General features: G+C 44.5%; 54 protein-coding genes, 5 tRNA genes and 1 pseudogene. 49 read left to right on the forward strand and 11 right to left on the reverse strand.

Features of this window, described 5'->3' with window-relative positions; all coding sequences use genetic code 11:
- The 21 genes and pseudogenes from Q7J41_RS13615 to Q7J41_RS13715 form a co-directional block, all read left to right on the forward strand.
- A pseudogene (locus Q7J41_RS13615) lies at nt 1-293 on the forward strand (porphobilinogen synthase); the annotation flags it as partial.
- Nucleotides 294-443: 150 nt separating this feature from the next.
- Complete coding sequence (gene hemL, locus Q7J41_RS13620) at nt 444-1730, forward strand: glutamate-1-semialdehyde 2,1-aminomutase (protein WP_304888985.1); 1287 nt, start codon at nt 444-446, stop codon at nt 1728-1730.
- Between the two features lie 214 nt (nt 1731-1944).
- A complete protein-coding gene (locus Q7J41_RS13625; RefSeq protein ID WP_304888986.1) occupies nt 1945-2736 on the forward strand; it encodes a sirohydrochlorin cobaltochelatase in 792 nt (263 codons plus the stop codon).
- A gap of 48 nt (nt 2737-2784) precedes the next feature.
- Nucleotides 2785-3546 carry a precorrin-4 C(11)-methyltransferase gene (cobM, locus tag Q7J41_RS13630; RefSeq protein ID WP_304888987.1) on the forward strand — a complete coding sequence of 254 codons (762 nt, stop codon included), beginning with the start codon at nt 2785-2787 and terminating at the stop codon, nt 3544-3546.
- A 4-nt stretch (nt 3547-3550) separates the two neighbouring features.
- Complete coding sequence (locus tag Q7J41_RS13635) at nt 3551-4615, forward strand: cobalt-precorrin 5A hydrolase (RefSeq protein WP_304888988.1); 1065 nt, start codon at nt 3551-3553, stop codon at nt 4613-4615.
- 117 nt (nt 4616-4732) lie between these two features.
- The gene (gene cobJ, locus Q7J41_RS13640; protein WP_304888989.1) at nt 4733-5470 is read left to right on the forward strand and encodes a precorrin-3B C(17)-methyltransferase; all 738 of its coding nucleotides are present in this window, start codon (nt 4733-4735) and stop codon (nt 5468-5470) included.
- Complete coding sequence (gene cobK / locus Q7J41_RS13645) at nt 5467-6231, forward strand: precorrin-6A reductase (RefSeq protein ID WP_304888990.1); 765 nt, start codon at nt 5467-5469, stop codon at nt 6229-6231. Before cobJ ends, cobK begins: the two co-directional genes overlap by 4 nt.
- A 324-nt stretch (nt 6232-6555) precedes the next feature.
- A complete protein-coding gene (locus Q7J41_RS13650) occupies nt 6556-8058 on the forward strand; it encodes a cobyric acid synthase (protein ID WP_304888991.1) in 1503 nt (500 codons plus the stop codon).
- On the forward strand, nt 8055-9068 hold the full coding sequence (gene cbiB, locus Q7J41_RS13655; RefSeq protein ID WP_304888992.1) for an adenosylcobinamide-phosphate synthase CbiB: 1014 nt from the start codon (nt 8055-8057) through the stop codon (nt 9066-9068). The genes Q7J41_RS13650 and cbiB overlap by 4 nt, the downstream gene beginning before the upstream one ends.
- Before the next feature lie 61 nt (nt 9069-9129).
- Nucleotides 9130-10176, forward strand: coding sequence for a histidinol-phosphate transaminase (locus tag Q7J41_RS13660; RefSeq protein ID WP_304888993.1), 1047 nt, complete (start codon nt 9130-9132; stop codon nt 10174-10176).
- Nucleotides 10176-10730 (forward strand): bifunctional adenosylcobinamide kinase/adenosylcobinamide-phosphate guanylyltransferase, encoded by a 555-nt coding sequence (gene cobU, locus Q7J41_RS13665; RefSeq protein WP_304888994.1) that lies wholly within the window; start codon nt 10176-10178, stop codon nt 10728-10730. Before Q7J41_RS13660 ends, cobU begins: the two co-directional genes overlap by 1 nt.
- 88 nt (nt 10731-10818) lie before the next feature.
- Complete coding sequence (locus Q7J41_RS13670) at nt 10819-11511, forward strand: DNA alkylation repair protein (protein WP_304888995.1); 693 nt, start codon at nt 10819-10821, stop codon at nt 11509-11511.
- Nucleotides 11512-11898: 387 nt separating this feature from the next.
- Nucleotides 11899-12072, forward strand: a complete 174-nt coding sequence (locus Q7J41_RS13675) for a helix-turn-helix domain-containing protein (RefSeq protein WP_304888996.1) — start codon at nt 11899-11901, stop codon at nt 12070-12072.
- 222 nt (nt 12073-12294) lie between these two features.
- On the forward strand, nt 12295-12474 hold the full coding sequence (locus Q7J41_RS13680; RefSeq protein ID WP_304888997.1) for a hypothetical protein: 180 nt from the start codon (nt 12295-12297) through the stop codon (nt 12472-12474).
- 559 nt (nt 12475-13033) lie between these two features.
- Nucleotides 13034-14452: a 3'-5' exonuclease gene (locus Q7J41_RS13685; RefSeq protein WP_304888998.1), complete on the forward strand. Its 1419-nt coding sequence runs from the start codon at nt 13034-13036 to the stop codon at nt 14450-14452.
- Nucleotides 14449-15117, forward strand: a complete 669-nt coding sequence (locus Q7J41_RS13690) for a DUF4433 domain-containing protein (RefSeq protein WP_304888999.1) — start codon at nt 14449-14451, stop codon at nt 15115-15117. Before Q7J41_RS13685 ends, Q7J41_RS13690 begins: the two co-directional genes overlap by 4 nt.
- Before the next feature lie 15 nt (nt 15118-15132).
- A complete protein-coding gene (locus Q7J41_RS13695; RefSeq protein ID WP_304889000.1) occupies nt 15133-16788 on the forward strand; it encodes an ADP-ribosylglycohydrolase family protein in 1656 nt (551 codons plus the stop codon).
- Nucleotides 16789-17268: 480 nt separating this feature from the next.
- Entirely contained in the window at nt 17269-17805 is a 537-nt protein-coding gene (locus Q7J41_RS13700) for a DUF1697 domain-containing protein (protein WP_304889001.1), read from the forward strand.
- A 111-nt stretch (nt 17806-17916) separates the two neighbouring features.
- Nucleotides 17917-18660: a class I SAM-dependent methyltransferase gene (locus Q7J41_RS13705; protein ID WP_304889002.1), complete on the forward strand. Its 744-nt coding sequence runs from the start codon at nt 17917-17919 to the stop codon at nt 18658-18660.
- 58 nt (nt 18661-18718) lie between these two features.
- Nucleotides 18719-19258 carry a DUF1697 domain-containing protein gene (locus tag Q7J41_RS13710; RefSeq protein WP_304889003.1) on the forward strand — a complete coding sequence of 180 codons (540 nt, stop codon included), beginning with the start codon at nt 18719-18721 and terminating at the stop codon, nt 19256-19258.
- A 120-nt stretch (nt 19259-19378) separates the two neighbouring features.
- The gene (locus Q7J41_RS13715) at nt 19379-21355 is read left to right on the forward strand and encodes a tetratricopeptide repeat protein (protein WP_304889004.1); all 1977 of its coding nucleotides are present in this window, start codon (nt 19379-19381) and stop codon (nt 21353-21355) included.
- Between the two features lie 145 nt (nt 21356-21500).
- On the opposite strand, the gene Q7J41_RS13720 is transcribed toward Q7J41_RS13715, so the two are convergent.
- From Q7J41_RS13720 to Q7J41_RS13735, 4 genes are all read right to left on the reverse strand, one after another.
- Nucleotides 21501-22751 (reverse strand): ABC transporter permease, encoded by a 1251-nt coding sequence (locus Q7J41_RS13720; protein ID WP_304889005.1) that lies wholly within the window; start codon nt 22749-22751, stop codon nt 21501-21503.
- A complete protein-coding gene (locus tag Q7J41_RS13725) occupies nt 22738-23466 on the reverse strand; it encodes an ABC transporter ATP-binding protein (protein ID WP_304889102.1) in 729 nt (242 codons plus the stop codon). Before Q7J41_RS13725 ends, Q7J41_RS13720 begins: the two co-directional genes overlap by 14 nt.
- 3 nt (nt 23467-23469) lie before the next feature.
- Nucleotides 23470-24393: an efflux RND transporter periplasmic adaptor subunit gene (locus tag Q7J41_RS13730; RefSeq protein WP_304889006.1), complete on the reverse strand. Its 924-nt coding sequence runs from the start codon at nt 24391-24393 to the stop codon at nt 23470-23472.
- A gap of 296 nt (nt 24394-24689) precedes the next feature.
- On the reverse strand, nt 24690-25742 hold the full coding sequence (locus Q7J41_RS13735; protein WP_304889007.1) for a sensor histidine kinase KdpD: 1053 nt from the start codon (nt 25740-25742) through the stop codon (nt 24690-24692).
- A gap of 170 nt (nt 25743-25912) precedes the next feature.
- On the opposite strand from Q7J41_RS13735, the gene Q7J41_RS13740 reads away from it, so the two are divergent.
- Nucleotides 25913-26239 (forward strand): hypothetical protein, encoded by a 327-nt coding sequence (locus tag Q7J41_RS13740; protein ID WP_304889008.1) that lies wholly within the window; start codon nt 25913-25915, stop codon nt 26237-26239.
- Between the two features lie 82 nt (nt 26240-26321).
- Nucleotides 26322-26822 carry an SEC-C metal-binding domain-containing protein gene (locus Q7J41_RS13745; RefSeq protein WP_304889009.1) on the forward strand — a complete coding sequence of 167 codons (501 nt, stop codon included), beginning with the start codon at nt 26322-26324 and terminating at the stop codon, nt 26820-26822.
- 31 nt (nt 26823-26853) lie between these two features.
- Here the strand turns inward: Q7J41_RS13745 and Q7J41_RS13750 are convergent, their stop codons facing one another.
- From Q7J41_RS13750 to murC, 5 genes are all read right to left on the reverse strand, one after another.
- Entirely contained in the window at nt 26854-28179 is a 1326-nt protein-coding gene (locus Q7J41_RS13750; protein WP_304889010.1) for a patatin-like phospholipase family protein, read from the reverse strand.
- 56 nt (nt 28180-28235) lie between these two features.
- A complete protein-coding gene (locus Q7J41_RS13755) occupies nt 28236-29093 on the reverse strand; it encodes a DUF4190 domain-containing protein (RefSeq protein ID WP_304889011.1) in 858 nt (285 codons plus the stop codon).
- Between the two features lie 57 nt (nt 29094-29150).
- A complete protein-coding gene (locus Q7J41_RS13760) occupies nt 29151-29921 on the reverse strand; it encodes a prolipoprotein diacylglyceryl transferase (RefSeq protein ID WP_304889012.1) in 771 nt (256 codons plus the stop codon).
- A 66-nt stretch (nt 29922-29987) separates the two neighbouring features.
- Nucleotides 29988-30275 (reverse strand): hypothetical protein, encoded by a 288-nt coding sequence (locus tag Q7J41_RS13765; protein ID WP_304889013.1) that lies wholly within the window; start codon nt 30273-30275, stop codon nt 29988-29990.
- 59 nt (nt 30276-30334) lie between these two features.
- Nucleotides 30335-31753: a UDP-N-acetylmuramate--L-alanine ligase gene (murC, locus tag Q7J41_RS13770; RefSeq protein WP_304889014.1), complete on the reverse strand. Its 1419-nt coding sequence runs from the start codon at nt 31751-31753 to the stop codon at nt 30335-30337.
- Nucleotides 31754-32015: 262 nt separating this feature from the next.
- Between murC and purR the strand changes: the two genes are divergently transcribed.
- The 25 genes from purR to dusB all read left to right on the forward strand — a co-directional run bounded on the left by purR (nt 32016) and on the right by dusB (nt 54754).
- The gene (purR, locus tag Q7J41_RS13775; RefSeq protein ID WP_304889015.1) at nt 32016-32819 is read left to right on the forward strand and encodes a pur operon repressor; all 804 of its coding nucleotides are present in this window, start codon (nt 32016-32018) and stop codon (nt 32817-32819) included.
- Between the two features lie 209 nt (nt 32820-33028).
- Complete coding sequence (gene spoVG / locus Q7J41_RS13780; RefSeq protein ID WP_026394661.1) at nt 33029-33352, forward strand: septation regulator SpoVG; 324 nt, start codon at nt 33029-33031, stop codon at nt 33350-33352.
- Nucleotides 33353-33432: 80 nt separating this feature from the next.
- Nucleotides 33433-34791, forward strand: a complete 1359-nt coding sequence (gene glmU / locus Q7J41_RS13785; protein ID WP_304889016.1) for a bifunctional UDP-N-acetylglucosamine diphosphorylase/glucosamine-1-phosphate N-acetyltransferase GlmU — start codon at nt 33433-33435, stop codon at nt 34789-34791.
- A 61-nt stretch (nt 34792-34852) separates the two neighbouring features.
- The gene (locus Q7J41_RS13790) at nt 34853-35812 is read left to right on the forward strand and encodes a ribose-phosphate pyrophosphokinase (protein WP_304889017.1); all 960 of its coding nucleotides are present in this window, start codon (nt 34853-34855) and stop codon (nt 35810-35812) included.
- Between the two features lie 8 nt (nt 35813-35820).
- The gene (gene pth, locus Q7J41_RS13795; protein ID WP_304889018.1) at nt 35821-36468 is read left to right on the forward strand and encodes an aminoacyl-tRNA hydrolase; all 648 of its coding nucleotides are present in this window, start codon (nt 35821-35823) and stop codon (nt 36466-36468) included.
- Nucleotides 36469-36572: 104 nt separating this feature from the next.
- Complete coding sequence (gene mfd, locus Q7J41_RS13800; protein WP_304889019.1) at nt 36573-40004, forward strand: transcription-repair coupling factor; 3432 nt, start codon at nt 36573-36575, stop codon at nt 40002-40004.
- Between the two features lie 81 nt (nt 40005-40085).
- On the forward strand, nt 40086-41573 hold the full coding sequence (locus Q7J41_RS13805; protein WP_304889020.1) for a SurA N-terminal domain-containing protein: 1488 nt from the start codon (nt 40086-40088) through the stop codon (nt 41571-41573).
- A 150-nt stretch (nt 41574-41723) separates the two neighbouring features.
- Complete coding sequence (locus Q7J41_RS13810) at nt 41724-43358, forward strand: polysaccharide biosynthesis protein (RefSeq protein ID WP_304889021.1); 1635 nt, start codon at nt 41724-41726, stop codon at nt 43356-43358.
- Between the two features lie 24 nt (nt 43359-43382).
- Nucleotides 43383-44855, forward strand: a complete 1473-nt coding sequence (mazG, locus tag Q7J41_RS13815) for a nucleoside triphosphate pyrophosphohydrolase (protein WP_304889022.1) — start codon at nt 43383-43385, stop codon at nt 44853-44855.
- Between the two features lie 90 nt (nt 44856-44945).
- Nucleotides 44946-45233, forward strand: a complete 288-nt coding sequence (locus Q7J41_RS13820; protein ID WP_014357319.1) for an HU family DNA-binding protein — start codon at nt 44946-44948, stop codon at nt 45231-45233.
- 91 nt (nt 45234-45324) lie between these two features.
- A complete protein-coding gene (locus Q7J41_RS13825) occupies nt 45325-45564 on the forward strand; it encodes an RNA-binding S4 domain-containing protein (protein WP_304889023.1) in 240 nt (79 codons plus the stop codon).
- 30 nt (nt 45565-45594) lie between these two features.
- Entirely contained in the window at nt 45595-45927 is a 333-nt protein-coding gene (locus Q7J41_RS13830; protein ID WP_304889024.1) for a septum formation initiator family protein, read from the forward strand.
- Nucleotides 45890-46906, forward strand: coding sequence for a Ppx/GppA phosphatase family protein (locus Q7J41_RS13835; protein WP_304889025.1), 1017 nt, complete (start codon nt 45890-45892; stop codon nt 46904-46906). Before Q7J41_RS13830 ends, Q7J41_RS13835 begins: the two co-directional genes overlap by 38 nt.
- A gap of 92 nt (nt 46907-46998) precedes the next feature.
- Nucleotides 46999-47086: transfer RNA gene (locus Q7J41_RS13840), tRNA-Leu, on the forward strand.
- A gap of 28 nt (nt 47087-47114) precedes the next feature.
- Nucleotides 47115-47191, forward strand: a tRNA-Met gene (locus tag Q7J41_RS13845).
- A 21-nt stretch (nt 47192-47212) separates the two neighbouring features.
- Nucleotides 47213-47289, forward strand: a tRNA-Met gene (locus tag Q7J41_RS13850).
- Nucleotides 47290-47310: 21 nt separating this feature from the next.
- Nucleotides 47311-47385 (forward strand) — tRNA-Glu (locus Q7J41_RS13855).
- A 44-nt stretch (nt 47386-47429) separates the two neighbouring features.
- Nucleotides 47430-47505, forward strand: a tRNA-Val gene (locus tag Q7J41_RS13860).
- A gap of 64 nt (nt 47506-47569) precedes the next feature.
- Complete coding sequence (gene tilS, locus Q7J41_RS13865) at nt 47570-49015, forward strand: tRNA lysidine(34) synthetase TilS (protein WP_304889026.1); 1446 nt, start codon at nt 47570-47572, stop codon at nt 49013-49015.
- A complete protein-coding gene (gene hpt, locus Q7J41_RS13870) occupies nt 48984-49520 on the forward strand; it encodes a hypoxanthine phosphoribosyltransferase (RefSeq protein ID WP_304889027.1) in 537 nt (178 codons plus the stop codon). The genes tilS and hpt overlap by 32 nt, the downstream gene beginning before the upstream one ends.
- A 65-nt stretch (nt 49521-49585) precedes the next feature.
- Nucleotides 49586-51412, forward strand: coding sequence for an ATP-dependent zinc metalloprotease FtsH (gene ftsH, locus Q7J41_RS13875; RefSeq protein WP_370651018.1), 1827 nt, complete (start codon nt 49586-49588; stop codon nt 51410-51412).
- Nucleotides 51413-51507: 95 nt separating this feature from the next.
- Nucleotides 51508-51909 (forward strand): thioesterase family protein, encoded by a 402-nt coding sequence (locus Q7J41_RS13880; RefSeq protein ID WP_304889029.1) that lies wholly within the window; start codon nt 51508-51510, stop codon nt 51907-51909.
- Nucleotides 51910-51946: 37 nt separating this feature from the next.
- Nucleotides 51947-52885, forward strand: a complete 939-nt coding sequence (gene fmt / locus Q7J41_RS13885; RefSeq protein WP_304889030.1) for a methionyl-tRNA formyltransferase — start codon at nt 51947-51949, stop codon at nt 52883-52885.
- Between the two features lie 84 nt (nt 52886-52969).
- Nucleotides 52970-53740, forward strand: a complete 771-nt coding sequence (locus Q7J41_RS13890) for a type III pantothenate kinase (RefSeq protein ID WP_304889031.1) — start codon at nt 52970-52972, stop codon at nt 53738-53740.
- Between the two features lie 9 nt (nt 53741-53749).
- Nucleotides 53750-54754 carry a tRNA dihydrouridine synthase DusB gene (dusB, locus tag Q7J41_RS13895; RefSeq protein ID WP_304889032.1) on the forward strand — a complete coding sequence of 335 codons (1005 nt, stop codon included), beginning with the start codon at nt 53750-53752 and terminating at the stop codon, nt 54752-54754.
- An 82-nt stretch (nt 54755-54836) separates the two neighbouring features.
- On the opposite strand, the gene Q7J41_RS13900 is transcribed toward dusB, so the two are convergent.
- Both Q7J41_RS13900 and Q7J41_RS13905 read right to left on the reverse strand, forming a co-directional pair.
- Complete coding sequence (locus Q7J41_RS13900) at nt 54837-56141, reverse strand: folylpolyglutamate synthase/dihydrofolate synthase family protein (protein WP_304889033.1); 1305 nt, start codon at nt 56139-56141, stop codon at nt 54837-54839.
- Between the two features lie 6 nt (nt 56142-56147).
- Nucleotides 56148-56723 carry a 5-formyltetrahydrofolate cyclo-ligase gene (locus tag Q7J41_RS13905; protein ID WP_304889034.1) on the reverse strand — a complete coding sequence of 192 codons (576 nt, stop codon included), beginning with the start codon at nt 56721-56723 and terminating at the stop codon, nt 56148-56150.
- Between the two features lie 201 nt (nt 56724-56924).
- Here Q7J41_RS13905 and Q7J41_RS13910 point away from each other — a divergent pair, with 201 nt between their 5' ends.
- Nucleotides 56925-57596, forward strand: coding sequence for a DUF1638 domain-containing protein (locus Q7J41_RS13910; RefSeq protein ID WP_304889035.1), 672 nt, complete (start codon nt 56925-56927; stop codon nt 57594-57596).
- Nucleotides 57597-57671 lie beyond the last annotated feature (75 nt).

Consider the following 57671-nt stretch of genomic DNA (forward strand, 5'->3'; position numbering starts at 1 on the left):
AAGCCTTAAAGGAAATGGTCCTGGATATTGAAGAAGGCGCCGATATTGTGATGGTCAAACCCGCCATGCCTTATCTGGACATTATTGCCAAGGGCAAGGAACTTTCCTACTTGCCAATGGCCGCCTATCAGGTCAGCGGCGAATACGCCATGATTAAAAATGCCGTCGATGCCGATTTGATGGATCGTCGGGCTATTTTTGAAAGCCTGATCAGCATCAAACGAGCCGGAGCAGACATCATCATCACTTATTTTGCCAAAGAACTGCAAGCAATGCTGAAGGATTATCAGTGACGTTTTTAGCCAAATTTTTTAAAATTTGGTAAAGTCACTAAGTGCGAGCGTGTGGCTGGTGTAAAAACCAACGTAATTTTGGGCTGAATTATTCCTGATAAAAATCAGGAATTCAGATGAAAAATATGATCATTATAAATTGGAGAGATTATGAATCGAGAAAAATCAGAAAAATTATTTATTGAAGCTGAAAAGTACATACCTGGCGGTGTCAACAGTCCGGTGCGGGCGTTCAAATCAGTGGACATGCCACCGGTCTTTATTGACCATGGCAAAGGCGCTAAGATTTATGATGTTGATGGCAACGAATATACCGACTATATCTGTTCCTGGGGGCCACTGATTTTAGGTCATGCCTCACCGGTTTATTTTGAAGGGATTCAGGAAGCCCTGCAAAAAGGAACCAGCTTTGGAGCCCCAACCGCTATTGAGGTCGACGTTGCCAAGCTGATTACCGAAGCCTATCCCTCCATGGAAATGGTGCGGATGGTGAGTTCCGGAACCGAAGCCACGATGAGTGCGTTGCGGGTCGCCAGAGGCTATACCGGACGGGATAAGATCATCAAATTTGAAGGCTGTTACCACGGCCATGCCGATGGCCTGCTGGTTAAATCCGGATCCGGCACCCTGACCTTTGGGGTACCCACCAGCTCCGGGGTGACCCCGGGAACGGCTAAGGATACCTTAGTAGCAACTTATAATGATATTGCCAGCGTCAAAGCCCTCTTTGCCGAAAACCCCGGCGAAATTGCCGCCGTCATCGTCGAACCGGTAGCCGGTAACATGGGCGTTGTGGCACCCGATCTGGATTTTATGAAAGAACTGCGGGCGATCACTGAAGCTGAAGGAACGGTACTGATTTTTGATGAAGTCATCACCGGATTCCGCTTAGCTTACGGCGGCGCCCAGGAAGTCCTGGATATTAAGCCAGACATGACTACCTTAGGGAAGATCATCGGTGGTGGCATGCCCGTCGGCGCCTATGGCGGACGTCGGGATATTATGGCAACCGTGGCACCCTTAGGCGGCGTTTATCAGGCCGGTACCCTGTCAGGGAATCCCATCGCCATGAAAATGGGATTAAACACTCTGACCTATCTGCGGGATCATCCCGAAGTTTATACCGAGATGGAAGAAAATGCCAAGTTGTTAGAAGCTGGCTTTAAGGCTAACATCGAAAAAACCGGGGTCAAAGCCCAGATGGTCCGTTTCAAAGGCATGACCTGTTGCTTCTTTACCGATGTGCCCATCGATGGTTACGCCGCCGTCATGACTGCCGACACCAAAGCCTATACCAAATATTTCAAATCCATGCTGGATGCCGGCAACCTGATGCCGCCAGCCCAATTCGAAGGTATTTTCCTCTCCTCCGCCCACACCAAAGCGGACATCGAAAAAACCATCGCCGATCACTACCAGGCATTATTAAGTTTATAATAAATAAACAGTGAAGTTCAAAGACTAGAGACCAACAGATATGCTAGTACCGACAATTGTTACATCATGTTGTACGCATCGGGGCGGACACGGCGTAGCCTGTCCGATCCCGCAGCGAACAACAGATTAACAATTGGTCGGTACGGTAGTTCGAGGTCAACCTACAATGAGAAGTTTATCACTGTTATCATAATAAAAATAGGAGAACCATTTAATGGAAAAGAAAGCGTTACTGGTCATCAGTTTTGGTACATCTTACCCTGAGACCCGAAAAAAAACCATCGCGGCTACCGAAAAGCATTTGCAGAAAGCATTTCCGGACCATGATTTTTATCGAGCCTTTACATCCCGGATGATCATTAATAAGTTGAAAAAACGAGATAATGAAGAAATCGATGTTCCCCAGGAAGTCTTGAAAAAACTTAAAGAAGCTGGTTATACCCATGTACAGTGTCAGACCACCCATATCATCAACGGCTATGAGTACGACATTACGTTAAAAGAACTCAAGGCCTTTGAAAAAGACTTTGCATCCTTGACCCTGGGTCGGCCACTGTTAACCACGGTTGAAGATTACGAAGAAACCGTGGACATCGTGATGAAACAAATGCCTAAGCTAAAAAAAGGTGAAGCCCTGGTTTATATGGGCCATGGCAGTGATCATCACGCCAATTCCACCTATCCCTGCCTGGATTATATGTTTAAAATGAAGGGTTATGAGGACGTTTATGTGGGAACCGTTGAAGGTTTTCCGGAGCTGGAAAACATTGTGCCGTTGTTACAGGAAAAAAAATACAAAAAGATTTATCTGGCGCCCTTTATGCTGGTGGCTGGAGATCATGCTATTAATGATATGGCTAGTGATGAAGAAGACTCCTGGAAAACGGTTCTTGAAGATGAACGTTTTAAAGTCGAATGTATCCTCGAAGGCCTGGGTGAATATACCGGCATTCAGAACATGTTTTTAGATCATTTGAAGAAAGCACAACCCGTTACAGAAATGTAGGAATGGAATACAAGTGCTAAAATTAGAAATAAAGTTTAGGAGAAATTATTGATGAATACAGTGTATATGGTGGGTGCAGGCCCTGGAGATCCAGAGCTGATTACCGTTAAGGGTCAACGAATTGTCAACGAAGCAGATATTATTATTTATGCCGGTTCTTTAGTCAACAAAGCTATTATTGCCGGTCACAAAGCGGATGCCGAAATTTTTAATTCCGCATCGATGACCTTGGATGATGTCATCGCCGTGATTAAACGGGGAACTGCAGAAGGCAAAAAAATTGCCCGGGTTCATACCGGTGACCCATCCATTTATGGCGCGATCCGCGAACAGATGGACCGACTGGATGAATTGGGAATCCCCTTTGATGTGATCCCTGGAGTCAGCTCCTTTGTCGCATCAGCGGCAGCCCTTAAAAAAGAATTTACCCTGCCAGATGTATCCCAAACGGTTATTTTAACCCGTTTGGAAGGTCGAACTCCCGTTCCTGAAAAAGAAAAGCTGGAAGATCTGGCATCCCATCAGGCATCCATGTGTATCTTCTTGTCGGTGCAAATGATTGATGATGTCGTTAAGCGATTAATGAAACATTATGCCCCAACGACGCCGATTGCGATTATCCAACGGGCAACCTGGGAAGATCAGAAAATTGTCATGGGAACGCTGGAAACCATTGCTCAAAAAGTAAAAGACGAAAATATCACCAAAACTGCCCAAATATTAGTTGGTGATTTCCTCGGTGATGAATACAGCTTATCTAAGCTTTATGACCCCAGCTTTACCCATGAATACCGTCAAGGGGTGGAATAAAACCGTGAAAACAGAAAAATGGGCCATTGTCACCCTGTCCCAGGATGGCATGGTTTTGGCAAACCGGTTGGCAGAACATCTGGATGACCGGGAATGCCACATCTACACCAAAGACAAATACGCCAACGAAACCACAAAAATCATCGCCACCGATATTACGACCTTTATGGGCAGCATCATCGGGGCGTACCAGATCATCTGCTGCATTATGGCAACTGGCATTGTCGTCCGGGCGATTGCCCCCCATCTGGAACATAAATCTTCAGATCCGGGAATTTTGGTGATGGATACCAATGGCGAGTTTGTGATCAGTCTGTTGTCCGGCCATCTGGGCGGCGCCAACGATGCCGCCCGGCTGGTCGCCAAACGACTGGATGCCCAGGCCGTGATCACCACTGGCACCGATGTTAAAGGAACCATGGCCGTCGATGTGCTGGCCCAGAAAATTAATTGCACCATTGATAATTTTACTAATGCTAAAGACGTGACGGCGCTGATTTTAAACGGCGATCCGATTGCCTTAGTTAATCAGGAGAACTGCGACTTGGATGCGGTTATTCTGCCCAAGAACATCGAAACGGTGGACGATTTAACGGATCTAAATAATCTAAATAAATATCTGGGCGTCATCATGACAACGCTGGATACCAAAAAAACAGCACTGCCAATTCCTAGCGTAAAGCTGGTTCCCCGAAAACTGGTGCTGGGAGTGGGCTGTCGCCGGGATACCCCGGGAGATCGGATTATTCAGGCTATTCAGGAGGCTTTAGCGTCCCTGAATCTCAATGTCAAAGGTATTAAAGCCCTGGCTACCATCGGCTTAAAAGCCGATGAACCGGGAATCATTGAAGCCTGTACCTTCTTTGCCGCAAAAAAAGTCATCATTCCCAATGAAATGGTGCAAATGGTTCAAAGTCGTTTTGAAGCATCGGATTTCGTTTTTAAAACAACTGGCCTCTATGCCGTTTCTGAACCCTGCGGCTTTGTCGCCTCCGGCTTCGGAAAATGTCTGCTGGAAAAACAGAAACTGGGCGGGATTACCCTGTCGGTTTGGCTGGACGAAAATTAACAGAAATATAACGATAAACACGAAAGATAATTGCTTTGTTGTCTGTTTCGCACAAGCGGATAACAAAACTGATGTAGTATTGAAATAACAAAAACCTTGTAAAAAAAAGGAGAAAAAATGAGCAAAATTTATGTCACCGGGATTGGTCCCGGACTGTATGAACATATGACCGAGGCGGCCAAAGCCAGCCTGGAAGATGCTGATATTATTGTCGGCTACAAAACCTACATCGATATTATTGCCGATTTAATTGGCGACAAGGAAGTTCTATCTTCCGGGATGCGGCGGGAAATTGACCGCTGTGAAAAAGCCTTAGAGCTAGCTGAACAAGGCAAAAAAATCTGTCTGGTTAGCAGCGGTGATGCCGGTGTTTTCGGGATGGCTGGAATCATGCTGGAAATCGTTGAAGCCAAAAACAGCGATGTCGAAGTCGAAATTATTCCTGGTATTTCGGCCGCTAATGCCGCGGCATCAACCCTGGGCGCACCGCTGATGCATGACTATGCCGTCATCAGCCTCAGCGACCTACTCACCGACTGGGCCGTCATTGAAAAACGTCTTCACTGTGCTGGCGAAGGCGATTTTATTATCACCCTATATAACCCTAAAAGCAAAGGCCGTCCCCACAATATTGAAAGTGCCCAGAAAATTCTGTTAGAATACAAAGCTCCGGAAACCCCGGTGGGCATTGTTCGTAATGCCAAACGTAAAGACGAATCTTATGTTATTACGACCCTGAAAAAAATGAATGAAGCAGATATTGATATGTTTTCGATGGTTATCATCGGCAATTCCAAAACCTATGTGACCCGGGATCAGCTAAAAATGATTACTCCGAGAGGTTATCAGCTTTGATTCTGGTATTGGGAGGAACCCTTGATAGCCGATTATTAACTGATCGTCTGCTTGAAGAAGGGAAAGAAGTCTGTTATTCGTCGCTGACCAATATTGCTGCCGATCAGATCTCGGAAAACCCTCTGTTGACAAAGATTTCAGGACAATTGGATGCCAGTACGTTGCGGGAAACAATCACCATTTATAATATCAATCTCTGTATTGATGCCACCCATCCCTATGCCCGGGAAATTTCTGAAAACGCTATTTGGGCCTGCGATGCCATGAATATCGATTATATTCGGCTGGAAAGACCCTCGAATATCGACGAAGGGACGGATAGTGTCGCTTATAACAGCTATGAAGAAGCCCGGGATTATCTGGCTGGTGTGATGGGAAAAAGTGATCGCAATATTCTCCTGACCACCGGCAGTCGACAATTGGAAGCCTTTGAAGGACTGCCCAAAGATCGCACCTATATCCGGGTTCTGCCGACGGCAGGGGTGCTAAAAAAATGCGAAAACTTGGGCTATAAGCCGCGTCATATCCTGGCTCTCCAGGGTCCTTTCTCAGTGGAAATGAATGTCGCCACCATGAAAGAATACAACATCGGCTTCGTCGTCACCAAGGACAGCGGCGACATTGGCGGCATCCGTGAAAAGGTCGAAGCCGCTCGGCTGGTCGATGCTAAAATTTTATTTATCCGTCGCCCCCCCATCGCCTATCCCCAGTCTGTCGCCACTGTCGAAGACGCCGTCGCTTGCGCATTGAAAAACCACTAGAATTTTGACTTAAAAACAGCTAGAGTTGTTTTTAATTTTCTGCAATTTTGAAACATTGAACAATCGAACAATGATTGTTTTACGATCGGTTTCCACAACAAGAAGAAATCGCTATGCGAATTTCTTCTTGTTCGCGGGCAGTCGCCAACTACAAGCAAGCTTGTGATTGGCTCATTACCTTCACGAAAACAATTTTGTAACGTGTAGGCGAACAGGCGATAGCCTGTCCGCCGTACAGTGTAAAAATTGTTTCGTGCGAAACCGGTTGTAAAGCACACGGCACTTTAGTAATCACTACAGAAAGTTAAGAAAAAAGGAGAAAACATGGCAAAAAATATTATGTTTATGGGTACCGGGTCGTCAGTTGGAAAAAGTCTGATCACTGCTGCCATGTGCCGGATACTCGATAACCACGGTTATCATGTGGCACCCTATAAATCCCAGAATATGGCGCTTAATTCGTTTATCACCAAAGACGGCAAAGAAATGGGCCGCGCCCAGGTGGTTCAGGCCGAGTGCGCCCGGATGGAGCCGCAGGTTGAAATGAACCCGGTGTTGCTTAAACCAAATTCCGATGTCGGCTGCCAGGTCATCCTGATGGGAAAAGCCGAATTCAATATGGATGCCATGGATTATCATGCCCATAAACCCAAGCTGGTGGAGATCGTGGTTTCGGCCTATGATGCGCTGGCTGAGGGCAGAGATGTGATTGTCATCGAAGGTGCCGGTAGCCCGGCCGAAATCAACCTGCGGGATAACGACATTGTCAACATGGGACTGGCAGAATTGGTGGATACTCCGGTGGTGCTGATCGGCGACATAGACAAGGGTGGTGTTTTTGCATCGATTTATGGTACAATTATGTTGTTGCAACCGGAAGAACGAGCGCGGATCAAAGGCTTTATTATCAATAAATTCCGTGGCGATGTGGAGCTGTTGAAGCCCGGCATCAAAATGATCGAAGAACTGGTCAAGGTGCCTTGCCTGGGTGTTATTCCCTACAAACGCTTTGTTATTGATGATGAAGACAGTGTCAGCGAACGGTTTGATAATAATTCCGAAGGCCTGATCACGATTGGGGTGGTTTATTTACCGCACCTTTCCAACTTCACCGACTGTACCGCCTTTGAAATGCATCCCGATGTGAAGGTAGAATACTATCGTAACCAGCGCGATCTGCAGCTGGCCAACCCGGATCTACTGGTGATCCCCGGCAGCAAAAATACCATTGACGATACCTGCCATGTCATTAACAGCAAGATAGGCGATGAAATTCGTCGGATCCATGATTGTGGGGTACCAATTGTCGGAATTTGTGGCGGTTATCAACTGCTTGGTAAAGAAATTCGCGATCCCTTCCAGGTGGAATCAACCCGGGGCAGTATTGAAGGACTGGGTCTCTTAAACATTGTCACCACCATTGAAGAAGAAAAGCGCACGGTTCGGGCTTCTGGCAAGGTTCAAGGGAACTTCATGGGAATGGAGCTGGCTGACATGGAAGTGGAAGGCTACGAAATTCACATGGGCACCAGCGAAGCCTTGGATCAGGCCAAACCTTTTGCGATTCTCGAAGATGGTACCGTCGATGGCGTGATTGCCGAAGATGGCACCGTCATGGGAACCTACCTCCATGGGATCTTTGATAACGATGGATTACGGGAAAAAATCATTGAAGCTCTGCGGGTCAAAAAGAATCTCGAAGCCGGTCCCAGCGCCTTTGATTTTAAGGCCTTTAAAGAAGAACAATATGATCTGCTGGCAGAGACCGTGGAAGCGAATCTGGATATGAAAAAAATAATGGAAATCATTGGAGAAATAGAAAATTGAATTTAATTGAAGGACTTCCCCTGGGTTTAGGGGGAGGCTTTTGGTTTTTACTGATACTTATCGGCGTGTTGCTCGATTGGCTGATCGGGGATCCTCCCTGGCTGCCCCATCCGATCATCGCCATGGGGAAAACCATCGGCTTTTTAAATAAAAAACTAAATCAGGGCAAGCATCGCAAGGCCAAAGGATTTTTGCTGTTATTTTTAGTTCTGGGTCTGACCGGAGCCATTGTCTTTGCTCTGCAATGGCTGTTGTACAGCATCAACATTTATCTGTACATCATCTTTAACCTTTATCTGATTGTCACCGCCCTGGCAGCAAAAACCCTGGCCATTGAAGTACGCAAAGTGATGAGTGCCTTAATGGGTGGCGATATCGAAGTTTCGCGGGTTCAGGTCGGTTATCTGGTTGGCCGGGATACCTCGGAACTCAAAGAAAAAGAAATTATCCGGGCAACGGTTGAGACCACTGCAGAAAATACCATTGATGGGGTTCTGGCACCGATTTTTTATATGCTGCTGGGCGTACTGATGCCGATGCCCTGGCTGAATCCGGTGATGCTGGTAATGCTCTACAAGGCGACAAATACCTTGGATTCGATGGTCGGATATGTCCAGGAGCCTTATAAGGACTTTGGCTATGCTTCGGCAAAATTTGACGATCTGGTCAATTTGATTCCGGCCCGGCTCGGCAGCATCTTTATGCTGGTGGCTGGGATGCTTTTGGGATATACCTTTAATGATGGTTGTCGCATTTTTAAGCGGGATCGTCACAATCACAAGAGTCCCAACTCGGCCCATCCAGAATCGGTAGTGGCTGGGTTATTGGGGATACAGCTGGGCGGAACCAACCAGTATTTTGGTGAAATCCTGGAAAAACCCACCATTGGGGACGCTAAAACCCCGTTGGAAATATTGGATATTCGCGAAACCATTACCATTATGTATGGCAGCGAGGTTGCTTTAATGGTTTTTGCGACCTTAATGGCAGTGATTATTTATTCTTTTTAAAAAAATGGGAAATCATTGAGTTTAAATCATTGAGTTTAAATAAAATAATTGGAGTGTCAACATGAATAAACATGGCGGATATCAGGGCGAAAACAAAGAAATGCTGGATTTCAGCGTCAACATTAATCCCTTAGGAATACCCGCGGGAATCCGGAAAAAGCTGATCACCGGCATTGATGAATTGGTGAAATATCCGGAGATCACTGGCGTTTCAGCGATTGGGAAAATTGCCAATGATCTGGCGGTGCGGCCGGAAAATATCATTCTTGGTAATGGTGCCATTGAGCTGATCTATCTTTTTGCCCGCAGCATGGGGCCGGGGAAGGCAATGATTATTCAGCCGACCTTTAATGAATATGAACGGGCATTGAAGCTATACGGCTGGGATGTAGTCCATCATGTATTAACAGCGGCAGATGATTTTACCATTAACCCGGAGGCATTAGCGGCGGCCATCAAAAATGAAAAGCCTCAGGCGGTATTTTTATGCAACCCCAATAACCCCACCGGTCGGGTTTATTCCAAGGGTTTTATCAGAGAAATGTTAGAGCATTCGGCTCCGGAAATCAACTGGTTTCTGGATGAATCCTTCATGGATTTTTCTGACGAAAGCGGTAGTCTATCGTTGGTTAAAGAAGCAAGACAAGCGGTCTTTATTTTGAAATCCCTGACGAAGTTCTATGCCCTACCGGGTCTGCGAATTGGCTACGGGGTCGGGGCTGTTCCAATTGTCAAAAAAATGGAAAACTTTAAAGAGCCCTGGACTATTAATACCCTGGGGCTGATTGCGGCTACGGGTGTATATGATGAAAAAGATTATGCTAGACAGACTAAAACCTATATTCAGAGCGAACGGCAGCGGGTTTTTAAAGTGCTAAGTGAAATTGAAAGCCTGAAGGTTTATCCAAGTGGCACCGATTTTCATCTCTGCCAGCTATTAACGGGAACCGTAGCAGAGCTGCAAAGGGGCTTAGAAAAAGATGGCATGTCCATTAGAACCTGCGAAGATTTTATCGGTCTGGATGATTCGTATTTCAGGATTGCCATTAAAAAAGAAGCCGATAATACCAAGCTTTTGACTTTTCTTAAAAACTGGAGGAATGAGTAATGGGACAGTTAATATTTGTCACCGGCGGTGCCCGCAGCGGCAAGAGTACCTATGCCGAAAATTTAGCCCGGGAATCGGGCAAGCCAGTCGCTTATATTGCCACAGCGATCGCTTTTGACGATGGCATGAAGGATCGTATCGCCAAACATCAGGCGCAGCGGCCGGATCATTGGGGAACGATTGAACAGTATAAGGATTTTCAGACAATGACAGAAAACCCCATATTTCAAAAAGCTGAGATCGTTCTTTTTGATTGTCTGACGGTGATGACTACCAATAATATGCTGGATTTTCCGGTCGATTATGACAGCTGCGATATGGAAAAGGTGGGCGAAATCGAAGCGGCCATTAAGATTGAAGTGGAAAAACTGCTGGACGTCTGTCAGGATAAAACCCTGATTGTTGTTTCCAATGAGGTGGGCCTGGGTCTGGTGCCGGCCTACAAGCTGGGCAGCTACTTCCGGGACATCGCCGGGCGGATGAATCAGCTGGTGGCCGGTCGAGCCGACGAAGCCTATCTATTGGTGGCGGGTTTACCGATGAAATTAAAATAAATGACAGCAAAAGCCCATTTTCGGCGGCAATGATAATTGCTGAAGATATGGGCTTTTAGTTTGTCGGAAATAATAGGGGGAATAGACGATGAATCAAAAAGATATAAAAAATGAGCTGTTGGCTTTGGCCGATGAAAAATATCGAAAGTTTTCTAGTAGTTTGACACCGGGAACCGATACGATCTTAGGGGTGCGCTTGCCAGCGCTTAGGAAGATCGGTAAACGAATTGCCAAAGCGGACTGGCGGTCCTATCTGGAAACAGCCCGGGATGACAGCTTTGAGGAAACGCTGCTACAGGGAATGGTGATTGGTTATGCAGAAGTGGAACTAGCCGAACGACTGGCGCTGATCAAAGCCTATCTCCCCAAGATTGACAATTGGTCAATCTGCGACAGTTTTTGTACCGGACTGAAATTCACCAAACAACATAAAGAGGAGGTATGGCTGTTTTTACAGCCATACCTCCAATCCAATGAAGTTTACGAGATTCGTTTTGGGGTGGTGATGTTTATTACCTATTATGTGGAAGACCGTTATCTGGAGCCGATGTTTCGGAATTTTAATGCCATTGACTGTGACAACTATTATGTGAAAATGGCCGTTGCCTGGGCGATTACCAGCTGCTTCACGGCTTTTCCGGTAATGACGATGATTTACCTTAAAGCCAATGATCTGGACGATTTTACCTACAATAAAGCCTTGCAGAAAATCACCGAATCGAGGCAGGTAAATCCAGAGATGAAGGTGCGGATTCGCTGTATGAAACGAAAAAAGAAATGATATTGAAGAGGGAATTCACAGTGTGCAGAGACTGCGCTACATCGTTGTATAAAATGTATGGAACACCCCATTTATTGTTGTATATTTTGTAAATCAAATGAGGCAAGGGAAATTCAGCATGGTGTTCTTGTCGCCTATAAACAGGATTTTTCGAAGCATGCACCACATATAGATCGTCCCCCGGATCCGGATGTTATGGAACAGTATTCCTGTGTTCAAAGGCCGGTGTCACCAGTCCTTCAGGGGAAGCTGACCGCGGAACCCGCCAGGGCGATCAAACCCGATTAAAGGACTTATGCAATGCGGCATTAACCGATTTAATGGGCTATGATTAGCAAAAAAAATTACTGTCACGAGCTGTTTATTCATCTTTAAAATGACGGTAATGTGACAAAGACTGCCCAGTATTTTCGAATTCATCGCAATTCCATGAAATATCGCATCAAAAAAATCGAAAAAATTATGGTAGTATCGCTAGCAGATAGTGAAATAAAATTTTCATTGATGATGTTGTTCAAACTTCCAACTTATTTGGGCGATGAAAATTTACTGAAGGCTTAAGCAGAATGTGAACAATTGATATTTATTAGACGCAGTCCGGTAAATTGATTTATACCTGTTGTTTACTGGGCTTAGAGTGTTCGTATGGTTGAGTGCAGAGTGGTTCTTTTGATTAACGATTTTTAAACGTCTGACTTGTTAGTTGGACGTTTTTTTCTATCTTTTATTTCCTTTTAGTGATACAATAAAGCCATTCGAAGCGACTCTAGAAACAGTGAGGAGATGTATTATGAAATCAAACTATGCGTTTTTTTACGACTTTATCCTAGAACTGACGATGATAGCAGCTTCACCGAAGATTACCTTCATAACGTGAGTAATTCTTGCATCATCAAACTGGGGCTCTTTGGCGAAACGGTGGTCAACCAGATGATGGACTTTGATTTTTTTCAAATAAGTTAAATAACGAAGTTGAGGTAACCAATACGATGCGATAAGATTTTTCTACGAAATATGGTTAAAGGATCTGTAAACGTTCGAAACACGGGAAAAATCAACCGCATTGCATCCTAGTATATTGATATAAAAATGCTTCTGCTGATCTGTTTCAAAACAATATCTGACAGGTTTTAGCGTTTAAGGCAATAATACGCAGGACTTTAAGTTATTTATCAGTAATGAAACAGGTAACTTATATCTGTGAAAGGCAAGGAGGTGTGTAAAAAAGGGAATTGTCGAGTAGATCCAGAAAATGGAAGAAAGGTGTGCTTCAGGGGAGTGGTTGTTAAATATTACATGTCGAATATTTGGGGAATATTTAACTAGATAACAGGAAAATATGGTCGAACTTTCTAGTTGCGAAGATAAGTCGGCGTTCTTTAAAATGTTATACTCGACAAAGTTATCCACTTCTATAAAAACCTTAAGAGCGGTTCTTTTCGCTGACTAAGTGGAGAGAAGTCTAGGTTACGTTTAATGGGCAGACTCTTGTTTACATAAAATAGATTAACTAAGGAGGATAATGATGTTTGGAATTAAACTAACAGGAAAACAGGAAGAGGTCATGGCTCTTCCCGCCAGTGGACATATCGTTGTTTTAGGAACTGCCGGTAGCGGAAAAACTACCATTGCGCTGCTGCGTGCTCACCACCTTGCGAGTATACCGAACGGCGGCAAAGTGCTACTTGTCACATTTAATGGTGCGTTGGTAGAATATATGCGTAGGATCAGTAGATTACAATTGAAAAATCTTGTGGTTGAAAGTTACCACAAATTCGCACGTGGCTATTTGAAATGCCGTGGAAAGATGCCGGACTGGAATGGAATCCTTGGTCCCGACGAAAAAGCTCACTACATAGAGCAAGCTGTGGCAGCCTTAAAAATACAATACCCAGCCGAATCAACTTTCAGACGTCCCAAGGAGTTCTTTGTCGATGAGATTACCTTTATACAAAAATTCGGGTTTGCTAGCCTTACCGAATACACTGAAGCTGAGCGTATTGGTCGCGCCTCCGCTAATATTAAGCGTGAAAACCGTAAATGGATTTTTGCAGTATACGAAAAATACATGGAACTGCGCAAAGCCGTTGGACGGAAATATGACTGGGATGACTTGGCATTATATGTTTTCAATGAGTTGCAAGATGATGATGGCGAACGTAGATACACCCATATCATTATTGACGAGGGGCAAGACTTCTCGCCGATGATGATCAAGTCATTGGTTGAGGCCGTAGCCGACGGTGGCTCGTTTACGTTCTTTGGCGATGTAGCACAGCAGATTTATGGTAGCCGTTTGTCTTGGCGTGATTCAGGTGTGGATGCAAACAAGATATGGCGGTTTAATATGAATTATCGTAATCCTACGTCCGTCACATCGTTTGCTAAAGCTATAACCGAAAGTGAATACTGGCGGCAAGATGGAGATATGGTCGAATCAACTGCTCAGATTGCTGAAGGACCAAAGCCTATACTGGTGAAGTTCTCAAGCAAGCAGTGTGAAATGGCTTGGATCGTTGAACGGGCAATAGCTACAGGGAAGACATCATCTACTGTAATTGTCTGCAGAAATAGGGCTGACATTCATGCTTTGTTACCTGCTCTAAAAAATAAGGGTTGTGATGCAATTGAGATTAATAGTAAAACTCCTGGTTTTTCCCATTTGAAGGAGGTATACCTCACAACCTATCATGCCGCAAAGGGACTTGAATTCGACAATGTATTTATTCCATATCTGGCGGAGGATAAACTTCCTGACCCAGATACAGTATCAAGTGCAGTTTCAGAAGAGGATGTATATGCCGACGAGATAAAACTTCTTTATGTTGCCGCGACCCGTTCAAAGTATGGGCTTTATATGACTTACAGCCAAACATTGTCGCCATTGTTCCCAGAGGATTCAGATAGCTATGATTTCTATTATGAGGAGGATGTGGTATGAATGCTTATGACGTCTTGTCGGCTCGCGGCGTTACGCGCTTTTGCCACTTTACGAAGTTTCAGAGCCTAACGCACATCATTACTTCGATAGATGGCGTTATGGCGAGCAGTTCAATACGCCAAGATACAAAAAACGTAACTGACACGGCTCGGTATGATGGAGAATTGGATTATGTGTGCTGCTCTGTGCAATATCCGAACTCATGGTTCTTAAAAAAGGCTATACAGAATAATCACGACAAGATTTTTAAAGATTGGGTAGTTCTGTATGTTGAATTAAACATACTAAATTATAAAGAGGCAAAATTTTGCCCCTGCAATGCTAGCAAATCATATGGCGCTTATATAAATAATGACATTGATAATATAGAATCTATCTTCGCAACTTCTGTTTCCACTTTTGATTATCCAAGGTCGCCGAAGATGCTCTCTTGTTGCCCAACAGACGGGCAAGCGGAAATATTGATAAAGGATAACATTCCCCGAGATTTTATCAACGGTATTGCTATTGGAAACGAGGAGGTAGCAAAACGTGTTTATGCGATGCTCAAAATTTCCAGTATGGAGCGTATACCACTTTACATCGCACCAGATGTGTTATCTCCGAATTGGAGCAAAATGATTAAGAATGATCGTCGTCCAGAGGAGACCCTGTGCGACTGGTAAGAGGAGGACTTAGCTATGACTACGGTGATACCAACCGAAATAGAAAAATGTAAAGGAGCAATGTTGGCCACTGCCATTGGTGATGCTTTGGGCTGGCCCAATGAGCCACGCTCGAAGAACAGGTCGAAAAAACCAAAGATCGTTGATCATTTTGTTGAGTGGACACGTAGTTCAAACTATCCGCGATGGCATGATGAGAAGATTCTACCAGGCGAGTACAGCGATGATACACAGATGACGCTGTCTGTAGCACGAAGCATTATCGCAGGCGACTGGGAGAAGTTTCTAGCCGAAAAAGAACTACCCTTTTGGTTAAATTACGAGCGTGGTGGTGGTGGTGCTTTACGGAAGGCTGCCAAGTCTTGTAAAGAGGGAGTATTGTTGTGGCAAACCAAAAATACACGAGACTACTTTAATGCGGGCGGTAACGGTGCTACAATGCGGATTTTACCACACGTTATTGCGGCAGCGAAAACGATCAATACCACGGCACTAATGACAAACGTCGTTAAGGATACGCTTATAACTCACGGTCACCCGCGTGCATTTCTGGGTGCAACTTGTTATGCTTATGCACTGGATTATCTTTTAAGGAAAGAGACGGTATTAGAATATGGAGAACTTGTTACAGCAGTAATTGATGGACAGAATGACTGGGGCGCGAACCTTAATACTGATGTTTTAGGAGAGTGGCTTAGCATTGCTCAAAAACACCGTGAATATGACTTTTTAACAGAATGGGAAAAAACATGCGCCCATATGGTGAGACAACTCGAGCTTATAAGTGTTTCGCTAAAAAAGGGTTTAATTCTTGATGATACAAAAGTATTGTCCGATTTAGAGTGTTTTGGAAAGGCAAATGGTGCCGGGGACGTTGCGGCTTTAGCTGCAATCTATTTAGCTTCAAAATATGCTAATAACCCATCTCTCGGTATCAAAGTTCCTGCGTTTTCGTTTGGTGCAGATACGGATACTATTGCTTCTATTACCGGAGGTCTACTAGGGATGCTAAGTGGCACGAATTGGATTCCAGATGAATGGAAGGTAGTACAAGATTATGATTGTCTTGTCCAAATAACAGAACTGCTTTTGGCAGACAATAAAAAAGAAGCTACAAAAGAGGAGGTCGCAGAAGCGAAAGCTCAAGACAATCGTTGGAGAGCTACACCCATAGGTAAGGTGCGATTTGTAGAGTCAAAAAGCGTACCAAACGGCAAGTACGGTATCGTTATAATCGAAAAGTGGCAGACTATGCTTGGGCAGACCATGTACACAAAGGACTTTAAGCCTAACGATATGCCGCAACAGACTAACCAATCTAGTGTGGGGACTAAGAAAACTCATCAGGCTACTTTATCTGATTCGGAAGACCGGTCGAAACTCAAAAATGAACAACAAGTAGCTATTCAGCAACAGACAAAAATGCCCGAGCAAGAACCCACGCAAGAAATGTTTACTTCGCAAAAAGCGAAGCGGCAGTTTGTTTTGGAGAGTGATGACGTTACAGCTCTACTCGGCAATTCCCATTTTAAAAATAGCGTTACTGTCGGGAAAGTAATGAAGATTATTCAAACCCTTATTGACAGCGACAAGGAAAGTAGTGACCTTGCAAAACAATATCGGGTTGATATAGAAATGGTTGACATAATAAAAAGTTTTGTAAAAAGTTAAACGTTGGTAATCGGTGTCACGGAACCATTAAGGGTATCGAAGAGGCACCGGTGCGAGGTACCACTTAACTTTGGTTTCGTTTTAAACAACCTTCAGACTTGAGGCTTTTAAAGAGATTACTTGATTGTCAGCCGATATTTATTCGGACCAGATTACACAACCAACTATCTGACCCCTTACTACTATGTCAATGAGGGGACAAGGAACTGCATTTGTACGAATTGGCAATGAAATTGTCGTCGCACCCTCATATATTCATGAATTGACGTTAAAAAGTCAGCGACTATCCTTTGATGCGCTGTCAACCAATGAGAAGTTCAGTGAGGCCAGTTTCTACCCTATTCAAATCCAACCTTTATAAGCCAACCGGAAAAAGAATACAGAGACAACGCAAACAGGTATCTGTAATTATCAGCTAGACCGATGCGGAACTGAGCTACCCAGTGACCATCTCTCTAATTTGAATAGGAAGGTGCTATTATGGTGTATGTTGCCTTATTACGAGGTATCAATGTGGGCGGAAAAAACAAAATCAGCATGAAACTTTTGAAGGAAACCTTTCGCCATTTAGATCTGGAATCGGTGGTGACTTATATTAATTCCGGCAATGTGGTTTTTGTAGGTCACCAGACCAAAGCTGTCCTGGAAAAGAAACTGCGTCAGGAAATTTATCAGGAGTATAATCTGGACATTCCGGTGTTAATTCGCAGTCTGAGTGATTTTGAAAGCTTGATGGAAACCTTACTGGCCGACTGGAAAAATGATGATACCATGAAATGTGATGTGATGTTTTTGGAAAACGGATTGGACGAAGCTGCATTTATGGAAAAGTTGACCATCAAACCCGGTATTGATACCGCCTTACAAGCCACCGGTGCAATTATCTGGTCGGTTGCGAGAAAAAATGTCACCCGTAGCAGTTTGACCAAAATTGTAGGTACTGATCTTTATAAAAAAATGACAGTGAGAAATGTGAATACCACCCGAAAACTCTATGAAATCATGAAAAGTATTTAGACAAAGCTAAAACTGGTGTGGGCTGGAAAACTCAGCAACGCTGCCATGCTGTTACTCGAGATTCCGAGTAGCCGGCAGCAAGCTTCATTTAACTAATAAGGGGGGATTTATTTGGATAACAACATCAACCAGGAATTTGACAATAAGATCAAGCGTCTGACAAAAAGTAAAACATATCTGGACTATTGCGAAGAAGTATATGGCTATCGCATGTATCTTTTTAATATGATGGATGAAGAGCAGCTTGACTTCGTTTTTGATTCGATAATGTTATCTGAAGACGATACAGTTTTGGATCTGGGTTGTGGTTCAGGCAGCATATTGAATGCGCTGGTGAAAAAATGCCGCTGTTTCGGCATTGGTATTGATCAGCTGGACAGCGATGCCGTCGAAATTGAAAATGAAAACTCGCAATATCTACAAGGTGATATTGACGACTTCATTAATTTCCAACTACAACCGACTGTTACCTTATCCGTTGACAGCATTTATTTCAGCCGCGACCCGGAGGGGTTGATGCGGTCTTTGTGCGGCGTTAAAAACAATCGGATTTATTTGTTCTATTCACAATATCTGTTTGATGATCATGCGTTGGGAAAACGTATATTACAGGGCAATTTCACAAAAGTTGCCGACATTTTGAAGAAGCTCAAGGTTCCCTATGAAATGATTGATTACAGTAAAAATGAACGAATATTGTATGAAAAGTCACTGTGCGCCCTGGAAAAGCGTGAAGATGCTTTCAAAAACGAAGGGAATTCTGATCTGTACGAGGATAAGATTAAAGAGCAGAGAATGGGAAAAAATCTCTATGACACGGGCAACGCAAGCAGGCATTTGTATATTATCGGCTGACCGATGGGGAACTGAGCATCCAGTAGACCGTCTCTCAATTTGAATAGGAGGTGCTATTATGGTGTATGTTGCCTTATTACGAGGTATCAATGTGGGCGGAAAAAACAAAATCGGAATGAAACATTTGAAGGAAACCTTTCTCCGGTTAGGTCTGGAGTCGGTGGTGACTTATATTAATTCCGGCAATGTGGTTTTTGTCGATAGCCATCAGACCAAAGATGTGTTGGAAAAGAAATTGCGTCAGGAAATTTCTCTGGAGTATGATCTGGACATTCCGGTGTTAATTCGCAGTCTGAATGATTTTGAAAGCTTGATTGAAACCTTACCTGAGGACTGGAAAAATGATGATACCATGAAATGTGATGTGTTGTTTTTGGAAAGTGGATTGGACGAAGTTACAGTTATGGAAAAGTTGACCGTCAAACCTGGTATTGATACCGCCTTACCAGCCACTGGTGCAATTATCTGGTCGGTCGATAGAAAAAATGTCACCCGTAGCAGTTTGACCAAAATTGTCGGCATGGATCTTTATAAAAAAATGACGGTGCGAAATGTGAATACCACCCGAAAACTCTATGAAATCATGAAAAGTATTTAGACGAGGCTAAGACCGTTATGTTAATTTTTTTGATTAGTACAGGAATTTACCGAGAAACGAGGGGTTTGGTCGATACAAAGAACTAATTTTATTTCATCAGAATACCAAAGGAACCGAACAATGAAAAATTCAAATCATCTGCCGTCTGGCGAAATCGAACTCACGATTGAAAGTGAAGCTTATCTTGAGCTTGCAAAAGACAGTCTTTTAGAATACCAATACGAAGATGCGCGACAGGAGCTTGAGGTTGCCGTCAGGAGCACCAACCCGCAGGCGGAATATCTGTTTGGGGTTCTTTATGAACATGCGCTTGGTGTCGATTGGGACGAAGAAAAGGCGCTTTTATGGTACCTTCGTGCTGCGGATCATGGCTACGCACCCGCCCAAACTGCCGCCGCCTCACTGTATATTGATGGCGACGATGTCGCTGCAGATTATGGCGAGGCCTACCGTTTGCTTACACTGGCCGTACAAAAAGAAGATGCTGATGCGGAATATTGGCCGGGATGGATGCCGGTGAAATTTCCTCATACTGAAGAATGCTGCGATGAAGACGAGTTCAGGATGCCGGCGCAAAAAGGATATGCAGAATATCTGCTGGGATGCCTGCATACGGCCGGTCTTGGTGTGGCGATCGATCGTGAGAAAGCCATCAACTGGATCGAAAAGGCAGCGCAAAAAGGATTTCGGGCTGCTGTTTTTGAGCTCGCACAGACAAGTGGATATGGTATTGATCGCAACGAAGTCTGGGCGCAAAAGGCGGTCGAGTATGGCGAATACGCACCACTTATCAGTGTCGCACTAAGATATCTAGACGGTAATGCCACCCCGCAGAACATCGAAAAAGGCCGGTCAATTCTCACCGAGCTTGCCGACAAGGGGATTGGTAGCGCACAGATCACGCTGGCTGAATGCTTGATCAAGGGAAAAAGTATGCCCAAAGATGCTGATAAAGCACTTCATTATTTATCGCTGGCTGCCAAAATGGGCGATGCGAAATTAATTACTGGTTTGGGCATCGCATTGTATAAGTCAGAAGAAACAGAGATAGACCCGGACTTAGCCGTAAAAAGCCTGGAGCTGGCAGCTTCTGCGGGGGATGATGAGGCGCTGGTTGAGCTCGGGAATTTGTACTTTGACGGCGCAGGCGAAATGTTGCCGAATCAGGAAAAGGCTTTCACATATTTTGTCCAGGCCGTCGAGAAAGATGTCCCCAGCGGGTGGGAATTGTTGGGTTACTGTTTGTATGAGGGCAAAGGGGCTCTGCAAAACAGGCGAGAATCCTTGGATTGCTATGAAAAAGCCGCTGAGCGGGGTCTTTATAACAGTTATTACATGATGGGCATGATTTACGGCTATGATGAGACATTATTCAATTATGAGAAAGCGGTCAGCTATTTTGAAAAATCGGCAAAATTGGGACAGACTGATGCACTTATACGACTGGGAACTATGCATTTACACGGCGTGGGCACGATGCCACCGGATCAGGAAAAGGCTTTTCAGTATTTTATTCAGGCAACGCAGGCGGATAACGGCCTCGGCTGGGAATGGGCAGCTTACTGCTATTACTGGGGCTATGGTACCCTACAAAACAGGCAAAAAGCGCTGCAGTTCTATCAAAAGGCGGCTCAAAAAGGCTCGTGCCACAGCCAGTATATGCTGGGCTATATTTATGGTTATGATGTCACGCCTGATTTTAAAAAGGCGGCTCGCTGGTTTCGAAAAGCAGCCCGGCAGAGTCACAGTGATGCCCAGCTTAAACTGGGTTTTTACTACCACCATGGGCGCGGTGTCAAGCAAAATTACAAAACGGCATTTAAGCTGTTTACCCAAGCTGCGGCCCAAGGCCATACCACCGCCATGCACAATATCGGCGACGCCTATGAAAACGGGTATGGTGTGGAAAAGGATGAAAAACAGGCGTTTGCCTGGTATCGCAAGTCCGCGGAGCTGGGTGACAAGTGCGGGATGTTTGGTGCAGGTCGACTGTTGTTTGGCGGCATCGGCACACAGCCGAATCAGGAAGAAGGTCGGTGCTGGATAAACAAAGCCGCTGAAGCCGGTTTGCAGGATGCCATCGATTGGAAATCATAAGAGACGCCAGACACTATTGCTTTAGTAGCCAGGCTCCTTAACGTATAAAAGCTTCATCCGTCGCTCTAAAATGAGCTTTGGATGAAGCTTTTGAAGTTTCAAATATAATTCTCCTAAAATATTTAATGCGGGTGAAGCAGTGCGTCTACTCATACCGCAGCGCATCGATTGGATCCAGCTTGGCGGCCTTATTGGCCGGATAAAAGCCAAAGAAGACGCCGATGGCCATGGAGAAGCAAAGGGCAATGATCATTGGTAAAAATGGCGGATTGGTGGGGAATTTCATCAGCGTGCTGCCCATTATTCCCAGAGCTGAGCCAAGTCCGACGCCGATGATTCCGCCGATCAGGCAGATAATGATGGCCTCAATGATAAACTGGCTGCGGATGGCCGAATTACGAGCGCCTAAAGCCTTGCGGATACCGATTTCCTTGGTTCGCTCGGTGACCGACACCAGCATGATATTCATGACGCCAATGCCGCCGACTAACAGCGAAATACCGGCAATAACCGAGATCCCCAGAGATAAGGTGGCGAGCATACCGGTCGCTTCACTGGCCATAGCTTCGAGACTTTCCGCCTGAATGGTGAAGTCCGATAATGCCCCCAACCCCTTAACAAAATATTCCTTGGTGGTTAGTGCGAAGGCGGCCGAGTCGGTATTGGAAGTGGCCATGATGGTAAAGTTTTCATAGCCATTCAGATTGGTCGTATCCGGATTCAGTGATTTGGCGGTGGTGATGGGAATAAAGCATTCGATCCGGGTATCATCACCCATATAGAATAAGGGATTATCGATCACCAGTTTTTCGTAGACACCGATCACGGTGTAGGTCTCATTGGTGGACTTGGTATCGACCTGGATTTCTTTACCGATGACATCACCGTCGACGCCGACCAGATTGTTTCTCAGGGTGGTATCGATGATGATAACATTTCGGGTTCCATCCATATCGCGGTCACCGATAAAGCGACCCTGAACCAGGTTGATATTATTGACCAGACCATAATCGGGGCTAGCGCCGGTGATGCTGACATCTTTATGAATGAATCCGCTGTTAAGCTGACCCGAGCCCATCCCGGTGGAAAAGCTGATGGCCTTGATCTGATCCGCATAGGTACTTCTAAAAGCATCAAGTTCATCCTGGGTAATCAGATCTTCTTCCTGAAGGGTGGATTGGGTATCATAATTTTTCGGTGACAGCGAAACCATAATGTTTTTCCCGCCGATTTTATCCATGGTTTTAGTGACCGAGCCGGTCATGGCGGAACCGAGGGTGGAGATGGCCATCACCGAGGCAATCCCGATGATGATTCCCAGCATCGTTAACAGGGCTCGCATCTTGTTGGCCCGCAAGCCCTCCAGGGCCAGCCGGACATTTTCAAACAGATTCATAGCATCCCTCCAACTGATAATTGCCATTCATGCGGTTGTCGACAATCGAACCATCCCGTAGTCGGATGGTTCGTTCTGTTTCTTCGGCCAGTTCGGCATTATGTGTAATCAAAATAATGGTTTTTCCCTGTTCCTGATGGAGGCGGTGAAAGATGTCCATAACCAGGCGGCCGGTATGGGTGTCTAGGGCGCCAGTGGGTTCATCGGCCAGAATGATGGCCGGATCATTGGCCATCGCTCGGGCAATGGCCACCCGCTGTTTTTGTCCACCAGATAATTCATTGGGTCGATGATGGGAACGACCACTCATTTCTACTAATTGAAGCAATTCAGCGGCTCGTCGTGACCGTTCGCTGCGGGGCACCCCGCCGTAAAGCATCGGTAAAGCCACGTTTTTTAAGGCGGTGGAACGGGGAATCAGATTAAAGGTTTGGAAGACGAACCCGATTTTCTTGTTGCGGATTTGCGATAAACCATCGTCGCGGACGTTTTCCATCGGCAGATGATCCAGGTAGTAGTGACCCTTGGTCGGACGATCCAAGGCGCCAAGGATATTCATCAGGGTGGATTTGCCGGAACCGGAAGCACCGACAATCGATAAGAACTCGCCTTCGTAAACGTCCAGATCAATACCGTGGAGAATTTCCAGTTCGTTGGGGGTTCCCAGATAATAGGATTTGACGATCCCCCGCATTTCGATAATTTTATTTCGCATCATTTATACCCCAGCTTCCATAGAAACTGCCATTCCCGGTTGGACAGCTTGCGGTTGAGAAATAATGGCCAGCCCATCACTGAGCTGATCGCCGGCAATTTCAATCAGCGAATCGGTTTCCAGACCCGTGGTTACCGGAATCGATTCGACCGTGTAGGAGCCCTGTTCGACGGGATTTTCTTTGGCAATATAAATGCAGGATTGACCGGAACTGTCGACAACCAGTGCCTCAAAGGGAACACAGAAAACTTCGGCACGTTCTTCACTGACAATATTTAAGCGGGTGGTCATCCCGATTTTTAAACCGGTGGTATCGGGGGGGAGATCAATCTCAACCTCAAATTCGGCCTTAGTGACAGCTGCACTTGTAGTAGTAGCAGCTTCGCTTTTGATCGCCGTCGGGGCGATTTTAGTCAGGTTCCCTGGAAATACCTTATCTCCGGTGGCATCCGATTTTACCAGTACCGGCATATTTTCATGGATATGATTCAAATCAGCTTCTTTAACCTTGCCCCGGACTTTAAGGTCGTTGGTATCCTCGATGGTAAAAAGCTCACCATTGGCGGGGTTCCCTTTAACGGCGTTCATCGCAGTGATGGTTCCGTTAGTAGTGGCTTTAACATAGTGATAGCTGTCTTCTTCTTTGTTGTAGAGCTGGCATAGCCAATCGTCTTTAGCCACCCATTCACCAACCGAAACATAGATCTTTTCAATTTTTTCATTGCTGGTATCGCTGATTTTGACCTTGTTATAGCTTTCAATCACACCAGTGGCCGAAATTGTGTTTTGCAGGGTTGCCTTTGCAAGTGGGGCTGTTTTAACAGCAATCGCTGGGGCGGGCTGGGAATTGGCATAAACATAGGCACCCCCGCCAACCAATAGGGCTACCCCAATCACAACACATAAAATAATTCCTTTTTTTTTCATAACTTCTCCTTTAGTTTCGCTTTGGTTTTAGATTAAAAAAACTAGTTACTTGCTGTCGCAACTCGTATTATTGTATTAAGTAATTAATACAATAATACTAATTAGGATGATTGTCAAGCACTTTATTTAATTTTACTTGTTCTTAATCAGGTGCATCATCTTTAATGGATGAATCGATATGACCGCTTGGATGGTTTAAGTATAAGCTTTATTTATGAAGATCAGGTTACTCAAATTCTTAAGACTTTTTGACAATAAAAAAAGACCCCGGATTGGAGCCTTGAATATTAAAGTAACTACTGATGAATGGGTAGAGTCAATTCAACCTTGAACAGCTGGTTCAGTTGATAATAGTCGATCCGTCCCTGATGGCGGGTGATTATTTTGCGACAGGAGTCCAGGCTGGAACTCTCGGAATCAACGACCTTTTTGCCAGCGGCATCGGGATTATTAATCGTTTTATTTCGCAGAATAATACAGAGTTCGTTTTTGTTGAGGATTAGGCCAAAATCGATGGGCTTGTCGGGGTCGGCGTACTTAATAATGTTGGCCGTCAGATAGTCAAAAATTCGTTGCAGCTGTTCGAGATCAACCCACAGGGAGAAATCCCGTTCGATGCAGTTTTCCTCTACAACATCATAGCCGGCTTCTTTCAAAGTCTGGGTGGAAGAATTCAGCAGTTGATGAATCAGGGGTTTTCCGTTGTAGACTTTGAACTGGTAGTAGCCTTTGCCGTTATCAGTAAAGGCGTGCTCAAAAAGATCGTCAATAAAGCCGATGACCTGATAAGCTTTTTTCAGTGCGATCTGCAAGTAAGCTTCCTTTTTGGAAAGATCACTTTCATCGGGGTTTTGTATCCGTTCCAGATAGCCGATGATTCCTGATAAGGGGGCATGAATTTCATTGGAAACAGAGGTGATAATATGATGGTTTTCCATCTTGGCAAGGGATTCGGCCTTGTTTTTGGCCTCATATAAATCATGAATCAGATTCACGTTATTGGCAATATCAGTAAGTTCGTTATTGCCCTGTAGTGGAATATAAGATTCGAAATTATCTGCAGCGACTCGTTCAGATCCTTTTTGCAGCGCTTTAAGATAGCTTAATTTCTTGCGAATTAAATAGGACATGATAATAAAAACCAGTAAATTGGGTATAATTGTGAACAGGATACTTAAAAATGGGTTGGTGCCTAAAACAGGTAACAGCAAAAGATTCAGGATGACATTTAAGATAACCGCACCAACTAAAGCAAAACTCAAATATTTTGTTAAGACCGAGACCAATTGCTCATCAGGTCGATTCTGGCTGCTTTCTATTTTGGACTGGTCTGGTTCGTTATTTTTCAATTTAATATTCCTTTCAGCATGTTTTTATCATACAATCATTGTAAACTGGAATGCGATTATAATCAACAAGAGCTTTAACTTAAATTCAATCATTCTTAAGTAAAACCAGCCTGGTGCTGTTAAATATAAAAAGCTACATCAATAAAGAAAAAATATTTAAGGAGGAGAAAATGAAAAAAGGAATTAGTTTGGCAGTTGCGGTGATGTTGGTAATGGGCTTGTTTGTTGGCTGTAACAGTAGTGCCAAGCCGAAAACCGATGAAATGGCCGATAGTGTCAGCTTTACTGCAACCATCGACGAAGTAAGTGATACTGAGTTACTGGTAACGGTGCTCGATGATGAGAATTTTAATCAGGCTCGGGTTAACATGCAGGGTTTTGACAGTCTGGATTTTGTACCAGAGAAAGGTCAGACAATTAAACTGAGCATAAAAAACCAGGTCGGGATGAGCGAACCGCCTTTTGTTAATCCGATTACCATTGAACTGGTGAAGTAATTTAAGGGGTTGGTAAGAAAATGGTTTAACTCCCGGTGGTTTTGGGATATAATAAGACTAGATTACTATGAGGAGAAATTGAATGAGTTTATACGATGCATGGAAAAACTACATAGAAGAGAATTGCAGCACCCAAGAAGAGCAAAATGAATTCTGGGAAAAATACTGTGATGAAGAAAAAGTTCTGTACCAGAAGATTCTCGGTGAAAAAATCACCACCATTTCCGGTAAGGTAGAAGATCTGGTTAAAGAAAGCAATATGGTTCCGCCCCAATTTATGGGTTTTCTGGATGGCATCAGCGATAGTCTGATGGCACCCATTGATCTTGAGACCATTGAACTGGAATCAGAAATCAAGCTGGAAATCGATTTTGCCAAGCTTTATAAAAATATGCTGGCAGTTCCAGCGGAATGGCTTTATACCCTCGAAGAATGGGATAATTTTTTCTCAGAAGACGAGCGGATTGAGCTGGAAAAAGATTACAAGCGATCAAAAACCGTGGTCAATGAAGTGAAGGTAGGCCGAAACGATCCATGTCCATGTGGCTCCGGCAAAAAATACAAAAAGTGCTGTGGACTTTAATAGCATCAAAAAAAGAGCGTAAGCTCTTTTTTTAGTGGTTGATTATTTCATGAATATAAAAAACAGTAATCATCGAGAGGGCAATGTCTGGCGAAAATTTGCTTAAAAAGGTTGACATCCGCTCAGGACTGAGATCGCCCCGGATACTTAAAAATACGATATAAAAGGTGATGAAATTGTACCGCAAAAAGCTGCTGTTGGATGGGGTTAAAAAGGTTCCGATGATTTTAGGATTGTCCAATAGGGTGAGGTTTTCATCCAAAAGCCGATTTAGCTCTCTTAGAATGGCCTGAATGAAAAAATCAACGGGATAGTGTTCCAATCGGGACACACCCATATTTTTTCCGGTAATTTCCAGCATCGCAAGACCAAGGGGCTGGTTTTTAAAAGATGTTTTCTTCAACAGATTTTCCAGCGCCCTTAAAATATCGCTTTGACTGGCATCGGTCGGCAAGTTGAGTAGCGCTAGCATTTTTTGCAGCTGTTTCTGATTTGATAGCGGCATCCCCAAGGTATTGATAAATTTCCTGAAATAGGCATTGCTTTTCTGGGTGTCCAGATAAAAATGCTTGCCATCCAGGACTCCAAATACCTTTAGGGCATCCAGATAACCCAATTGAATATTCTGTTCGATTTGTTGGGAATCGAAATTCATGATCCCGCCAAGATATTCGGAATTATTGACCGTAATGATTTCAGCATTTTTATCCCGCACCCATTTTCGCATCCCGGGAGCCGGGAATTCGACAGAAATTATCTGATTGAAATGCTGTTCCAGCATAAAATTAATCGGAACATTATCAAAAAATCCCCCATCGATATAGGTTTTACCATCAATTTCCTGTTTCTGAAAAATGGGTAAGGCGGCACTGGCCAGTAAATAGTCAATCAGCTGGCCTTCGGGAATATCTTCAATCATCAGCTGACATGGTTTCAAGCTGGTGATATCAACGGTAACCAGTCCGAACCGAATGGACGAATTACGGATGCTGTCTTCAGAGACCAACTGGGTCAGATTGTGGCGCAGCGGCGAAATATCTAAACCATCAAAAAAAAGTGATGTTAAAAAGCCATTTCTGAAAACATCAAAACTTTCTTTTGACCATTGATCGACATAGGTGTTGGTCATTTTTTTATTTAAATCTAGAACCTGGTTAATGGTGAGATTGGACCAGAACTCCATGGCAATTTCATAATCATCCTGGGCAATCATGGCGGCGTTCAACGCCCCAACGGAGGTTCCGATAACGGCTCCCAGAGAGTAATTACACTCTCGGAGAGCCTTCCATACGCCCATTTCAAAGGCGCCTTTGGCACCGCCGCCACTGAGAACCAGGCCGTACTGTTGCTGCGACATTTAATGTTCACCTCTCTGTTTTTAAGAAATGGTGTTAAAGAATCGTTCGAAACAAATTAATAGTACATGCCGTTCATCAGACCACCCAGCATTCCCATGCCACCTAATCCGACGCAGGCTACGCAGGCAAAGATCATCAGCACTGTAAAGGCCATCCCAATGATGGAACAAATCAGACCAGCCATGGCCATGCCAGTGGGCAGACCCTGAAGTTTTCGTTCCTTCATGGCAATCATCGCAAAAATAAGACCCACCGCTCCGGTGAACAGACCGCTGCCGATCAAGGTGATAAAGCTGACAATTGAGAAGATCCCCAGTGATAGCGCCAGGATTGATTTGGAATCGTAGGCCTCAGCAATGACTCCTTCGGGATGGCGTTCATCGTAGGCATCGCGATTGCGGATAATAAAGACAAAAATCGGTCCCAGGAAAGGGAAAATAATGCTGAGCACCAGATACAGCACCCGGTGATCTTTGTCATAAATACTGTAGAGCCAGAATTGGGCGGTGTAATAATAGAAGCTCAGTGCCAGAGATAACAAAATTCCAACAAAGGCGCCCAGATAGGGAATAAAGCTAAGAATCATCATAACAATCGATATGGCCAGACCGATCAGGGGCAGAAAAAGCTTGGCATAGGGAATATGCCAGGTGCTGATGGAAACATCATCATTGATCAGTTCACCCATCAAATAATTACTGGCCAGGGGAATCCAGGCCAGCCAGGGATTATCAATATTTCGGTTTTTTGCCATGGTGTAAAGACCAAGGGAATTAAAAACATAGCAAACCAGGCCGATAATAAGACTAATTACTAAAATAATACCAAGAACTGACATAATCACCGGCATAATCGCCATAAAACTGTCAGGCTGGGAAGAAATATCTCCCAGATAATCATCATACATGTTCATAACATAACCTCCTAAAAAATCTAATACTCTAATTATACCCTAAAGTGAATCAAATAACTAATGTTTCAAGTTTTTTTCATAAAGCAACTGGGGGATTTTCAGCATAAACAGGATCCCCAAAGCAATGATCAGCAGGCTGATGAATTGGGATGTGGAGAGAAATCCGATCGTGCCGCGGGGATCCGCACGAAAAAATTCATTGATAAAGCGAAAGAGTCCCGAGGCGATTAAGTAGAACCCAGTGGTAAAACCAGCGGTTTGGCTTTTCCACAATACGGCCATCAGAAGTAGGGTGAGTACAAAAAGAAAGGCCGATTCAGATAATTGCGCTGGAAACAGACCGATCCCTGTGGGCGGATAGGCGCCAACTGGATAATGAACAGCGCCGGGTCCCTCATAGGGAATCCCGTAGCAGCAGCCATTGAAAAAACAACCAATCCGGCCAAAGGCCTGGGCCAGGGCTAAGCAAGGGACTGCGATGTCGAAAAATCGGATTGTATCAAGGTGATAAATATGGGTGTAAAAATATCCCCCCAAAATCCCGCCGATCAGGCCGCCATAGAAAACCGCACCACCGGTGGCCAGGCGAATCAGGGCGGTTTCGGGGCTGGCGATCAGATTGGGCAAATCGACAATAATATATAGCAGTTTAGCACCAATGATGCCGCCGATGATTCCAAAGAGACCGAAAAACATGGCGTCCATGGTGGAAATGCCATATTTTCTGGCGGCTTGAACCCCCAATAAAAAAGCCGCTCCGGTTCCCAGTAAAAATAAAACGCCGAAGGTCGGGATGGAATAATTAAAAAATTGAATAACTGGATACATGGTCTGCTCCTTTGATTTTTGATATAAAAAAAGGACGAATGATCGTCCTTTTTAAAATAGCGTCGCTTAGGAATAAAGTCCGGCGGTACCGATGATACCCACACAAGCCACACAGGCGATGAACGCCAGGGCACACAAGCTGAGACCAATGATATTGAGGACTAAACCGGCAGTTGCCATTCCGTTTGGTTTAAACCCTTCCAGCTCGCCAGCTTTGCGAATCTGGATGGCAAAAATTAAACCGACAATAGCGCAAACAATACCAATAATGGTAAAATAGCCCAAAAAGATGCAAACCAAGGATACGATTCCCAACACAAGGGAAGCAATGGCCTTATTGTTATATTGTTCCATATAAGCCTCCTAAAGTAAAATTATTTCTATCTTTAGAATACTCCTGTTGGGAAAAAATGTCAAGATTTATGAATCTCTGTTAACTTGTCCACCAGATCAAAGGCGACGTGATTGATGGTTTGGGAACCGGCCACAAGCACCAGATCGTTCGGACATAGGTGGTCAGTCAGATGATTAACAATATCTGCAAAGGCCGAAATAGTAACCGTGGGGATGCCATATTTTGCTTCGATGGCTTTTTGCAGATCTTCGGAATAAATATTCCAGTCATTGCCTTCCCGGTCAGAATAAATGTCATTAAGAATGACGTAGTCGGCTTTGGCAAAAGCGTCCACAAAATCATCAAAGAAAAAGAAGGTTCGGGAATAGGTATGCGGTTGAAAAACAACCCAGAGTTTATGATGCTCATAATTGAGACAGGCATCCACGACCACCTTTAATTCGGTGGGATGATGAGCATAATCTTCATAAACGTTGATGTCGTTAACTTCGCCGCGGAATTCGAAACGGCGTTTGGCGCCGCTGAATTTTGCCATGCCAGTGATCGAGGTTTCCACCGGGATACTGAGGAAGTCGCCACAGATAATGGCCGAAAGGGCATTAAGGACATTATGCTGACCAGGAATAATGAGTTGATAATGGCCATAAAATTCGCCTTTTTTATAGACATCAAAACGAGGTTTGCCAACCTTATCATAAACAATATTGGCGGGATACCAGTCGTTGTTTTTATTTAAGCCATAGGTAGTCACCGGGCAGGCTAAATCAGTGACGACATCCAGAACATCCGGGGAGTCCCCATAGGCAATCATCAGTCCATCGGCTGGCAGGATTTTACCGAATTTAGTAAAAGATTCCTTGATCTGCTTTAATCCACCTTTAAAATAATCCAAATGATCTTCTTCGATATTAGTGATGATACCGATGGAGTGGGAAGTTGTCAGAAAACTGTCGACGTATTCACAGGCCTCCACGACAAAGAACTCTTTTCCGTCAATAACGGCATTACCACCGAATTCATCAAGCTTGCCACCAATGCTCAGGCTGGGCCGCAGTTCAGCATGCTGGAGCAGACAGGCAACCATGGAGGAGGTTGTCGTTTTGCCATGGGTTCCGGAAACGGCAATGGTTTTATCGAAGATGTGGGAAAAAAGACCCAGAAAACTCGAACGTTCGATTTTGGGAAGATTCAAATCGGTGGCTTTAACCATATCCGGGTTATCGTCATGGATGGCAGCAGAATAAACAACACAATCCGCATCGGCGGGAATGTTTTTATAGTCGTGTCCGATATGGACCTTGATGCCCAGACACTCCAGTTTTTCGGTGTAGGATGAAGCAATCATATCAGAACCTTCAATGGAAAAACCTTGAGACAAAGACATCGTAGCCAGGCCACTCATGCTGCTGCCGCCAATTCCAATGAAGAATAATTTATTAATCGGTCGGTTGAATTTTTTTTCTAGTTGTGCTTTCAAATAATTAGCTCCTTTATCGGTAATAAAATCTTAATTATTTCTTAATGATTCATCTGAAAGTGCTTATTGGTTGGTTAAGAATATGCATGAAATAATCAAAATACCATTCAAAATCGGGAAAAACACTTTAAACCGAATTATAACACAGGTGTTTCCACGGAGTAAAGATTAAAAAAAACTTGCACTTTCACTGAAATATGAATAATATTATAGATATTGAGAATAATGTTCGGATTTTAATCGAATCCTTCATAGGTGGAAAATGAAAAAGAATGAAAGAATAAGTGTCATCACGAAAATATTGTCAGACCATCCCAACGAGGTGTTCAGCTATAATTATTTTACCGATTTACTAGAAGCTGGAAAATCAAGTGTTTGTGAAGATGTGGCGATTGTTAAAAATGCCATTGAACTGACCGGTACCGGCTATGTCGAAACCTATTCCGGGGCATCCGGGGGGGTGGTCTATCATCCCCAGGTCACCAGGGCAGAAGAGGTAAGTATCCTCAAAGAAATTGCCGACCAGCTCCAATCGCCAGCTCGAAAAATTCAGGGCGGTTTTGTCTATTACAGTGACATCCTCTCGAATCCCCGATATTCTAAAAATATTGGCCGGATTATTGCTTCAAAATATGGCGAAATGGGGATTGATTATGTCGTCACCACCGAAACCAAGGGAATTCCTGCCGCCATGGAAACAGCTCACTATTTAAATGTGCCGATGGGATTGATCCGTCGTTCCAACCGGGTAACCGAGGGGGCAACCACCAGTGTCAATTATATTTCCGGGTCATCCAATAAAATTAAGACGATGTACCTGAGTCGCCGGATTGATCTAAAAAACAAAAAAGTACTGGTGATCGATGATTTTATGAAGGGCGGCGGAACTGCCAAAGGAATGACTAATCTGATGGAAGAGGTTGGTGCCGAGGTGATGGGAATCTGTGTTATTTTTGTCACCCGATCCCCAGTGGAAAAACTGGTTGAACAGTTTACCCCGCTGATTTGGATGGATGATGAAAACCTGGAAGCCGGGTTGCAGGTTTCCCTGCATTCTGAAAGCTGAAAACTGAAATAAGGATAGCGTCTAAAGACACAATGTGAAGGATTAAAACAGATCCGTAAATGAAAGAAATTTTATGTTTTTTTTAAACCCTTTTTGAAAATGATAAGAATGGAAAAAATTTAAGGTTTTTGTTTTAATATAGTTGAATTTGTGTTAGTATATACCTAGAATTAGACATGTGACTTTATTTCAAAGGGGAGGCTTACGAGATGGAAATAACAGACGTAAGAGTACGGAAAACGTATCCAGAGGGAAAAATGAGAGCCATTGTCTCAGTTACTTTTGATGATCAATTTGTTGTTCATGATATTAAGGTAATTGAGGGTCAAAGCGGATTTTTTATTGCGATGCCCAGTCGAAAAACGCCAGATGGCGAATTCAAGGATATTGCACATCCCATTAACATGGGTACCCGTCGTGAAATGCAGGAGAGTGTCCTGCGCGCTTACGAAAAGGCCATAGAAGAGGATAACCAAGTAACCAATGAAGAAGAAGCAGCAGTTGAACTAGAAGTAGATTACGAAGAAGAATAAAAAATTAAAAAGTTAAAAGAAAAAGGGGGAGCGCTTCCCTTTTTTTGTTGTTAATAATTATTAAAGTTGCGGAGATGAAAATGAATCATTCAAAAACCATCATATTGGCGGCCGGAGAAGGGTCCCGGATGCGGTCCCAGAAACCCAAGGTACTCCATCAGGTGTGCGGGGAGAATATTCTGAATTATGTGATTGCGGTTAGTGAGGCATCGGGAATTTCGGAGATTGGAGTTATTGTCGGGTTTCAGGCCGAACAGGTCAAAGAAAGCCTGTCGCCACAGATCGCGACCTATTTTCAACCAGAACAGCTGGGTACCGGACATGCAGTCCTGCAGGCATTGCCCTTTTTTGAAGCACTCCAGGGAAATCTGATTGTACTGGTCGGCGATGCCCCACTGATCCGCCCAGAAACATTGACCGGCCTGATTATGGCTCATGAAACCGGCGGTTATGCCGCAACGGTTTTAACGGCCGAATTTGAAGAGCCCACCGGCTATGGCCGGATGATTAAAAACAGAAGTGGCGAACTGCTTAAAATTGTCGAAGAAAAAGATGCCGCTGCGGCTGAAAAACAGATCAAAGAGATTAATTCCGGGATGTATTGTTTTGATGCTCAGGCTCTTATTCTGGCGCTGGCGGAATTAAAAACAGATAATGTCCAGGGTGAGTATTATCTCACCGATGTCATCGAGATCTTAAGGAAAATGGGGAAAACCGCCGGCACCTATGTGACTCCGGATCCGGAAGACATTCAGGCCATCAATTCCCGGGTTCAGCTGGCCGAAGCGGAAGCGGTAATGCGAAAACGGATTAACCATAAAATGATGGATGCCGGCGTGACCATCATCGATCCGGCCACGACCTATGTTGGCGCCAGGGTTGCGGTTGGCCAGGATACGATCCTTTATCCCGGGGTAATTCTGGAAGGCGCAACCGCAATTGGAAAAGATTGTGTCATTGGGGCAAATAGTCGGTTAGTTGACACCAAAATTGGGAATAATGTTACTATCCAGAGTTCTACAATTCTGGAGAGCAGCGTCGACGATTACACCAACGTCGGTCCATACGCTTATATCCGCCCGGGCAGCCAGATTGGTAAACATTGCAAAGTTGGCGACTTTGTCGAAGTTAAGAACTCCACCATGGGTGATGGCGCCAAAGCTTCGCACCTGACCTATATTGGCGATGGTGACGTTGGCGAAAATGTCAACCTCGGCTGCGGCACGGTTTTTGTGAATTACGATGGTAAGAAAAAATACCGGACGATTGTCGAAAAAAATGCCTTTGTCGGGTGTAATACCAATCTGATTGCCCCGGTAACGGTTAAGGAAGGTGCCTACATTGCCGCCGGCTCGACCATCACTGATGATGTCCCGGAAGACAGTCTGGCAATTGCCAGAGCCAGACAGGTCAATAAGGTCGGCTATTTAAAAAAATAACACATCACATCATTAACAAAAAAATAGAAAATAGAGAAGATTAAGAAGAGGTATTAAACGCATGGATGGAAAGTATAGTGGAATTAAGATTATTGCTGGGAACTCGAATATCGCATTGGCACAGGAAATTGCCGAATATTTAGAAGTCCAGCTGTGTAACGCTGAGGTGGTCTCCTTTAGTGACGGGGAAATCGGCGTGAACGTCTTTGAATCGGTTCGTGGCGCAGATGTTTTTGTGATCCAGTCGACCGGCACCCCGGTGAATGAAAATTTAATGGAATTACTGATTCTCATCGATTCCATGAAACGTGCTTCGGCCGGCCGAATTAATGCCGTGATCCCTTATTATGGGTATGCCAGACAGGATCGTAAGGCCAAATCCCGAGATCCGATTACGGCTAAACTGGTGGCAAATTTGTTAACCACCGCCGGTGCTGACCGGGTCATCACGATGGATCTTCACTCCAACCAGATTCAGGGTTTCTTTGATATTCCGCTGGATCACTTATCAGGCGGAGCCCTGATCACAGAATACTACCGCGACAAGAAACTGGAAAACATGGTGGTGGTTTCCCCGGATGTGGGTAGTGTCAAGCGTTCCAGAAAGCTGGCCAGAAACCTGAATTGTCCTTTTGCGATCATTGATAAGGAACGTCCCCGCCCCAATGAAACTGCGGTTATGAATGTTATTGGGGATGTTAAAGGGAAAAACTGTATTATGATCGATGATATGATTGATACCGCCGGAACGATTACCTCCGGTGCCAATGCCCTCATTGATCTTGGCGCCAATTCTGTTTTTGGAGCCTGTAGTCATGGCGTGTTTTCCGGTCCGGCTATCCAGCGAATTCAGGATTCCGCCATTGAAGAACTGGTGACCCTGAATACCCTGTGTATTCCCAAGGAAAAACAAATCGACAAAATAAAAATTCTTTCCACCGGAACTCTTTTTGGCCGAGCCATTGACTATGTCCATTTTGGTCGATCACTGAGTAAGCTTTTTGTAGGAAGATACGTCTAGGATAGCCGATGCATCTGATTGTGGGATTGGGAAACATTGGCAAAGAATACGATGGTACCCGGCATAATATCGGCTTTGAAACCCTTGATTATCTCAGCGATAAAAAAGGAATCACGATCACCAAGAAAGAACAAAACGGTGTAACCGGCGTCTATCGTGAAGGTGGACAAAAAATTATGTTGGCCAAGCCGACTACCTATATGAACAACAGCGGACTGTGCGTCGCCGGGCTGATGAATTTTTATGATATCCCGTTGGAAAACCTGCTGGTGATCTATGATGATATCGACCTGGCCACCGGGGATGTGCGCATTCGCCAGCGGGGTAGCGCCGGAACCCATAATGGGATGCGCTCGATTATTCAGCATTTGGGAAATCCCGAATTTTCCCGCATCCGAATCGGCGTTGGCCGCCCCCGGCTGGGTTCTGAATTGGTTCACTATGTTCTCGGGCGTTTTCCCAAAAGCGAATTTCCTGCTATCGAAAATGCCGTGATGGAAGCGGTAAAAGGGGTGGATATTTTTGTCAAAGACGGCGTTGATCTGGCAATGAACCGGATTAATGTCAGAAAAAAAGCTGACGAAAAGAAAAATACAGAAAAAAAACCTGATGAAAAAAAGACCGCAGAATCAAATGAACCGGAAAAATCAGAGTAGCAGTCTATAAAAGATCACGACTAGAGATGTGCGAAAAAGAATACAAACAGGTGCCCGGGTTTAAAACCCGGGCTATCCGTGTTTAAAAAATGAAAGAAGAGATCATGGAATTACTTTATCAAAACCTTTTGAAGGTCGAATCGATCCAAACAATACTCCATAACCTGTCCCCGGGAGAGATTATCAATCTCTCTAATGTCAATAACAGCTTTAAAGAAGTGCTCACCGGGCTGATCTTCAGGCAGCAGAAAAACCGGATTCTTTATGTCACGGCAAGCGATTATCAGGCTCAGAAAACGGCCGAGAATTTGGAGAAAAGCCTCGGGGATCAGGTGATTTACCTCCCGGCCGAGCCAATCCATGATTATTTTGCTGATGTACATAGCCAGGAAATCAATCACCAGCGGTTGGTTGTATTTGAAAAACTGTTGTCAAATCAGCGCTTTGTGGTGGTAATGGGAGCGGAAACCCTCTTAAAGAAACAAATGCCCAAAGAAAAATTTCAGGGCCTTGGTTTTTCGCTGGCGGTGGAAGACAGCTGGGATCCGATTATCCTGACCAACCGTCTTTTTGAACTGGGGTATGAACCAGTTTCTCAGGTCGAGGCGAGAGGGCAGTTTGCTCATCGTGGCGGCATCATCGATGTTTTTTCCACCACTGGTCAGGAAGCTTACCGGATTGAATTTTTTGGTGATACCATTGAATCACTGCGCACCTTTGATCCCCAAACCCAACTGTCAACCGATTCGGTGGAGCAGGTGATCATTCTTCCCGGGCGGGAAATTATTTTGGATTGCGCCGAACGGGTCAAGGCGCTCAAACAAATCGTCAGAAATTATGGCGATATTCCGGGTTATCAGGCGCTGATTGAACGGATCAGCGAAGACCTGGGGAGCCATGATGAGACTCTGTTTGCTTTTGTCAAGTCCGAAGGAATGCTCACGGATTATCTGGGAGATGCTCTGGTTATCTGGGATGAACCGCCCCGGATCAAAGAAGCTCAGGCTGTTTTTATCAATAAACTACATAGTGATTTTCAGACCCTGATGGATGAACAGCTGATGTTTCCAGAAGAAAAAAACAAATTCTATTCATTTGCCAAAATTGAAAAAGCGCTGGAGCGCCAAGCCCAGTTAAGACTCCACTTATTCACATCCCGGGGGAAGAAAGGGATCGCCCTGGATTTAGGGGTGAAGGAAAATGATTCTTTTTTAGGCCAGATCCCGCTATTTATTAAATTTGTCCAAAAGCAGTTGGAACAAGACGCCATCATCCATTTGCGAGCCAGCGATGAAGCAGGGCTGGAAAAGCTGAAAAGCGTTTTAGCCGATGCCGATATTCACCGCTTTACCAATGAGCCGTTATCGGGGGTTCAATTGGTTACCGGTGAAATCAGTGGCGGCTTTGAATTGACCGCAGAAAAGCTCATTTGCATCAATCAAAGTGAAATTATCAAAGCCTCCACCCAGCGGAAAAAACGCCGCCGTCAAAAAGGCCGAAAGATCGATTCCTTCACCCAATTGAATCAGGGCGACTTTGTGGTTCATGATACCCATGGCATCGGGGTCTACCGGGGCATTGAACAATTAAAAATCGATGAGACCATCAAAGATTTACTGGTCATCGAATATGCCAACGATGCCAAGTTCTACTGTCCGGTGGATCAGATGGATGCCATCCAGGTTTATGTGGGAACTGGCGAGAAAAAGCCGAAAATCAACCAATTAGGTACCAATGACTGGAGCAAGTCGAAATCTCGGGTCAGAGCCGCAGTTGCAGAAATGGCCGACGAGCTGATTGCTCTTTATGCCAAACGACAGAATTTAAAGGGCTACAGTTTTGGTCTGGATTCCAGCTGGCAGCAGGAGTTTGAGGATTCGTTTCCCCATGAGGAAACCAATGATCAGCTCCAGGCTGTGGACGAGATTAAAGAAGACATGGAATCGACCCGACCGATGGATCGGCTGCTCTGCGGCGATGTCGGGTATGGCAAAACCGAGGTCGCCTTGCGGGCCATTTTTAAAGCGATCATGGAGGGGAAACAGGTGGCCTTTCTGGTGCCCACCACTATTTTAGCCCAACAGCATTATCAAACGGCCTTGGATCGGTTCAACAAATACCCGGTCAGCATTGGTCTGCTTAGCCGGTTCCGGTCGAAAACCGATCAGGATAAGACCTTGAAAAAACTGGCTGCCGGCCAGGTGGATTTGATCATCGGCACCCATCGGATCTTATCAAAAGATGTCATCTTCAAAGATCTCGGTCTGCTGGTGGTAGATGAGGAACAACGGTTTGGAGTGGGTCACAAGGAACGGATCAAGCAGCTCAAAGAAAATGTCGATGTGTTAACCCTCAGTGCCACCCCGATTCCCCGAACCCTGCACATGTCGATGATCGGGGTCAGGGATATGAGTGTCATCGACGAGCCGCCGGCCGGCCGGCGACCGGTGCTGACCTATGTTATGGAATATAATGAAGCCATCGTCAAAGATGCCATTTTGCGGGAATTGTCTAGACAGGGGCAGGTCTATTTTGTCCACAACCGGATCCACGATATTTTTGAAGTGTCCCGAAAAATTCAAAAGCTGGTTCCCGAAGCCCGGATTGTCGTGGCGCACGGCCGGATGACTGGTCAAGAACTGGAAGACATCATGGTCGATTTTTTAGAACGGGAGTATGATGTACTGGTGACCACCACCATTATCGAGTCGGGACTGGATATTAAAAATGCCAATACCCTGATCATCGACAATGGTGATTATATGGGTCTGTCGCAATTATATCAGCTCCGGGGACGGGTGGGGCGCTCCGATGTTCAAGGCTACACCTATGTGACCCATCGACCCAAGGTGCTCTCGGAAATCTCCCAGAAGCGCTTAAAGGCCATCAAAGACTTTACTGCTTTTGGTTCGGGCTTTAAAATTGCCCTCCGGGATCTGGAAATCAGAGGCGCCGGAAATATTCTGGGTGCAGCTCAGTCCGGCAATCTGGCCACCATCGGTTATGAACTCTATTGCCGGATTCTGGATGAAGCCATCCATGAACGGCTGGGCAAAGAAATGGATTTCTCGGCCAGCGAGCTGATGATCAACCTCAATGTCAGCAGTTATATCCCCGAAAACTATATTTCGGATGAAGAGCTGAAATACGACATCTACAAAAAGCTGTCCTATGTTAAATCCCGGTTGGATTATGACGAGCTGGAGGATGAGCTGTTGGATCGCTTTGGGGAAATCCCTGATGGGGTTTACAATCTGATGGCTTTGGCGATGATCAAACACCTGGGTAGATCCCTGAGAATGACGGAAATTCGGGAACGGGGAAACAGTGTTTTGTTCACCTTTGATAATACCAGGGAAATTCCGATTCCCGATCCGGAACTGATGAAGGAACTGTTTAATTCTCATAATATCAAGTTTAATGCCGGAAAAGGGGATCAGATCCGCTGGCGGATCGTTTTAAAACACGATCAGGATCAGGCTTACCTGAAAGCCTTAGGTGAATTTCTGGGGCGATTGGTTTCGTCGAAGAATTAAGGTAAAGTCCAGTTGTCGTATGTTAAACTAGGCAAGGTCTTAATTTATATGAAATTAATAAAGAAGAGGAGAACGACGGAAATGAAGAAATCTCGTATTCTGGCTTTGATGCTGACAAGTGTTATCTGTGTCAGTATTTTTGCCGGAGGTTGTAGTTTGGTTAAGGTAAATCCTGAACAGGATAAGAAGGTGGAAATCGCAGTCATTGATGGAAACCCTTTGTTAAAAGAGAGTTTCAACAATTATATGGCATATTATCAGATGTATTTTGATGCCAGCGGCATGACCTTTCCAACAGATAAGGAGCTGACACAGCTAAAAAAAGATATTCTGGATGATTTGGTTCGGGTTGAAACCCTCACCGCCAAAGCAAAAAAAGATGGGGTTACGGTCGATGAAACAGGGATTGCCGCCAATGCCACCAGCATGTTGGAATCACTGAAAACAACCCTGGGAGAAGAAAAATATGCAGCAGTTTTAGAAACATATAACACTGACTCGGCATCATTTGAGGCATTTTTAAATAAATTCCTACTGGATTACAGCTATGCCAACACCATGGAAACGAATTATAACAATACCTTGAAAGCTGATCCCAGTAAAGAATTAAGCACGGTTGTCGGAACGGTTGGTAAAGACGAGGTTAAAAAAGATGTCTATAATTATCGTCTGGCCAATGAGGAGCTATTGACCTATTACCAAACCCAACAGGCGCTGGGAACTGATGAAGCAACGATGAAAACCACCAATGAAACGATCTTCAATACGATTGCGGAACAAAAAGCCCTGGCTCAATATGCCGAAGAAAAGAAACTAACTACTGATCAGACAAATATCGACAGCTATGTGACCACCCAGGAAGCATTTGTCAATTATCTGCTGCCCGGTGATGAGGCATTGCAACAGTTTTTAGATGCCAAATTCTTAACCATTGCCCAATTTAAAGAATTCATGAAACAAGATGCCACCGCCTCGGCCATTTCTAAAGCGGTTCAGGCCGATTTGGAAACCACGATAAAAGTTACCGATGGCGAGATCAAAAAATATTACGATGAAAACAAAGCATCCTACGATACCAGCACCGTTTCGGCCAAACATATTTTAGCCACCGAGCAAGCCTTGGCCGATCAGGTTTATGCTGAAGCCAAGAATGCCAAAACAGTCGCCGAATTTGATGCGATTATGGCAAAATACCAGACCACCGACGGGATTCAGGAAGCTGCCGATCTGGGTGCTTTCACCAAGTCAACCATGGTTACTGAGTTTTCGGACGCCGCCTTTAAGATGGATGTGAATACCGTCAGTGAGCCGGTTAAAACCGACTACGGCTACCATGTTATCTATGTTTATGATAAAAAGACCGGTGAAACACCAAGCCTGGAAGATAAAAAAGAAGAAATTACTGAAACCTTAAAAAGCGAAAAAGTCACGGCCGAATTTGACAAGCTCAAAACCAAGCTGATGAACAAATTCAAAGTAAAAATCAACGATATCGTCACTCCAGCAGCAGCTTATCTGGAAGAGTTAAAAACCGAATTAAATGTTAAAGTTTACGAAAACAAAATCTAAATAAAATCTCTGTACAATTTAAACAGCACCACAAAAAGCACTGAGTTTCAGTGCTTTTTGGTTGTATATGAATAGTTGATGGGATATAATAAAAAACAATCTGCAAAGCACCGTCAGGGATTTGCGTAAATGCATAAAAGAGGTTTATCTATGTCTGAGCGAACATCAAATTACTTAAAGGGTGCCAGTATTCTGGTGGCAGCGGGGATCTTATCGCGGTTGTTGGGCCTCTTTTTTAAGATTCCCCTATACCAGATGGTAGGCAGCTATGGAAATGGGATCTATGGCAATGTCACCAGCATCTACAACCTGCTGCTGATGGTTTCTACCGTCGGCTTTCCGGTGGCGATCTCAAAAATGGTGTCCGAAAACATCGCTAAAAATGAATATGCCACCGCCCATCGGGTGTTCAAACTATCGATCATCATCCTGGCGGTTCTGGGTGCGCTATCCAGTCTGTTCCTGTTTTTCGGGGCGGAATGGATCATTGAAACGGCAAACTGGACGGCGGAGAGCTATCCGGCGCTGGTGGCGATTGCTCTGGCGCCCTTGTTTATTTCCTTTGTATCAGCCTTTCGGGGCTTTTTTCAGGGTTTTCAGATCATGACACCGACCGCAGTTTCGCAGATTCTGGAACAGCTTGTCCGGGTTTTTCTGGGCGTCATTTTATGTTGGGCTTTTGTTGGTCAATTTGGCATCGGCCTGGGCGTCGGCGGGGCGGTTTTTGGCGCTACTGCTGGCGGTCTGGTGGCCGCCATTTTATTGGCTTATCTATATCGTAGCTTTGCGACCAAAAATAAACGTTTGCTGAGAGCAAGGACTAAAAAACGGCAGATCTCCAACCGGGCACTGCTGAAACGACTGGTGATTATTTCCATTCCGGTCACCTTGACATCAGCCCTGGTGGCGATGTTTTCGACCGTTGACTCGTTTATCTACGTTTCCCGGTTGGGGGTGGCAGGGATCGATGAAATAACCGCGACGATGATGTTTGGTGATTTTACCAATGCCGAGATATTAATCACCATTCCGTTGATTATTAGCGGCAATCTGGCAGTGGCGATGATCCCGGCGATTTCCGAATCATTTGCGATGCGCGACCGGAAAGCGATGAATCAAAAAATTGTGTTGGCCATTCGGGTCATTTTGCTGGTGGCTTTTCCGTCCTGTATCGGTTTGTCGGTGCTGTCTTATGGCATCTTTGATCTGCTCTTTCCGGGATCGCCCTACGGCGGATTTATTTTATGCACCTTTTCCTATGCGACGATTTTTATGATGCTTTCGAACACCTTTCAAAGCATCCTCCAATCGATTGACCGGTTTCGCATTCCGCTGATCAATCTGGGCGTGGCCATCATTATCCGTTTTGTCACCGGGTGGATATTTTTGTCGATTCCCTTTTTCAATATTCAGGGGATTGTCATCAGTAGTATGATTACCTTTATCTATCTGACGGTGGCCAATTACGCTTCGGTTAAGCGCTACACCCATATCAAGGTGGATTTTGTCCACACCGCCCTGAAACCGTTGGTTGCGGCCGTGGTGATGGGGATTGCCGTATTTTTTGCTTACAAGGGGATCGCTGCCCTGCTGGGCGGATTTGTCGGGATTATCATGGCGGTCGTCATCGGCATCTTCATTTACTCCTTTGTGCTGGTATTAATCAAAGGAATAACGGCAGACGAAATAAGGGTATTGCCGGGAAGCCGAACCTTACTAAGCTTTTTTCGCCGGCTTGAACGACTTGTACCCGGTCGTAAGAAACGACGGATCCGACATCAGTAATCGATTCAGAAAGGAAATAAAAACATGCACCATATCGATATTGTTGGTTTGGGACCGGGCAGCCCGGGCCAGATCACCCTGGAAACATTAGCATTATTAAAAGATACGAGTCCCAATTTTTTTAGAACCAAGATCCATCCCGTGATGGATTTTATTGAGAACGAAGCTATCAGTTATCAGAGTTTTGACCGTTATTATGAGCAGGAAGAGTCCTTTGAGGCGGTTTACGATCAAATCGTCACAACGCTCATCGAAACCGCCAAAACAACTGGGAAGTTGGTCTATGCGGTTCCCGGTAACCCTTTATTTGGCGAAAAAACAGTTGAGAAACTGATCGTTGCCGCAAAAGCGGCAGGCATCAACTATCGGATTTATCCGGGCGTGAGCTTTGTCGATGTGACCCTGAACAGTCTGGAAGAAGACCCCATTCATGGACTTAAAATCATGGACGCCTTTGATTGCGTCAAGAATCCTCCCGATCCCCGGATCGGGGCTTTGATAACCCAGGTTTATGATCAGCATATGGCTTCGGAACTCAAACTGCAACTAATGGACATTTATGATCCCGAAAAGAGGGTCGTTCTGCTGATCAATTCAGGAATTCCGGAGACCGAAAAATCACTGGAAATCTGTCTTTATGAGTTGGATCGGGTGGCGGCTATCAATCATCTGACCAGCCTTTATATTCCGGCCGAAGATGAAGCTTATCAGGGCTTTCAGGGCATCATTGAGCTGATGAAAACACTGCGCGGAAGTGAGGGCTGTTCCTGGGACCGGAGTCAGACCCACGAAAGTCTGAGAAATTATCTACTGGAAGAAAGTTATGAGGTTTTAGAGGCCATCGATAATCAGGATTGGGATAATCTCGCTGAAGAACTGGGCGATGTTTTATTTCAGATTGTCTTTCACGCTGAAATTGCCAGTGAGGCTGGCCGCTTCAACATCAACCAGGTGATTGGCGGGATCAATGAAAAAATGATCAGACGCCATCCCCATGTTTTTCTTGACAAGGTCAGCTTTAATCCGGATCAGGTTGAAACCAACTGGGATGCCATCAAACGGCTGGAAAAGGGTGAATCGGGAGCAGTACTGGAAAGCCCCGGACTGGCTTCTGAGATGAAAAAAATACCCAAATCACTGCCCGCTTTAATGGAGGCTTATAAGGTTCAGAAAAAGGCCGCTAAAGTCGGCTTTGACTGGAAAGAGCCAACGGCCGCACTGGAAAAAGTCGACGAGGAAACGCTTGAATTAAGGGCAGCACTGCAGGAAAATAATCCCGAAAAGATTGAAGAAGAGCTGGGTGATTTGCTTTTTTCGGTGGTCAATGTGTCTCGGTTGCTCAAACTTCAGCCGGAGATGGTGTTAAGGAAGGCGACGGAAAAATTCATTGGTCGGTTTGAAAAAATGGAAAAAGTTGCCAGTCAAGAGAAAAAATCTTTGAATGACTATACTTTTGAGCAGTTAGACCAGGCTTGGAATCGGTCAAAAGGGCTTTAAGAGTGGAAAAAACGGAAAAAAGCAAAAAAAACTTGTAATTTGCAGGCGAACACGCTTATAATATTACAATAGAATACTGGAAACTATCAGATGGAGGAAAAAATGAACAAATCAGAATTAATTGCCCAAATGGCAGAAAAGTCGGGTTTATCAAAAAAAGATTCAGAAAAAGCATTAGGTGCTTTTTTAGACACTGTGGTAGATACCTTGAAAAATGGAGACAAGGTGTCATTGGTAGGTTTTGGAACCTTTGAGGTTAGAGAACGTGCAGCACGTACAGGTCTTAACCCACGAACAAAAGAGCCCATCGAAATAGCAGCCTCTAAAGCCCCAGGCTTTAAAGCAGGCAAAGGCTTTAAGGATGAAGTAAATAAGTAATTAAAGTTACAGAAGCCGGGGCAATGCTCTGGCTTTTTGTTTTATTAAGGGTTTTGTTTTAAGCTTTCTGATTTAGAATAATGAGGAAACCATGAGAATTGATAAATTTTTAAAGAATGCCAGAATTATTAAACGTCGGACCGTGGGAAAAGACGCCTGTGATGGGGGTCGTGTTTCCATTAATGACCAGGTTGCTAAACCGGGCGACCAGGTGAAGCCCGGGGATATTATTACCATCCGCTATGGTGACGGAGAACAAAAGGTGGAGGTTCTTGAATGTCTGGAACATGCTCCCAAGGATAAAGCAGCAGACATGTACCGGGAATTATAAAACTGCTCCACCGGAAATGAAGAAAAGAAGATGAATGAAAAAACGAAAAGCCTAATCAGGCGTCGAATGATCATTGCCTTGGCAATCATAGTGACGGTACTGTTTACCGCCTACATCTATCTGGCCAATGCTATAAAAATCTACGAACTGGATCAGCAGACGGTTCAGATTGCGCAAGAAATCGAAAATGAAAAAATAAGAAGCAATCAATTAGACGAACAGGTTAAACAAATGGGCAGCAAGAATTATGTGGAAAATTTTGCACGTAAATATCTTGGTTTATATTATCCAGATGAAACCATAATCATTGTGGAAACCCAGGAAAATGCTGCAGAAAGTGATGGGCAAACAGTTGAACAATAAATGTGACAATAATTTAGATGGTACTGAACTTGATCAAACGGTGATAATAGAAAAAGAAAAAAAACACCATCTGGCCGTGATTGATATTGGCACCAATTCCACCCGGATGCTGATCTTTAGAAATGACCAGGGGAAATTAGTTCGGGTTAACAAATCCGTTCGTTATACCCGAATGGGTCAGGGCGTGAATCAGACGGGAAAACTTCATCCTGACGCGGAAAAACGAAATATGGAAGCCATGGAAGAGTATAAAAACATTGCGGCAGATTATGGGGTGGAAGAATTTTATTTATTTGGCACCAGTGCTATGCGGGATGCTAATAATACGGCGGCCTATCTTGACGCCGTTAAAGAAAAGTTGGGTTTTGAAATTGAGGTTATTTCCGGCGAAGCCGAAGCGGAACTTGGTTTTGTGGGCGTATCCCAGTGCTTTGAAGAAAAAATCCTGATCTTTGATATCGGCGGCGGTAGCACCGAATTGATCTATGGCGAAGACAACGAAATAAAAAGAATGATGAGCATCAATCTGGGCTGTGTTCGCTGCACCGAAGAGTTTATTTTTTCCGATCCACCAACTTTTCAGGAATTGGAACGGATGAATGAAAAAATATATACCGAGTTTGAAAAAAGAACCAGGGGCTTTTTGCCGACCAAACCTTATAAACTCATTGGCATAGGCGGAACCGCCACCAGTCTTTCGACCATCAAACAGGAACTGAAGACTTATTGCAGTGAGATGGTTCATGAGAGTACCATTACTAAAGATGAGCTGGAACACATGATTGACAGTTTGGCCAGTAAAACCATCAAAGAACGGCAAAATATGGTGGGGCTGGAAGCAAAGCGGGCTGACATTATTCTGGCGGGGGCGTTTTTGCTTTTAAATATATTTAAAATTACCGGTGAAACTATTTTTACAGTCTGTGATTATGATAACCTTGAAGGCGCAGCATACCGCCGTTTTGTCATGAAAAAATAAATAAAATCTTTTTTTTCTAAAAAGCTTGACATTAGGTTTGAATGGGCGTATAATAACACTTGTCCCTTGAGCAAGGGGACGGACGAAAAAGTGCCGGGGTGGCGGAACTGGCAGACGCACAGGACTTAAAATCCTGCGGTCCTAACGACCGTACCGGTTCGATTCCGGTCCTCGGCACCACTTTTTAAACTTGCTCAATTAATTACATCGCGGGATGGAGCAGCTTGGTAGCTCGTCGGGCTCATAACCCGGAGGTCGTAGGTTCAAATCCTGCTCCCGCAACCAATTATACAAATCCTTTTTCATGGCGGCGTAGCTCAGTTGGCTAGAGCATACGGTTCATACCCGTAGTGTCAGCGGTTCGACTCCGTTCGCCGCTACCATAAAAAAATTATACAATCTGTGGCCCCTTGGTCAAGCGGTTAAGACACCGCCCTTTCACGGCGGTAACAGGGGTTCAAGTCCCCTAGGGGTCACCATAAAATTTGTATAAATCATAACGACACCAGTATTAATTTTTCGTGGTCGCATAGCTCAGCTGGGAGAGCACCTGCCTTACAAGCAGGGGGTCACAGGTTCGAGCCCTGTTGCGACCACCATTTTTTATTTATAGAGTTTAATTAAAAGAGTTAGAATAGAGAATTTTATTGAAGTGGTGAAACCATGGAGAAAAAAGTAATTCAATATATTGAAGAACAGAGAATTTTAGAGGCTGGCGATCATGTTCTCATCGGCGTATCCGGTGGAGCAGATTCGCTGGCTTTATTGTATTTTTTGGACAAATTTGCTGATCAGTTTCATATTGCCATCGGCGTGGCTCATCTGCACCATGGCCTGCGGGGGGCGGCAGCCGATGGGGACGAAGCGTTTGTGCAAAACTTCTGTCAGGAACGGAACATTTCCTTTTTCTCAAGGCAGCGGAATATCCAGGAGATCTCCCAAACGGAAAAGATTTCCGTTGAAGAGGCGGGGCGAAAAGAGCGGTATGGCTTTTTTAGGGCCATTGCTGAAGATCATGGGTACAATCGGATTGCCATGGGTCATCATATCAACGATCAGGCTGAAACGATGCTGATGCGGCTGATTCGGGGGACTGGGGTTAAGGGTGTCTCCGGCATTAAATCGAGTCGCGACAATCTATATATCCGGCCCTTCCTCTGTCTCCAGAAAAAAGAAATCCTCAATTATTGTGAAATTCACAAGCTGGCGTTTCGTACCGATGCCACCAACTTTCAAAGAGACTATACCCGTAATAAAATTCGTCTGGATATTATGCCGATGATTTTAGAGATCAACCCCAGGGCAGAAGTCCATTTTAATGAATTTACCAAAATTGCCAATGAATACGAAGCATTTTTTGAGAAATATGTGGATCAGATTGAAGATCGCATTTTGGCTAAAAAAGAGAATAGCGTAGTCATTGACCGTGATTTGTGGTTAAGAGAAGAACCGGTCGTTCAGAAAGAAATTTTACGCCGGTCTATTTTTAAATTTAAGGGTAGTTTAAAGGAAATTGAGTACAATCATATCACTGCTTTTTATAGTTTACTAAAGAGCGATAAAACGATATGGGAAATCCACTTCCCTCATGATATCCTAATAATGCGCCGTTATGACCGGGTTATAGTGGCAGAAAAACAAAAAGTTATGGGTTCCATAATACTACCCAAGCAAATTCTTCCCAATAAAACCTATCTTTTTTCTAAAGAACGTCTGATATTGGAGACAAAGTTTGTTAGCCAGGATGAATTTAGAAAAAAAAGGTCTTTTTTTTCTAAAGAAATGGAAAATCATAGTGAAAAATATTTTGATTATGATAAAATAAAGGGTATATTGGTTTTGCGTAGCCGACAATCCGGAGATTATTTTTATCCCACCGGTCTGGCGGGTAAGAAATCCATTAAAAAGTATTACATCGATAAGAAAATCGACCGCAATCAAAGGGATGAAATTCCGCTACTGGTGACGGAGGCTGAGGTGTTGTGGATTTTGGGTTATGCCATCAACCAACAATACCTGGCCGATGATGATACAAAAAATATAATTAGGGTAACATACCTTATGTTAGGAGAAAAGTGTGATAGCCGATATTCAGGAAATTTTGGTTGATGAAAAGGCATTGGAAAAACGTGTCTCAGAACTTGGAGAAAAGATTACCGCAGACTACCGGGGGAAGTATCCCATATTGATTGGTATTTTAAAAGGATCGTCAGTTTTTATGGCCGATCTGATTAGAAAGATTCCAATCCCGGTGGAGATTGATTTTTTAAAGGCATCCAGCTATGGTGTTGAAGCCCGCAGTTCTGGAGTTGTTGAGCTGAAGGATGATTTATCGATGGATGTAAAAGGCCGGAGTATTTTGCTGATTGAAGATATTGTCGATACCGGAAACACGCTGAAATATTTACTGAACCGTTTCGAAAACCTGGGAGCAGAAGATGTGAAGGTCTGTTCGCTACTGGATAAACCGGAGCGTCGGGAACAGCGGGTTATTGCCGATTATATCGGCTTTGAAATACCTAACGAATTCGTAGTTGGGTACGGCTTGGATTATGCGCAAAAGTATCGAAATCTCCCCTTTATCGGGATTTTAAAACGGGAAGTATATGAATAAGCATAGCAGTGATAAGAAAAATTGGAACTTGAGAGGAGTGATGTTTTTTGAATAAATACCTTAAGATGATTGGGTTTTATTTAGTAATTCTATTAATCATTATTGTCGCGGTAACCTTTTTAAACCCCATGAAGGAAGAGGTTAAAACCATTGTTTATAGCGAGTTGCTCACCGAATTGAATAACAATCAGGTCGCTGAGATTGAAATAAACAATTCAAATGTCAAAGGTGTCTTACGAAGCGGGGAAGCATTTGAATCGGTGGTGCCACAATATGTAATAGATCAACAAATAGCGCCGTATATTTTAGAAAATGGTGTAAAGGTCTCGATTACCAAGCCCCAGGATTCCTGGTGGATATCCTTAATTCCGTCGGTTGTATTGATTGTCTTAATGGTGGTGTTTTTCCTGGTCTTCAGCCAACAGGCTGGTGGCGGCGGTGGTAAAGTGATGTCCTTTGGAAAGAGTCGGGCAAAACTTCACGTTGAGGGAGAAACCAAGGTGACGTTTAAAAACGTGGCTGGTGCGGATGAGGAAAAAGAAGAGCTTGAAGAGGTTGTTGACTTCTTAAAGGCACCGGATCGTTACCGCAAACTGGGTGCCCGGATACCAAAAGGGATTTTATTAGTCGGCCCTCCGGGAACCGGGAAAACCCTCCTGGCCAGAGCGGTGGCTGGTGAAGCGGCAGTGCCGTTTTTTACCATCAGTGGTTCGGATTTCGTTGAAATGTTTGTTGGGGTCGGAGCTTCCCGAGTTCGAGACCTTTTCGAAAATGCCAAGAAAAACGCCCCCTGTATCATTTTTATTGATGAAATTGATGCGGTTGGTCGTCATCGTGGCGCTGGCCTTGGCGGTGGCCATGATGAACGGGAACAAACCCTGAATCAGCTGCTGGTTGAAATGGATGGTTTCGGTGTCAACGAAGGTATTATCATTATCGCGGCAACCAACCGTCCGGATATTCTGGATCCCGCTTTACTAAGACCAGGACGTTTTGACCGCCAGGTAACGGTTGGCGTACCCGATGTAAAAGGACGGGAAGAAATTCTTAATGTCCATAAAAAAGACAAACCGTTGGCTCCAGAAGTAGATCTGGGTACCATTGCCAAAGGAACACCAGGATTCACTGGAGCTGATCTGGAAAACCTGATGAACGAAGCGGCACTATTGACAGCCAGACACAACGGCAAAATGATCACCATGATGGAACTGGAAGAAGCCATAAAACGGGTTATTGCCGGACCGGAAAAGAAAAGCAAGGTTGTCAATCAAGACGATTTACATATCACTGCCTATCACGAAGCAGGACATGCGATTGTCATGCATCTCCTGCCTAACTGTGATTCGGTTCATGAGATTTCGATTATTCCCCGGGGAATGGCCGCCGGTTATACCCTGTCGCTGCCAGATGATGATCGTCAGCATCTGAGTAAAAATAAATTGCTGGAAAACATCTGTGGTCTGCTGGGCGGACGGGCAGCGGAGAAAATTGCCCTGGATGATATCTGTACTGGTGCCAGTAATGACATTGAACGAGCCACCCATATTGCCAGAAGCATGGTAACTGAGTGGGGAATGAGCGAGCATCTGGGACCGATGACCTTTGGACATCCCGACAGCGGCGAAGTATTTCTGGGACGGGATCTGGGAAGATCCCGTAACTATAGTGAAGAAGTTGCTGCCGTTATTGATAAGGAAATCCGCACGATTGTTGAAAATGCCTATGATCGGGCGTGTTCAATTCTCGAAACGCATCAGGAAAAGCTGGAAGAAATTGCAACCCGTTTACTTAGAGATAAAACCGTAACCGGCGAAGAATTCAAAGCTTTGTTTGAAGAACAGCCGGAAGAAGATAAAATGGTCGAGATTGAGATTGAAGCAGAAATTGAATAATTAACATTAAAAAAAGCCGTTAAAATAACGGCTTTTTTTAAGATAATAAACAAATAAATAGGATAAAATCGAGATATAAAGAGTTGGAGGATGAAATGGAAGAATTCAAAATTGGAACCTGCTATGAAAAGAAGTTTTTTATTAATAAAGAGGATACAGCATTGGCTCTGGGCAGTGGCGGTGAAGAAGTACTGGCGACACCTCGGCTGGTGGCCTGGATGGAGAATACGGCGTTTGAAGGGTTAGATATCATCTTGCCGGAAGAAAACACAACGGTGGGTACCCGGATTGATTTAAAACATATTGCGGCTTCTCCTGTTGGTATGGAAATCAATGTACGTGCCACATTGGTAACCCATGAGAAAAGAGCCCTGAATTTTGAAATTGAAGCATGGGATCAGACGGAAAAAATAGGAGAAGCTGTTCATCAACGATTTATTGTCGATAAAGGCAGATTTTTAAAGAAGGTATTAGAAAAATCAGAAATGAACAATTAAAGGCAAAAACAAATAATTTGTAATGGAGGTGCTTCGAATGAAAATCGTACTGGTTGGACAGGCTCTCTTTGGAAAAGATTGCCTGGAAGTTTTGCTGAAGCAGGGGGAACAGGTTGTAGGTGTCATTACAATTCCCGATGATTTCAGAGGAAGGCCTAATCCGCTGAAGGATTTTGCTCGAGAAAAAAAAATTCCGGTATTTCAGCCTCTGGGGAAAAGTCCACAGCGGCTAAAGGATCCCCAGGTGATTGCCATTGCCAAAGATTTAAAACCGGATCTTTTTGTATTGGCTTTTGTCAGTGATATTATGCCTTATTCCGTTATTAAATTGGCCACTTTAGGGGGGATAAACTATCACCCCTCATTACTGCCTAAATATCGGGGTGGTTCAGCGATTAACTGGGCATTGATCAATGGCGAAAAGGAAACCGGTATAACGGTTCATTACGTTGACGAAGGGATCGATACGGGTGATATTATTTTGCAGGAAAAAGTCGAAATTTCGCCAGCGGATACAGTGGCTTCACTTTACTATGATAAACTCTATCCATTGGGAGTGAAACTGATCGCAGAAGCGGTAGAATACATTCGAAAAGGTATAGCCCCCCGAATCCCCCAGAACTCAGACAAAGCGACCTATCAGCCGATGATTACAGAAGAGGATGTAATTATTGATTGGAAAAATGGAGCGGAAGAGATTTATAATCTTATTCGGGGCTCAAACCCTTCACCTGGGGCTCAGACGATATTTAGAGGAGAAACTATCAAAATTTGGGAGGCGCAAATCATCCCATCCAGTTTAGTTTCAGAACCTGGAGAAGTGGCTGAAATAATGGAAGGCCAGGGTTTCACAGTTGGAACCGGCAACGAGATAATGCTCATTAAAAAAGTACAGCAGTCAGGAAAAGCAAAGATATCGGCCGAGCAGTTTTCTAAACAGGTTGATTTAAAACCGGGAGAAAGCATGGTTGGATAAAGTGTGTAATTAACTTAGAGGGATAAAATCGATCAGCTTTTAATCGGGCCGATGAGAATAGACGGAAAAGGTGTAGGAGGAAACATGATTTTAGGTATTGATGTCGGAAATACAAATACAGAACTGGCGGTGCTGATCGGCGATGAAATCCCATATTCCTGGCGATTTGTCACCAAAACACCGCGAACCTCAGATGAGTATGGGGTGTTGATTAAATCCTTTTTTAGAAACTCGGAAATATCGGTGGAGGAAGTCAGTAGTGTGATCATTGCTTCGGTGGTGCCAAACATTATGTACTCACTGACCAATGGTATAAAAAAATATATTGGCGTAGAACCGATGGTAGTGGGGCCGGGAATCAAAACCGGAATGCCCATTAACACTTCGGATCCGTCCGAAGTGGGGGCAGACCGGATCGTTGATGCCGTGGCGGCTTACAGCATTTACGGCGGGCCGGTGATCGTGACCGACTTTGGAACCGCAACCACCTTTGATTATGTTACCAAGGATGGAGCTTTTGCCGCCGCTGTGACCACCCCGGGGATTCAGATTGCCATTGATGCGCTGTGGAAAAATGCCGCCAAGCTGCCCAATATTGAAATCAAAAAACCGGCCTCGATACTGGCCCGCGACACTGTCACCAGTATGCAGGCTGGTTTAGTATATGGTTATATCGGTCAGGTGGAGTATATCATCGAACAGATCAAAAAAGAGACCGGGTTCAAAGATATGAAGGTGGTGGCAACTGGCGGTTATGGTCGTTTGTTTTATCAGGAAACAAAATCCATCAACGTTTATGATCCGCAACTGTCGCTTAAAGGGTTGAAGATTATTCATGACAAAAATTTCAGGTAAATAGGACAAATGATGAACATAAAAGCGGAAATAAAACAAAAAAATAAAGCACTGAAAATTGGGGATGTTTCAATTGAAACCCCTCTTTTTTTAGGGCCGATGGCAGGCTATACCAATCTGCCGTATCGGCTGATCGCCAAAGAATTTGGGGCTGGGGTGGTCTTTTCAGAAATGATCAGCGGCAAGGGTTTGTATTATAAAGATCATAAAACGGCCGATTTAATGCTGACCTGTGAAGAAGAAGCGCCGGCAGGGATTCAACTATTCGGATCCGATCCGGATATTTTGGCACAAGTCGTCAGCGATACGATCAATGCCACTGATTACGCCTTTCTGGATTTCAATGCCGGCTGTCCGGCCCCTAAGATTACCAAGAATGGTGAAGGCTCGGCCTTGTTAAAAACGCCGGCACTGTTTTTTAAGGTGGTCAAAGCATTGGCGCAAGCATCAAAAAAGCCGCTGATTGTTAAAACCAGAATCGGCTGGGATGATCAGAGCATCAATATCCGGGCTATTGCAGAAGGAGTGGAGGAAGCCGGGGCGGCGGCATTAACCATCCATGGACGCACCCGGGAAGCTTATTATTCGGGTCAGGCCGACTGGGGAATTATTGCCGAGGTCAAAAAAAATGCCGGGATTCCGATTATTTTAAACGGCGATATCAATAGCGGAGAAGCAGCCCAAAAGGCTCTCGAATCGACCGGCGTGGATGGCCTGATGGTCGGCCGGGCGGCCATTGGCAATCCCTTTATTTTTCGGGAAATCAACCATTATTTAAAGACCGGTGCGGTTCTCGAAAAACCGACACCGGAAGAACGGGTTCAGGTTGCCATACGGCACATCGATTTGCTGGCGCTTCTTAAAAACGAAGAGGCCGGGCTCCGGGAAATGCGTAAGCATCTGTCTGCCTATACTAAAGGTCTTCATCATGCCACGGTGATTCGGAACGAGCTCTTTCATGCGCCGGACAAAGAAGCGGTGATCCGATTGCTGACCAGTGCGTTGGCGCAATAAAAAAACGCATGAAAAAAAGTAGGGGCGATCGAATCGCCCCTACTTTTTTAATGAGTGGTTGTAAAAATTTTCAACCTGGTTTTTATTTTTCTAGCAAATTCTTTCGAATCAGGGTTCGGGCTTCCCCGATCATGTACAGCGAGCCCACAAAAACATTAACATCATCTTTTTTGCTCAGGTCGATGCTTTTAACAGCGTCATCGATGGTATCGTAGAAGTCAACACTTTTTCCGTAAGTATTGTGAATCAGTGCGGCCATTTTTTTCGCCGGCATGGCCCGATCACTGTTGGGGGTCAGGGTGTGGATCGTACTGGCGATGGGCACCAGATAGGATAAAGATTCTTCAATGTCCTTATCTTCCAGCATTCCAAAAAACAAGTTGATGGTACGGTTGGGAAAGTATTGCTTCATATTATTAACAAAGGCCTGAATGCCATTGCTGTTGTGGGCCCCGTCAATCAGGACCACCGGATTTTCCTGGAAGATTTCAAAACGTCCGGGAAAAACTACGGCAGCCAAGGCTTTTTTAATCTGTCCGGAGTTGACCGGATAACCCTTGCGATTAAGCAGGGCAATGACTTCTAGAGCAGTGAGGCAGTTCAAGGATTGATGATCGCCCAGCAGTTTTAATTCAAATCCATCAAGATGGAGATGATCACCCAGATATTTAAGGGTCTGATTACGGCTGGTGTGGCTTAAAATTGAAATATCATCCGGGTTAACTAAGACCACATTGGCATTTTTGGATGCCGCAAAATCAAGCACAACCTTTAAAGCTTCCGGTTCCTGGGGATATACCACCACATCCGAACCTTCCTTGATAATAGAGGCTTTTTCAAAGGCAATTTCGGCCAGGGTATTCCCCAGATAATCGGTATGATCATTGCTAATGCTCATGATGGCAACCGCCAATGGATTTTTGATAATATTGGTGGCGTCAAGACGTCCGCCCAAACCAACTTCAAGAACCACGAAGTCGACCTGCTTTTGATAAAAATACTGGAGCCCGACGGCGGTAACCATTTCAAATTCAGTGGGATGGGGTTCGCCCTGTTCCATCAGCACTTCAATCCGTTCCTTGACAAAAATGGTGGCGGCAACCAGACTGTCATCGTCAATGGGTTCGTTGTTTAACTGAATGCGTTCGTTAAAGGCTTCCAGAAAAGGGGAAGTAAATAGACCGGTGTTGTATCCGGCGGTGGTTAAGATGGTGGCGATCATCGTGGAGGTGGAGCCTTTTCCATTGGTGCCGGCAATGTGGATAAACTTGAGTTTATCCTGGGGGTTGTCCATGGCAGCAAGCAATAGGCTCATGCTTTCTAGTCCTAATCGGGTGCCAAACTTATGGGTTGCTTCAATGTAGCTGATGGCTTCGGTAACGTTCATTTTAAATTAGGCCTCCTGGATGGGACAACAATTGATGCATTTTTCAGTAACCATGAACTGAACGCTTTTGTCATGTTCTTCCATGGGGATCTTCTCGAAAATAAAGTCTTCCCGAATCAGCGCAACGGTGATACAGTCGTCACTGATGGTTTCCAGAAAGCGGTCATAATAGCCGCCGCCAAAACCCATTCGGTGTCCCGATGGTGAGAAAGCGCAGCCGGGAACCATGACCAGATCAATTTTTTTAGGGTCGACAATCCGCATGCAATCTTCCCGAACTTCCAGGATCCCGTAATGGCCTTCTTCGAGATCATCGGGAAAATTGATGAGTTCTGACAAAGTAACAGTATGGTCTTCGATGTTACAGATGGGAACGACAATGTGTTTGCCATCGGCTAAGGCTCGTTTGATGAAATCATGGGTGTAGATTTCGGTGCCAAAGCTCACATAGGCCATAATCCAGTCGGCATTTTTATAAAGATCACTATCGAGGAATTGTTCGATAATTTTAGCATCGGTGTCGGCGCAGTAAATTTCTTTACGACGAGCCAGAATTTCTTTTCGGAACAAACTTTTATCCATTTTCTTCTCCTAATATTAAGATTAATTGACGATGATATTATAACATAAAGTCGGTTATCGACAAAAAAATATCGAGGGGAAATTTTATCTGAAATTTCTCTTGAAAACAAAGGATTCATGGTTATACTGGGTATAGTGCAGAAAAATAGTATATAAATAATACTCTTGGCAGAGTAAACAGAAAAAAGGTGTAAAAAATAAATGAAGAGATTATTAATCGCCTGTGAAACCATCCGGGATGAGGTTGAAATGGCGTTACAACGAACTGGAGCAGAATTGGAAACCGTCTGGATGTCCAATCTGCTTCATGACTCCCCGGAACGATTGAAAAATGCCCTCCAGGAAGAAATTAACAAAGCCGAAGATGGCTATGATCAGCTCTTGTTTGCCTATGGTAACTGCGGAAATGGGCTTTTGGGTTTAAAAAGCGAAAAGTCGACTCTGATTATTCCCCGCTATGGGGATTGCATTGATATCCTTCTTTCCGAAAAGGAAAACCTCGACCGAGTCCGGACTTCTACCTATTTCTTAACCCAGGGTTGGTTAAGAGGCGAAAAGTCCCTCGACAAGGAGTTCCAGCACAATCTCGAAAAATACGGCGAAAGCCGGGCCAGGCGGGTTATGGAGATCATGTTCAAAAATTATCAGAATTTGATGCTCATCGATACTGGAGCCTACCCGGTGGCTGATCATCTTCCACGGGTGAATGATATCGGTAAACTGATTGGTCTGGAGGTAGTGGTCGATCAGGGGAGCATTTCACCGCTGGAAAAACTGGTAACCGGAGAATGGACCGAAGGCTTTTGCATTATTCCTCCCGGTCAGGTTACCACCCATCATGATTTTGACGGTGTGGCGGTTCGCAAAGTATAAGCGATTAAAGCACCGTATTGGCAAAACATCCGGTCAATCAGTAATTGATTTTCCGGGATTTTTGCGTAATAAAGT

Source organism: Acetobacterium sp. (assembly GCF_030652775.1).
Taxonomy (GTDB): Bacteria; Bacillota; Clostridia; order Eubacteriales; family Eubacteriaceae; genus Acetobacterium.

What these genes read in the sequence shown, in the direction of transcription:
- Q7J41_RS13715 (WP_304889004.1), top strand. Translation starts at nt 19,379, where the DNA reads ATGAAAAATTCAAATCATCTGCCGTCTGGCGAAATCGAACTCACGATT.
- Q7J41_RS13820 (WP_014357319.1), top strand. Translation starts at nt 44,946, where the DNA reads ATGGAGGAAAAAATGAACAAATCAGAATTAATTGCCCAAATGGCAGAA.
- Q7J41_RS13750 (WP_304889010.1), bottom strand. Translation starts at nt 28,179, where the DNA reads ATGTCGCAGCAACAGTACGGCCTGGTTCTCAGTGGCGGCGGTGCCAAA.
- cobJ (WP_304888989.1), top strand. Translation starts at nt 4,733, where the DNA reads ATGAGCAAAATTTATGTCACCGGGATTGGTCCCGGACTGTATGAACAT.
- Q7J41_RS13690 (WP_304888999.1), top strand. Translation starts at nt 14,449, where the DNA reads ATGAATGCTTATGACGTCTTGTCGGCTCGCGGCGTTACGCGCTTTTGC.
- Q7J41_RS13650 (WP_304888991.1), top strand. Translation starts at nt 6,556, where the DNA reads ATGGCAAAAAATATTATGTTTATGGGTACCGGGTCGTCAGTTGGAAAA.
- Q7J41_RS13710 (WP_304889003.1), top strand. Translation starts at nt 18,719, where the DNA reads ATGGTGTATGTTGCCTTATTACGAGGTATCAATGTGGGCGGAAAAAAC.
- Q7J41_RS13830 (WP_304889024.1), top strand. Translation starts at nt 45,595, where the DNA reads ATGAATGAAAAAACGAAAAGCCTAATCAGGCGTCGAATGATCATTGCC.
- Q7J41_RS13825 (WP_304889023.1), top strand. Translation starts at nt 45,325, where the DNA reads ATGAGAATTGATAAATTTTTAAAGAATGCCAGAATTATTAAACGTCGG.
- Q7J41_RS13905 (WP_304889034.1), bottom strand. Translation starts at nt 56,723, where the DNA reads ATGGATAAAAGTTTGTTCCGAAAAGAAATTCTGGCTCGTCGTAAAGAA.
- Q7J41_RS13740 (WP_304889008.1), top strand. Translation starts at nt 25,913, where the DNA reads ATGAAAAAAGGAATTAGTTTGGCAGTTGCGGTGATGTTGGTAATGGGC.
- Q7J41_RS13725 (WP_304889102.1), bottom strand. Translation starts at nt 23,466, where the DNA reads ATGCGAAATAAAATTATCGAAATGCGGGGGATCGTCAAATCCTATTAT.
- tilS (WP_304889026.1), top strand. Translation starts at nt 47,570, where the DNA reads ATGGAGAAAAAAGTAATTCAATATATTGAAGAACAGAGAATTTTAGAG.
- Q7J41_RS13805 (WP_304889020.1), top strand. Translation starts at nt 40,086, where the DNA reads ATGAAGAAATCTCGTATTCTGGCTTTGATGCTGACAAGTGTTATCTGT.
- Q7J41_RS13880 (WP_304889029.1), top strand. Translation starts at nt 51,508, where the DNA reads ATGGAAGAATTCAAAATTGGAACCTGCTATGAAAAGAAGTTTTTTATT.
- Q7J41_RS13685 (WP_304888998.1), top strand. Translation starts at nt 13,034, where the DNA reads ATGATGTTTGGAATTAAACTAACAGGAAAACAGGAAGAGGTCATGGCT.
- spoVG (WP_026394661.1), top strand. Translation starts at nt 33,029, where the DNA reads ATGGAAATAACAGACGTAAGAGTACGGAAAACGTATCCAGAGGGAAAA.
- Q7J41_RS13835 (WP_304889025.1), top strand. Translation starts at nt 45,890, where the DNA reads ATGCTGCAGAAAGTGATGGGCAAACAGTTGAACAATAAATGTGACAAT.
- glmU (WP_304889016.1), top strand. Translation starts at nt 33,433, where the DNA reads ATGAATCATTCAAAAACCATCATATTGGCGGCCGGAGAAGGGTCCCGG.
- Q7J41_RS13760 (WP_304889012.1), bottom strand. Translation starts at nt 29,921, where the DNA reads ATGTATCCAGTTATTCAATTTTTTAATTATTCCATCCCGACCTTCGGC.
- Q7J41_RS13790 (WP_304889017.1), top strand. Translation starts at nt 34,853, where the DNA reads ATGGATGGAAAGTATAGTGGAATTAAGATTATTGCTGGGAACTCGAAT.
- Q7J41_RS13670 (WP_304888995.1), top strand. Translation starts at nt 10,819, where the DNA reads ATGAATCAAAAAGATATAAAAAATGAGCTGTTGGCTTTGGCCGATGAA.
- dusB (WP_304889032.1), top strand. Translation starts at nt 53,750, where the DNA reads ATGATGAACATAAAAGCGGAAATAAAACAAAAAAATAAAGCACTGAAA.
- cobU (WP_304888994.1), top strand. Translation starts at nt 10,176, where the DNA reads ATGGGACAGTTAATATTTGTCACCGGCGGTGCCCGCAGCGGCAAGAGT.
- Q7J41_RS13765 (WP_304889013.1), bottom strand. Translation starts at nt 30,275, where the DNA reads ATGGAACAATATAACAATAAGGCCATTGCTTCCCTTGTGTTGGGAATC.
- Q7J41_RS13720 (WP_304889005.1), bottom strand. Translation starts at nt 22,751, where the DNA reads ATGAATCTGTTTGAAAATGTCCGGCTGGCCCTGGAGGGCTTGCGGGCC.
- Q7J41_RS13660 (WP_304888993.1), top strand. Translation starts at nt 9,130, where the DNA reads ATGAATAAACATGGCGGATATCAGGGCGAAAACAAAGAAATGCTGGAT.
- Q7J41_RS13730 (WP_304889006.1), bottom strand. Translation starts at nt 24,393, where the DNA reads ATGAAAAAAAAAGGAATTATTTTATGTGTTGTGATTGGGGTAGCCCTA.
- Q7J41_RS13900 (WP_304889033.1), bottom strand. Translation starts at nt 56,141, where the DNA reads ATGAACGTTACCGAAGCCATCAGCTACATTGAAGCAACCCATAAGTTT.
- Q7J41_RS13810 (WP_304889021.1), top strand. Translation starts at nt 41,724, where the DNA reads ATGTCTGAGCGAACATCAAATTACTTAAAGGGTGCCAGTATTCTGGTG.
- mfd (WP_304889019.1), top strand. Translation starts at nt 36,573, where the DNA reads ATGGAATTACTTTATCAAAACCTTTTGAAGGTCGAATCGATCCAAACA.
- pth (WP_304889018.1), top strand. Translation starts at nt 35,821, where the DNA reads ATGCATCTGATTGTGGGATTGGGAAACATTGGCAAAGAATACGATGGT.
- purR (WP_304889015.1), top strand. Translation starts at nt 32,016, where the DNA reads ATGAAAAAGAATGAAAGAATAAGTGTCATCACGAAAATATTGTCAGAC.
- Q7J41_RS13680 (WP_304888997.1), top strand. Translation starts at nt 12,295, where the DNA reads ATGTATTATGAAATCAAACTATGCGTTTTTTTACGACTTTATCCTAGA.
- Q7J41_RS13745 (WP_304889009.1), top strand. Translation starts at nt 26,322, where the DNA reads ATGAGTTTATACGATGCATGGAAAAACTACATAGAAGAGAATTGCAGC.
- hemL (WP_304888985.1), top strand. Translation starts at nt 444, where the DNA reads ATGAATCGAGAAAAATCAGAAAAATTATTTATTGAAGCTGAAAAGTAC.
- fmt (WP_304889030.1), top strand. Translation starts at nt 51,947, where the DNA reads ATGAAAATCGTACTGGTTGGACAGGCTCTCTTTGGAAAAGATTGCCTG.
- Q7J41_RS13755 (WP_304889011.1), bottom strand. Translation starts at nt 29,093, where the DNA reads ATGAACATGTATGATGATTATCTGGGAGATATTTCTTCCCAGCCTGAC.
- Q7J41_RS13695 (WP_304889000.1), top strand. Translation starts at nt 15,133, where the DNA reads ATGACTACGGTGATACCAACCGAAATAGAAAAATGTAAAGGAGCAATG.
- Q7J41_RS13700 (WP_304889001.1), top strand. Translation starts at nt 17,269, where the DNA reads ATGGTGTATGTTGCCTTATTACGAGGTATCAATGTGGGCGGAAAAAAC.
- Q7J41_RS13625 (WP_304888986.1), top strand. Translation starts at nt 1,945, where the DNA reads ATGGAAAAGAAAGCGTTACTGGTCATCAGTTTTGGTACATCTTACCCT.
- Q7J41_RS13910 (WP_304889035.1), top strand. Translation starts at nt 56,925, where the DNA reads ATGAAGAGATTATTAATCGCCTGTGAAACCATCCGGGATGAGGTTGAA.
- Q7J41_RS13890 (WP_304889031.1), top strand. Translation starts at nt 52,970, where the DNA reads ATGATTTTAGGTATTGATGTCGGAAATACAAATACAGAACTGGCGGTG.
- mazG (WP_304889022.1), top strand. Translation starts at nt 43,383, where the DNA reads ATGCACCATATCGATATTGTTGGTTTGGGACCGGGCAGCCCGGGCCAG.
- ftsH (WP_370651018.1), top strand. Translation starts at nt 49,586, where the DNA reads ATGATTGGGTTTTATTTAGTAATTCTATTAATCATTATTGTCGCGGTA.